A 57,671-nucleotide genomic window follows, 5' to 3' on the forward strand; every position below is an offset into this window, starting at 1 on the left:
GACAGCTGCAGGAACCTGGCTGACTGGCTGGAGCGTGAGGGCGAGGATGTCCGGCTGGACCACCTTGCTGTGACGCTGGCGCTGCACCGCTTCCACTTCGCCCACCGAGCAGGCATCGTCATACCGCCGGGCAGCGGCGCCGTGGGGTGTCTGCGCCGCGCCGCCGCCGGAGAGCGGTCGCCTGACATCCTCCGCGGAGTCGTTCCCGCTCAGCAGCGTCCCAACCCCGTCCTCGCCGAGACGGCGCAGCGCCTGTGGGACGAGTTGCGCGCGCAGACGCGAGTTCCCGGCGCCGACACCGTGCAAGCCGTTGCCGAGCTCTACTGCCGCGGCTACGAGCCGACACGAGGGGCAGGGGATGCTCCATGCCTTGGCGGTGTGCCCCGCTACCCGTTCGCGAGCGACAGCTACTGGCCCCAGCCGCCGGCTGCCAGGGAGGAGCTCCCACTCGGCGCGTCGGACGACGTCGAGGTGCCCGACCTGCGCTGGATCGATGTGGCGACCAACGTCTCAGACAAGGAGATCGCGCGATGACGCACGAGACCGACCCGACTGTCTCCCTGGACGCGCTGGCCCAGCTCGAGCTTGTGCGCTCCACCCTGTGCCACGACGCCTCCCGTCCCTGCCAGCTGCTCGACGTCGAGTGGGGCGTGGCCGACGCCGTGGTGCGCGGTGGTGACGCTGTCCGCGTGGCGCTGGACGCGAAGGGGGCCCGGCGTAGGTGGACGCTGGTGCGCAGCGGCAGTACGGGGGACACCGCTCTGTGCAGCGGCCTCCTCGTAGTGCCTCCCGGAGAGGCCACGGACGAGGACGTGATGACGCTTGAGCGCGCTGCGCTCTTCTCCCGTGACGCTGTCGCCACTGCTGAGCTGCCCGCACCAGCGCGGTGGCAGCGTGTTGCCCGGTACGAGGCGGTCGGGGCGCATGCCGAGGCCGCGGACCTCGACAGCAATGGTGTGCTGCTGCGGCACGAGGGATCCGGGTCGCCCGCTCGCCGACTGGTGGTGCTGGAGGCGCACGGCGCCGGCTCAGGCCATGCCCAGGCTCAACCGGGCTGGGCTGTTGAGGAGCGCCTGGTCGAGGAACTGCGGGAAGTGATCTCTGCCCTCCAGCACATCCCGCGCGACATGGTCGGGGAGGAGGAGCCCTTCTCCCACTTCGGTCTTGACTCGATCACACTGGGCGAGCTCTCGGAGCTCCTCTCGGAGAGGCTGGGGCTCAGCCTGACTCCCGATATCTTCTTCCGCTACGGGTCGTGCGTGGAGCTGGCCAGTGGGCTTGTCACCGGCCATGCCGCGTGGGCGGCGCAGCGCTACGAGACCGCGGACGCGCCTCGCCAGACCCGTGTGCTCCCTGTGCCCGCGCCCTCTGCCGTCTCGGCACGGGAGAGGCCTGCTGGCACGACCTCCCACACGGGCGGCTTCGTATCGATCATCGGCCTCAGTGGCCGTTTCCCCGGTGCCCGTGACGTCGGCCAGTTGTGGAAGAACCTGCGCGCTGGTGACTGCGCGATCACTCAGCTGCCCGTTGACCGCCCTGGCTACCCCTCCAACTGGAGCGCCTCCGTGGCTGGGTGGCTGCCCGGTGTCGCTGAGTTCGACCCGCGCTTCTTCGCCATCTCACCCAAAGAGGCGGAGCAGATGGATCCGCGCCAGCGCCTCCTGATGCAGGAGATGTGGCGAGCCCTGGAGGACGCGGGGGTCGGGGAGAGGACACTGCGCAGCCACCGCGTGGGCCTGTTCGTGGGGGTCGAGAACGGTGACTACGCCCACCACCTCGGTCACGACGAGGACCTCACGGGTGCCAACGACTCGGTGCTGGCCGCGCGCCTGGCCTATTTCCTGGATCTGCACGGGCCTGTCCTGGCGATCAACACAGCCTGTTCGTCAGGGCTCGTGGCGCTGCACGAGGCGCGTGCCAGCCTGGAGCGGGGGGAGTGCGACATCGCCGTGGTGGCAGCGGCGAACATCCTCACGCACCCGCGCACCATCGAAGCCATGAGTGCCGCGGGCATGCTGTCCACCACCGGCAGCTGCCGGGCTTTTGACAGGCGTGCCGACGGCATGGTCCCGGGCGAGGCCGTGGTCGCCCTCGTGCTGGAGGACGGGGACAAGGCACGTGGCGAGGGAAGGCGGGTGCGCGCCGACGTCCTGGGCTCCGGCGTCAACCACGACGGGCGCACCCAGGGGATCACTGCTCCTAACGGCGCCGCCCAGGCGGACCTGATCTCGTCGGTGATGGCGCAGTCGGGCGTCTCGCCCGCGCAGGTCGGGCTTGTCGTCGCCCACGGGACAGGCACGCCGCTGGGAGACCCGGTCGAGGTCAAGGCGCTCGCCGCGGTGATAGGCTCAGCCGAGCGCGACGCGCCTGCTCTGCTCATGTCGACCAAGCCCAGCATCGGTCACTGCCAGGCGGCCTCAGGCCTGGTCAGCACCGTCGTGGCGACGTGCGCCCTCACCAGCGGTGAGGTGCCTGTCAGTATCTGCTGCGAGGAGCCCAGCGACTACGTCGACTGGGACGCGACAGGCCTGAGGGTCTGCGCCCAGACCCAGCCGTGGCCACAGGCCGCGGAGCATCCTGTGGCCGCTGTCAGCGCCTTCGGCGTGAGCGGCACCAACGCGCACGTCCTGCTGCGCGCGCCTTCACCGGCCGACTCCACGAGCTGGCCGGAGGACTCGCAGATCCTGCTGGTCTCCGGTGCCACCGAGGAGTCGTTGCGGCGCCAGTGCGCTGACCTGGCGGTGGCGCTGCGCGACAGGCGGCTGTCCCTGGCCCCGGTCGCGCGCACGCTCGCCGAGGGACGTCACCACCTCGCCTGCCGCGCAGCGGTCGTCGCCGCGACCAGTGGCGAGGCTGTCCACGCCCTCGAGGAGTTGGCGCAGGGCCATGCGGCCGTCTCCCGGGTACCTCGAGGATTTCGCCCTAATCGGGCTCAGGAGACCGCCCTGGAGGAGATGCTGCGTGGCGCGCACGGCGCCGACAAGGCGACCAGGGGCGAGGTGCTGCGCGCGGTTGCGGACAGCTACTCGCAGGGCTATGTCTCCGACCTGTCGCCCCTGTGGGGAGCGAGCCAGCCACCACTCGTCTCGCTGCCTGGCACGGTTTTTGCCACGGACACCTACTGGGTGGGGGAGCAGCCGCGCGCCCAGTCGCCTGAGAACGCCGGTGGCCTGGCCGGCAGGAACGCCTCAACGGTTGGCGAGGGACTGCGCACGCGGACCCGCCTGCGCCCCGCGGATCCGCTGGTTGCTGATCATCGTCTTGACGGCGTGCCCACGCTGCCAACGGCAGGGCATCTCGCCGTGCTATGCGACGCGGCCCGGCTCCTGGACGGGCGCGTACCCGGACCGGGCGCGGGGTTGCGCTTGACCGGGTTCAGCATTCAGCGCCCCGTCGTCGTGACCGGCGAGACCGATCTCGTGGTACGTGCTGAGGAGATGGAGGACGGCTCGGTCCTGCTCACCCTCGGCTACGGTCCGAGCGGTGCCCCGCCGCAGGACACCAGCAGCGTCGTGCTGGAAGCACTGGCCGCACCGACGGCCGCGGATCCTGTGGAACCAGGCTCCGCCGGGATGCAGCCTGTCGACAGCGAGCAGCTGTACCGCATGCTGGGCAGGGTGGGGCTGGACTATGGCACTGCATATCGCACGGTCACCGGCGTGCTCACCGCCGGTGAAGAGGCCAGTGTGACCGCTGGCGCCGCGGTGGCCACGTGGGACGCGGCAGTGGTGCGCCCTGATGTGCTGGACGGCGTCCTCCAGGCCATCGGGGTGGCCCAGCCCGGCTCCAGCGAGCCAGGCCTGCCGGTCGGCGCCGAGAGCATCACCGTGCACCGGGCGATGCCCGCGCGGGTCATTGCCCGCGTTCGCCACCTGGGACGCAGGGGGCGCCTCACACGGTTCGACATCGACGTCGCCGACACCGACGGCGCGCTGGTGCTGGAGATCAACGGTCTCACCACGGCACCGGCCGCCGACAGCCCGGCCGAGTCGGAAGTGAGCCTGCTCGCCCCCGACTGGGCGCCCCTGGCCTCCCAGGATTCCGGAGCCTCTGAGGCGTCCGCGGCCGAGTCGCGGGACCGGCACGTGGCTGTTGTCGGGGCTTGTGTCGCCCCGCAGGCTCTTGGCGCTGACACGGTGGTGCACCACATCCCCCTGACGGGGGCGGCCTCGTCTGATGACTATGAGGAGGCGGCACAGGGACTGCTGCGGCTGAGCCAGGAGCTGGTCGGCTTGAGACCGGCCCGCCCCGTCCTGCTGCAGGTGCTCGTCCCGGAGGGCCTTGCTGGCGGCCTCGTCGGCATGATCGCCACTATCAGCAAGGAGAGCCGACGGGTCATGGCCCAGCTCGTCGAGGTGGCGCCGCGGGCTGATGCCGAGGCGCTGGGGACGCTGTTACGGGCTCAGGCCTCCGCGACGCTCCCCGCTGCCCACCTGCACGTCGCCGGGGCGTCGGCCAGGCGCAGGACGTGGAGTCCCATGACGTGGCGGACGCACGCCTGGTCGCCTGGCTCCTATCTGGTCACTGGAGGCCTTGGAGGCCTCGGTCTCCTGGTGGCGCGGGATCTGCTGAAGCAGGAGGGAGTGCGCGTGATGCTGTCCGGGCGCTCGGTTCCGGGCGAGCGCACCCGCGCGCGACTCGCCGAGCTGGACGCTGGGGACCGTGCCCGTTACGTCCAGCTGGACCTAGCAGATCCCGCCGACGTGCGTCGTGTCGTCGACGAAGTGGAGAATCTGACCGGCGTCATCCACTGCGCGGGTGCCACTCGAGACGGCTCGCTGCGCACCAAGACTCCAGAGGATCTCGCGTCGGTGCTGGTGCCGAAGGTGCGGGGGACGGTGAACCTCGACGCGGCCACCGCGCGCCTCCCGCTCGAGGTCTTCGCGCTCTTCGCCTCGACCACAGGCGTGCTGGGCAACGCTGGCCAGATAGACTACGCCGCGGCCAACGGCTTCATGGATCGCTGGGCGCACGAGCGCAACCTACTGGTGCAGCAGGGTGAGCGCCACGGTCGCACGGTGAGTATCGACTGGTCGCTGTGGGCTGAGGGCGGCATGGCCATTCCTGAGGCGCTGCTGGAGAGGATGGCTCGGGAGCAGGGCTTCGCGCCCATCTCGTCCACGGCTGGCCTCACGGCGCTCCACGCGAGCATCGCCTCCGGCGAGTCCCAGACGCTGTGCCTCGCCTCCACGCCGGGACGTACCCCAGAAGTGCTGCGCGACCTGCTGGACGTTACGGAGGAGCCCGAGGAGACCGGGGGAGCGCCGGTTCCGTCGCGCCCGCAGCCGGGCACCACGGTGGTGGCCGCTACTCAGCCCCACCCTGTCACCCCCAGCGAGGCCGTGCTGGAACGAGTCGTGGAGTTGCTCCATGAGAGCCTCGAGATACCCCTTGACTGGCTGGACCCTGACGTGAATCTCGACCAGCTGGGGCTGGACTCCATCAGAATGATCGGCGTCATTGAGGATCTCGAGCGCGAGCTGGGCGAGTTGCCCAAGACGCTCTTCTTCGAGTACGAGACCCTGAAGGAGCTGGCCGACGATCTCGCCTCCGAGCGCCCCGAGGCGGCTGCCGCCCTTGTATCCACTGCTCTCGCTGGTACGCAGGCTCACGCACCGGTCCAGCAGAAGGCTGCCGTGAGGAGCGCGGTCAAAGACACAGCCGGCGCGGGCACCGCTGCCAGTAGGAAGGCTGCTTCCCCGCGTCGCAGCAGGCGTCAGCAGACATCGGAGAGGGGGACTCACGCAGCTCCCGGACAGCTGGACATTGCCATCGTCGGTCTGGCAGGGCGCTACCCCGACGCCCAGGACGTGGACCAGCTGTGGCAGAACCTGCGATCTGGTCATGACGCAGTGAGCTCGGTCCCGGTCTCGCGCTGGGACACCGACACCCTGGCGTGGCGCGACCAGAGGGGGCCGGTTCCGGGCGCGGGAGGCTTCCTCGACGGCGTTGATCACTTCGACCCGTACTTCTTCGGAATCTCTCCGCGCGAGGCCGAGCACATGGATCCGCAGGAGCGGCTGTTCCTGCGCTGCGCCTACGAGACCATCCAGGACGCGGGCTACCGGCCGTCGGACCTCAAGGCCGAGGGCAGGCAGTCCACCGGCGTGTTCGTCGGGCTGATGACCACCGAGTACCATCTCTTCGGCGTGGAGGCACAGATGGCGGGGATGCCGCTGGCTGTACCGGGCAACCTGGCCTCGGTCCCCAACCGTGTCTCCTATCATCTAGGCCTTAAGGGGCCAAGCCTTGCGGTTGACACCATGTGCTCATCGACGTTGTCCGCACTGGACACCGCCTGCCGAGCGATCCTCAGCGGCCAGTGCGCCCGGGCCATCGTGGGCGGGATCAACCTCACGCTGCATCCCAGCAAGCTCCTGCTGCTGGACAGCACCGGCTTCATGTCGAAGACGGGCCACTGCCACGCGTTCGGCGCCGACGCTGACGGCTACGTTCCCAGCGAGGGCGTGGGCGCCGTCCTGATCAAGCCGCTGCGCCAGGCTGAGCGGGACCGTGACCATATATACGCCGTCATCAAGGGGTCCTGTCTGAACCATGCTGGCAGGACCACTGGCTTCACCGTCCCCAGCCCCGTGGCGCAGGCCGAGGTCATCAGTCGTGCGCTGGAGGAGAGCGGCGTCGACCCCGCAACGGTGACGTACGTCGAGGCTCACGGAACGGGTACCAAGCTGGGTGACCCGATTGAGATCCGTGGCCTGGCGCAGGCACTGGGCGACGGGGCCGCCTGCGCCATCGGGTCGGTTAAGGCGAGCCTGGGTCACGGCGAGGGAGTCGCTGGCATGGCGTCGCTGACCAAGGTCCTGCTTCAGATGAGGCACCGCACCCTGGTGCCATCGCTGCACAGCGAGCAGCTGAACCCCCTGCTGGGCATTGAGCAGACCCGCATGGCGGTGCAGCATGACGTCGCACCGTGGGAGCCTGCCTACCCCGGTGGGCCGCTGCGCGCCTGTGTATCGTCCTTCGGGGCGGGCGGGTCCAATGCCCATGTGGTGCTTGAGGACTACCAGGACGACGCCACTCGTCAGGCCGCCCGCCCTGGTCCAGTGCTCGTTGTTCTGTCTGCGCGTAGCGAGGACGCCCTGCGCCGCAGTGCCGAGCGGCTGGTCGCCGCGATTGATGCCGAGAAGATGGATGAGAACGACCTGGAGGCCATCGCCTACACCCTGCAGGTCGGTCGCGAGGCCTTCGCCTGGCGCGCGGGGGCTGTCGTGACTGACCTGACTGCCATGCGTGGCTTTGCGACCCGTGTGCGCGATGGCCAGGGCCTGCGGCATGTCAACCTGCGTGCGGCGCAGCCGGTGCCCGTGGAGTCTCTCGTGACGTTGGACCATCAGCTTGAGGCCTGGCTTGCTGGCGGCCTATCCGACTGGGCGGGTGTCGCAGGATCAGGGCGTCGGGTGAGCCTGCCCGCATACCCGTTCGAGGAGGAGCGGTACTGGCTGTTCCCCAAGGCGGGTCCGGGAGCCAGCGCTGACGACGTCGGAGAGGAGCGCGCCGCCGAGCCGGAGCAGGCTGTGGCTGGGACGCCAGTGCCCGATCTCGTCATGGAGGCCTGCGCGACGGCCGTCCAGCAGGTCCTTAAGATCCCCCGAGACCGTCAGGATCCCGACGACTCCTTCCAGGACATCGGCTTTGACTCGGTGACCATCGTCGAGATAGCTGAGGCGCTTGGCGACGCGCTGGGGATCGACCTGGGACCGGACGTGCTGTTCAGCCATCCCACGCCTCGCCTCCTGGCCGAGCATCTGGCGAGCACCTATGCCGATGCCCTGGCCGGTGGGCACGGGACGGATCCCGAGCCGTCAGGGACCACCCGCTCGGCGCCAGCTCCTCTTGTTCCCGCTGCGGCCCCCAGGACGGTGGAGCACGACCCGGCGGTCGTCGTCGGCCGCTCAGTCCGGGCGGCGCAGTGCGACGACGTAAGGCAGCTGTGGGAGGCAGTGCGCAGCGGCGAGAGCCAGATCCTCGACCTCGCGGAGCGACGGCCAGGCTGGGAGGGCACGTCGCGTCGGGTTGCCGCACTGAGCGACATTGACGTCTTCGACCCGCTCTTCTTCGAGATCTCGCCACGTGAGGCTGTTGGCCTGGATCCGCGAGCCCGTCTGCTGCTAGAGGAGATGTGGCACGCGCTTGAGGACGCTGCGCTGGGGCGACGCGCGCTGGAGCGCTCGACAGTGGCCGTCTTCGTCGGTGTGGAGGACGGCGACTACCAGTTCCTCGACAACCCCGACAGACAGGTCGTCTCCAACCACACGGGTGCGCTGGCCGCGCGCCTGAGCTACATGCTGGACTTGCACGGGCCTGCTATGGCGATCAACACCGCCTGCTCCTCTGGCCTGGTCGCCATGCACCAGGCGGTACGCTGCCTGGAGTCGGGCGAGTGCGACGTGGCCGTCGTCGCGGCTGTCAACCTGCTGACCGACCCAGGCACCTTCGACACCATGGCCGAGGCCGGCATGCTCTCGCCCGGTGGTGTCTGCGCGGCGTTCAGCGAGGCCGCGGATGGCATGGTGCCAGGCGAGGCGGTTGCCGCCATTGTCCTGATGCGCGAGTCGGACGCGGTTCGTGACGGCCGTCAGCTCCATGGCGTCGTGCGCGGCAGCGGCGTCAACTACGACGGCAGGACGAACGGCCTGACCGCTCCTAACGGGGACGCCCAGAGGAGCCTGGAGGCAGCGGTCTACGCCGAGGCCGGCGTCCAGGCTGACGAGATCGGTCATGTCATCGCCCACGGCACCGGTACGGGCCTGGGCGACCCTATCGAGCTCAACGCGCTCGCAGCAGCCCACGAGTCCCTGGGCTCGGCGCCCGGAACCTGTGCCGTGACCTCCGTCAAGCCGGTCGTGGGACACAGTCAGGCCGCGTCAGGGCTGGTGAGCCTCATTGTTCTGCTGGAGTCCCTGCGCAGTGGAGTCATCCCGGCCAATCCTGCCTGCGCGCCCCTCAACCCACACATCCGCCTGGAGGGCCGCCCTGTGTCGATCCTCCCGCGGGAGCGCCCGTGGCCGGTTCGTCAGGGTCAGCCGCGTGTTGGCGCCGTGAGCGCCTTCGGTGTCAGCGGCACGAACGCCCATGTTGTGGTCAGCGAAGTCACGTCCCCGTCACCTAGCATTCTGGAGCCCGCGATGAGTGTAGTTCTTCCCCTACTGGTCTCTGCGAAGTCGCCTGAGGCGCTCGACTCCATGCTGCTGGAGCTGTCGCGCTGGTGCGCCTCTCCGGAGGCTCCCGACCTGCGATCGGTGGCGCGCACACTGGCCGAGGGGCGGTACCACCATGAGTACCGGTGCGCGGTGCTCGCTGCCTCCGTGATAGAGGCAGCGAGTGCGCTGCGCGGCGCCGTTGCCGATCCCGATGCCGATGGTGTGCGCTCGGTGGTGGCACGCGGCCAGGTGGCTCAGGAGCCGTCCGCTCAGATGTGTGAACTGACGAGGCGTCTGGCCGACGACCCTGGTGGCGAGAGCGCCGCGCAGATCGCGGCGCTCTACCTCGCCGGCGATCTTCCCGCAGATCTGCTGGGAGAGTCGGGCGCCTCGCTGGTCTCGGCCCCCGGGTACGTGTTCTCCCGGGAGCGCTTCTGGCCCCAGGCGCCCCGGACCGGCCAGGTCCCGGCATCGGTCCCTGATGCGCCGGCCGTTGCCGAGGATCCTGAGGACAGGGCTGGGGCGGCGTGGGAGCCGCGCATGGTCGGGTGGCCTGTTGAGGAGCGCCTTCGTGCCGTGGTGAGTGATGAGGTCGGAGCGGTGCTGCGACTGGACCACTCACGCATCGACCCCACTGCGCGTCTGCAGAGCTACGGCTTTGACTCGATCACGTTCGTCGAGCTGGCAGGCGCCCTGACCGAGAAGCTGGGGGTGACCGTCCAGCCCTCGGACTTCTATCAGGAGTCCACGGTCAACGACGTCGTTGCCAGCCTGGTGTCGCGTCACGAGCAGCAGATCTCCGCGCTGCTGAGGGCGCCGGGGGCCGGTGCGGATGCCGATCGCGCTGGGAAGGCGCCCGCTCCCGCCCCGGCGGGCGAGCACCCCCACGGTCCTGGTGCCCGGCCGGGCAGTGACCAGGCGCCAGCGAGGGACAGCCAGCCAGGCGAGGTGGTCGTTGTCGGAGCCAGCGGCCAGTTCCCGCAGGCCCGTGGAGTGGAGGAGCTGTGGGACCTGGTGGCCTCGGGTCGCTGCGCGATCGGTTCGGTGCCGCAGGAACGACGGGAGTGGCACGTCGACGACGTCGTCCGTCGCATGGGCTGCCTGGAGAGGGTCGCGGAGTTCGATGCCAGGTTCTTCGACATCGCTCCCCGCGAGGCCTACCAGATGGATCCGCGACAGCGTCTGCTGCTGCAGGAGATGTGGCACGCGGTAGAGGATGCCGCGCTGACGGATGAGGAGCTGCACGGCGAGCGCGTGGGCGTCTACGTCGGTATCGAGGAAGGCGACTACTCGCGTCTCCTGGACCAGGCAAGCGTCACGTCCAACACCAACTCAGTGCTTGCGGCGCGGCTGAGCTACTTCCTTGACCTGTCCGGTCCCTGCATGGCCATCAATACCTCGTGCTCCTCTGGCCTGGTCGCGCTGCACCAGGCTCGGCTCGCGCTGCAGCAGGGCGACTGCGACACCGCGATCGTCGCGGCGGCCAACGTGCTGAGCGCCCCTCCCACCTTCGACGCGATGGCTGACGCTGAGATGCTCTCGCCCACTGGGAGGTGTCGTGCCTACGACTCCGGGGCCGACGGCATGGTGCCTGGTGAGGCGGTTGTCGCGCTGGTGCTTCAGCGCGAGGGCTCGGCGCGTCGGCGGGGTCGTCGGGTCAGCGCTCGGGTTCTTGCGACGGCCGTGAACTATGACGGTCGCAGCAACGGCATCACAGCTCCGAGCGGGTCCGCGCAGGAGGACGTCATCGCACGCGCCCTGGAGGCCGCTGGTGTCCAGCCGGCTACGTTGGGGCTGGTGGTTGGGCATGGGACGGGCACCCGTCTTGGGGACCCCGTCGAGGTGCGCGCCCTGGCGAGCGCCTACTCCTCCGCGCCCCCGCACAGCTGCGCGCTGATGTCGGTCAAGCCATCCATCGGTCACACGCAGGCGGCCGCCGGCCTGGTCAACGCGCTCGTCGCGATCAAGGCCATGGAGCACGAGGCCCTTCCACCGACAGCCTGCTGCGATCAGCCCAGCGATTACGTCGACTGGGACGAGGCAGCCCTGTACCTCAATCGTGAGGCCCGCGCCTGGCCCGAGGCCTCCCACCCTCGCCGTGCTGCGACCAGCGCCTTCGGGTTCAGCGGTACCAACGCGCACCTCATCCTGGAGCAGGGCGACGCCCTGCCTGACATGCGGCCATCAGCGGCTCCCGTCCTGCTCGCGGTGTCGGCGGTGGACGAGGAGGCTCTGGGACGCCAGGTACGCGCGTTGCGCACGTGGCTGGAGGCCCACCCCCGAGTACCGCTGGACGCTGTCGCGCGCACGCTCGCTGTGGGCCGCCGCCACCTGTCGCACCGGGTCGCCGTGGTCTGCGCGGACTGGGCCCAGGCGTGCGCCTCACTCGCCGAGGCTGCCGGGTCCCACACCGGGGCGCGTGTCTTCTCCGGTGCCTCGGGACATGACACCGCCTCCGTGGCTGGGCTGGCGGCCTTCATGGACCATCAGGCGGCCGTGGTGGCGGACGCGGTCGATCCCGTCGCCGTCGACGAGGCGCTTCGCGCCGTCGCGCAGCTGTACTGCCAGGGCTACTCGCTGCCCACCCGCCTGTTCGAGGGCGCTCCGCTGATCAGTCTTCGTGGTTATGAGTTCGAGCGCAGCGCTTACTGGGTGCGTCCGGACTCGACTCGTGCCACGGCCCCGGCACCAGGAAGGCTGTCACCAGCGACCTCGCAGGATCCGCTGGCACGCGAGTCTCTTCCCAGCCGCGCGCATGTGCCCAGCAGCCCGGCCGAGCCTCCTGAGCCGGAGGGGCTGGTCCACCTGATGCCGCTGGATGAGCCCGTGCCCGCAGAGACGCCATGCGCGTCGTCGCAGCAGGTCACCCTTGATGAGCCTTCCTCTGAGCCGCCCGCCTCGCCCGAGGGGGAAGCCGTGGGCGCGGTGCGGGAGCAGCCAGCGGGTGAGGAGGCACCGCCCGCTTCCGACATGTCGGAGGTGAGGGACCGCCTGGTGGCGAGCCTGGCGCGGGAGCTGTTCGTGGAGCCCGAGGACGTGGATCTCGACCTGACATTCTCTGAGCAGGGGCTGGACTCGGTCGTCGGGGTGGAGTGGATTCGTGCGGTGAACAAGGAGTTCGGGCTGGCGTTGGCGACGGCCAGGCTGTACGAGTTCCCGACGGTGGAGAGATTCGCGACGATGGTGGCCGCAGAGGTGGCTGCCAGCGCGCCTCCGCAGGAGACCCGCGTGCTTGACGCGCCGGCTGGTGCCCAGGACGGCCTCGACGCCCTGCTGCACCAGGTCTACGACGGCGCGGTGCCTCCCACCCAGGCCGCAGAGCTGATGGCGCAGGAGGTGCCGGAATGAGCCAGGTGGATCGTGCCGCGGTCCTCGAGGCGCTTCGCACGCACCGCATCACTCCGGCGGAGGCGAAGCGTCTGCTCACGGTCGGCGCTGACCAGGTAGCCGCCACCAGAGCCGAGGCGGAGCCCCCCGGCACCGGGCCCATCGCCATCGTGGGCATGTCCGGTCGTTATGCGGCGGCCGGGGACCTGGATGCCTACTGGCGCATGCTCGCCGACGGTGCAGACGGGGTGCGCCCGCTACCGCCGCGGTTCGGCGGGGCCGACATGAGGGACATCGTCTCGCCGCGCATCGGTTACCTCGACGACGTTGAGATGTTCGACCCGACCTACTTCCAGATCCCCCACGCCGAGGCGCGGGCCATGGACCCGCAGCATCGGATGTTCCTGGAGGAGTGCGCCGCTGCGTTCCAGAGCGCGGGCTACGCCCGAGCCCGGCTGGCCGGCACTCGGTGCGGCGTCTACCTCGGCCTTGCCAACGGTGACTATCTGCTCCTGGGCGACCGCGCGGGGTCGCCCAGGGCCTCCGTGACCAGCTCCAGCAACGCGATCGCAGCTGGCCGTGTGTCCTACTTCTATGACCTGGCGGGTCCGGCGCTGACTATCGACACGGCGTGCTCGTCGTCCCTCGTGGCGGTGCACCTGGCGGTGACCGCGCTGCGCAGCGGCGAGATCGACATGGCGGTGGCTGGGGGAGCGGCCACTTACCTCTCGCCAGACGGTCTGGCGCAGATGGCCGACGCCGGGATGCTGTCCCCGACGGGTGCCTGTCACGCGCTGTCCGATGACGCCGATGGCTTCGTGCCGGGTGAGGGCGCGGGCGCGGTGGTGCTCAAGCGGCTTGCTGACGCACTGCGCGACGGTGATCCTGTCCGCGCACTGATCATCGGCTCCGGCATCAACCAGGACGGGCGGACCAACGGCATCACCGCCCCCAGCCTGGCATCACAGCGCGCCCTGGCCGAGGAGGTGTACGAGCGGGAGTCGATCGATCCTCGGACGATCTCCTACGCTGAGTTGCACGGCACGGGCACGATCCTCGGCGACCCGGTCGAGCTGACTGCCCTTGCTGGCGCGTTCCGGCGCTGGACCTCCGACACCGGTTTCTGCGCCGTGGGCTCGGTGAAGTCCAACCTGGGCCACACCTCCGCCGCGGCCGGGGTCGCTGGGCTGCAGAAGATAGTGATGTGCCTGGAGCACCGGGAGCTGGTCCCGACCCTGCATTTCTCCGCCCCCAACCGGCACTTCGATCTCGCCGGCTCCCCGTTCACGGTCGGGACCGAGCACCGTCAGTGGAGGAGCGAGTCCGCGCGCCGCGCAGTGCTGAGCTCCTTCGGCTTCTCCGGCACCAACGCTCACCTGGTGGTGCAGGAGCACGTGGAGCAGCCGCGGCGACCGGACGCGGGCGATACTCCCGTGGTGCTGGTCGTGTCGGCTCACTCGCCGGAGCAGCTGCGCTTGTGCGCCCAGCGGCTGGCCGCTGCTCTTGAGCGGGAGCCGGAACTGGCGGCGACTGATGTCGCGCTGACACTTCAACGCGGTCGTGACGCGTTGCCCGAGCGTGCAGCCGCCGTGGCTCGGGACAGGTCGGAGGCGCTCTCGTTGCTGCATCAGCTGGCCGCCTCCGGGCAGGGCTGGTGCCGCGGCCGTGCCCGGCCCACCCGTGATGCGGCTGTCACTGCGGCAGACGGCCTGGATGCCGTGGCGCAGGCGTGGGTCGGCGGGAACGAGGTCGACTGGGCGACGTTGCCACAGACGTCATCCGGCAGGTCCGTCGTCCTGCCGACGTACCCTTTCGAGCGTGTGCCGCTGTGGTTCGAGGGCTCTGGGCAGGCTCGTGGCGCGCGTCGGGGTGAGGAGCGCTCCCGCGTGTCGATCGACTCCAGGGACTGGCGGGTGGACCAGCACCGCATTGAGGGAGTACCGGTGCTGCCTGCCACAGCGTCCGCTGAGATCCTCCTGCGCCAGGCTGATGAGCGTCACGGCGACAGCGCCCCGGCCCTGGTCGACCTGCGCTGGGAGCACCCGCTGGAGGCGCGTGAGGAGCACCTGGAGCTGGACGTCCAGCGAGGTGATGACGGTCAGCTCAGCATTCTTTCCCATTCCCGGGTCTGCGTCGTCGCCCGGGAGGCGACGGCGGGCCCCTCGCGCTCGGTGGACCTGGCGTCCGTGTCAGCCCTGCCCGAGGTGACGGCGAGGACCGCTCCCGCGGCCATCACCTACGGTCCCCGCTACCAGGCACTGCGAGACCCTCGCGCCGAGGGCGGTCAGGCCACCGGCCTGCTGGTTCCTCCGGAGGACTCGGAGGACTCCGCCTGGGCGGGCGTCATGGACTCGGCGTGGCAGTGCGTCGGACCGCTCTTGCCCGCGGGCGGCACCTATCTTCCGCTCGCGGCGGAGCGCTTCGAGATCTGGGGAGAGGCCCAGCAGGCGCGCCACGTCGTCGCGACCCGGCGCGCAGGTGAGTCCTTGTGCTTCGATGTCGACATCACCGCTGCCGACGGCACCGTCCTGGCCTCGACGAGCGGATTGGTCCTCGCCCCCGTGGGCGGAACCGGTGTCGTTGCCGTGGCGCGCAGGTGGACGCCTGGCGCAGAGACCGGACCGCGGCCCGCCGCTCGCCCACGGGTGTGCCTCGCTGGTGACGCCGGGCGCCTCCAACCCGCGCTGGAGGGCGTGGCCGACCTCGTCTCTCGGGCGCAGGACAGCGACGCCGTCATCATCGTGCTGCCCACGACCTCCGCGGACGCGCAGGGGGTCCAGGATCTGTTCGAGTGCTGCCAGGAGGTGGTCAGGCCACTCCTGACCGACGGCGTCCGAGGGACGCGTGTGCTGCTAGTGGACCTTGCTGGCGGATCCAGCCCGGCGGCAGCCGCCATGGCCGGGTATGCGGCCACACTGCGGCTGGAGTCCTCTCTCGTCGTCTCGCTGCTGCAGATCCGGGCGACGGAGGACCTGGCGCGTCATGTCCTGGAGGAGACTGCCCAGGCCGACCTGCTGGTCCGGGTCGCCAATGACCAGCGGCGCGTCGCTGTCATGGCCGAAGTGGAGCTCCCGGAGCACGTCGAGCCGCGAGCCGAGACGGCTCTCGTCGTCGGCGGCTCCTCGGGAGTCGGCGCGCTCGTCGCGCGGGCGGTGGTCGCAGCCGGTGGTCGTGCCGCTGTGCTGTCTCGTTCCGGGGCTCCCGACCCGCTTCCGGACTGGGCCGAGGCGGCAGGGGACAGCTTGTTGTACCTGGTTGCCGATGCCGCCGTCGAGCCTGACGTCGCTCGGGCCGTGGACCGCGTGCACCAGGTATGGGGAACCGTCGACGCGCTCTATCACGTCGCGGGCGTGCTTGACGACGCGCTGGTGCGCAGCACCACTGCCGACCAGGTGTCACGTGTTCTGGCTCCCAAGGCAGGCGGTTTTGACGTGGTCGACCAGGTGCTGCGCGAGGAGCCTCTTGAGCGTGTGGTGCTGTTCTCCTCGCTGTCGGCCTGGTTGGGCAACCCGGGGCAGGCGGCCTACTGCGTCGCCAACGCCTACCTCGACGAGGCCGCGGCCAGGCGCGAGCGCCAGCGGGAGGCGGGGGAGCGCCAGGGCCGGACAGTGAGCATTGGATGGCCCTACTGGGCCGAGGGCGGTATGACCATCAGCGACGACGCTGTCGAGGCCGCGCGTCGAGATCTGGGAATGGTGCCGCTGGACACGGCGGTGGCGCTGTCGCTGATCGACCGAGCAGTGGCCTCCTCCGAATCCGCGATCGCCTGCGGACAAGGATCTGTCCCGGCGATGCGTCGCGCCCTGCTCCAGCCACAGGAAGAGGCCGGGTCGCCGGAGCGCGCGGGCGCGGGATCTCGTGAGTTGGCGCTTGCTGCCGCTGGCCGAGTGCGGCAGGCCGTTTGCGAGGCGACTGGTACGCCGCCGGAGCGTGTTCGCTTGGACGACACCTTCGAGGACCTCGGCATGGACTCCATCGTGATGATGACGGCGACCCGGGCGCTGGAGCGGGACTTCGGGTCGCTACCCAAAACACTGTTCCTTGAGCACCGTTCCATCGACGAGGTGGCGCTCACGCTGGCCGGGACCCACGCGGACACATGCGCGGCCCTTGCCCGGGCGCAGGAGCCCGCTCCGACCCCCGAGGCCTCGGTGGACCACCCCGCGCGGCCTGGGACGGAGGGTGGGCCGGGCGTGGCGTCTCCCAGCGGAAGGACGAGCGCCCAGCATCACGGTGCCAGCTCCGGGAATCGAGACCTGGCGGTCATCGGTATGAGCGGGCGCTTCCCCGGGGCGCGCGACCTGCCCGAGCTCTGGACGCTGCTGCGCGAGGGGCGCGACTGCATCACTGAGGTGCCCTTGGACCGCTGGGACCACGCGGCCTACGTCAGTGGCGACGGCACTCCTGGCACCACCTATGCCCGCTGGGGCGGTTTCCTCGAGGACGTCGACGCCTTTGACCCGCTCTTCTTCGGCATCTCGCCGGCCGAGGCCTCCTTCCTCGACCCCCAGGCCCGTCTGTTCCTGCAGGAGTGCTGGCACGCCGTGGAGGACGCGGGCTACAGCCGCGCTCAGCTGGCTGGCCGTGCGATCGGCGTCTTCGTCGGGATCATGTACGGCCACTACGGCATGCTGCGCGGTGACATCGAGGGTCGCAGTGTCCCTGTCCCGTCGTCTTTCGCCGCCGTGGCGAACCGGGTGTCGCACTTCATGGATCTGCGCGGGCCCAGCATCGCGTTCGACACCATGTGCTCCTCCTCGCTCACGGCGCTGCATGCCGCAGCGGCCAGTATCCGCTCGGGAGAGGCCGAGATGGCGTTGGTCGGGGGAGTCAACCTCACCATCCACCCGGACAAGCTGGTCCTGCTGTCCCAAGGCAAGTTCGCCGCGAGGGACGGGCGGTGCCGCGCGTTCGGTCAGGGAGGCACCGGCTACGTGCCGGGTGAGGCTGTCGCCGCCCTGCTGCTCAAGCCTGTCGACCGGGCGGTCGCCGACGGTGACCACATCTGGGGAGTGATCCGTGGCACGGCTGTGAACTCTGGTGGTCACGCTGGCGGCTTCACCGTGCCGAGCTCCCAGGCCCAGGCCGAGGTGATCACGGCGGCCCTGCACGACGCCGAGGTCGACCCGGACTCGATCTCCTACATCGAGGCGCACGGCACCGGGACTGAGTTAGGAGACCCTATTGAGGTGCGGGCACTGGCCACGGTCCTGGGCGGCGGGCACCGCGACCAGCCGTGTCTTATCGGGTCGGTCAAGTCCAATATCGGGCACTGTGAGTCGGCGGCTGGTGTGGCGGGTCTGGCGAAGATTCTGCTACAGCTCCAGCACGGCCAAGTCGCGCCGTCGCTGCACGCTGACCCGCCCAATCCGCATATCGACTTCGCCGGGGCCGGTGTCGCCGTCGCGAAAAGCCTGGTCCCGTGGACGGCGGACCCGCCGCGCCGGGCAGGACTGAGCGCGTTCGGGGCCGGTGGCGCCAACGCTCACGTCGTCGTGGAAGAGGCGCCTGCCGTGGCTCGGTGTCCCGAGTCCCAGGGCCGTCACGTGCTGGTGTTCTCGGCGCGCGACGAGGACCGCCTACGCGCGGTCCTGCAGGAGTTCATCGCCTATGTCACCCGCACGCCATTGCTGCGGCTCGATGACGTGGCACTGACCCTGCAGACCGGGCGAGAGGAGATGGCCCAGCGGGCTGCGGTGGTCGTGGGCTCGCTCGATGAGGCGGTTGAACAGATCCAGCATGTGCTCGATGGCCAGGGCTCCTCCGTGCTGCTGGGCCGAGCGCAGCACCACGGCTCCGTGCTGGAGCAGGATCCCGATGACGAGCAGCGGGTCATGGGGCTCCTGCGAGCCGCACGGCTCGACGAGCTGGCTCGTGCCTGGGTGGCCGGACGCGCTGTGCCCTGGCAGGCTGGCTGGCAGGGGCGCGCAGCGCGCCGGGTCAGCCTGCCCGGCTACCCCTTCGCCAGGGAGCGTTGCTGGGCAGAGCCACCCGCGGATGCCGAGGAGCGGGCTGGGCGGTATCCGCACCCGCTGCTGCACGCCAACCGCTCGACCATGGACCAGGTGGTCTTCACGACGTCGTTCACCGGTGCGGAGTCATGGATCCGTGATCATCACGTTGACGGCGGTCCTGTCCTACCGGCCGCGGCTATGGTGGAGATGCTTCGCGCGGCTGCCCAGATGGCGCTCAGGGCACCAGTTGTCCTCTCCCAGGTCACTTTTGTCCGAGCCTGCCGTGAACCGGCCAGCGCGCCCCTGGAGGTGCATGCTGAGCGGGAGGGCGACGGCGTTCACGTTCGGCTCGTGGGCACCGATGAGGGCGCTGAGGTGGAGTACTGCGACGCCCTTGCCCAGATGGCGACCACTCCCGCGTCACAGGAGCGGGTGGCGCTCGCGGAGCTGCGGGCGGCCGCCCGCACCCGGGTTGAGGGGGCCGAGGTGTACTCGGCCCTCGCGGGTTCCGGTTTGGACTACGGACCTACGTACCGGGTGGTCCGAGACGTCATAGTCGGCACGGATGCGGCGGTCGCCATGCTGCGGCGCTCGGGGGCCGCGGTGACGGGCGCGCTTCTCGACCCCGCGCTGCTCGACGGCGCGTTCCAGAGCACGTGGGCCTTCCTCAACCAGGGTGATGATGCGGCCGCGGGCCAGATGCTTCCGTTCTCGATCGGGCGTGTCGAGGTTGGCAGTGGCGGCTGGCAGTCATGGGACGAGGCAGCTGTAGTGACCACGCCTGCTGACACGGTTCACGGCGACGAGCGGTGCGTGCACGTGCGGATCTGCTCGCCCACTGGCGACGTGCTGGCCCGTATCAGCGACCTGCGCTTCCGCGCCTCCTCAACCGGGCGCATGATCCAGGTTCCGCAGTGGCGTCCGGCACCGCTCGCCAGGGAGCGGCAGGACCTGCCCACGACCTGGCGAGTCCTCACCGCTTTCGAGCGCCTGGGGACGTACATGCCGGCCCTGGCCGAGACGACACTCCTGCCCTCGGATGCTTCTTTCGAGCAGGACTACATCCGGGCGGCGGAGACGACGTTGTCGATGCTGCAGCGCCTCCCGTCGGATCGCTGTGGCCGCACCGTGGTGCAACTGGTCCTCCCTGACGGCTCACTGCTGGCGGGGCTGCTCGCGATGCTGCGCAGCGTCAGGGCGGAGGAGGAGGACATCGAGGTCCAGGCCCTGCTCTGCCCGGATGCCAGCGATCCTGCCGCGGTAGCGAGATGGGCGGGTGAGGAGGCAGGAGCGGCGGTCCTCCACGAGGCTGTCCGGCGAAGCCAGCACGAGCGTGAGACCGAGGCCCTGCGGGAGGAGCCGTGGCCCGGTACCGCGCCCCGGCATGCCGATGGTGTCTGGCTGATCAGCGGGGGCGCGGGTGGAGTTGGCCGCCTCGTCGCCGAGGACCTCGCGGACCGGGCGCGGCGGAACGGCGACCCGCTCACGTTGGTGCTGCTTGGCCGCACGGAGCCTCAGGAGGAGATCCGCGCACTGACAGCGCGTCTTGGCGGGGACGGTGTCAGCTGCCGGTACATCCAGGTCGACATCTGTGACGAACCTGCCCTGCGACGTGCTGTCGCAGAGGTCGTCGCCGAGGCGGGTCCGGTCACCGACGTGATCCACGCCGCTGGCGTGCTGCGCGACGGGCTTGTGGCGACCAAGTCGGCTGAGGCCGTGCGCGAGGTCCTGAGGCCGAAGGTGACTGGCACGATGGCGCTGCACCGCGCGACCGCCGATCAGCCGCTGCGCAGCTTTGTGCTGTGCTCCTCGCTGGCAGGCACGGTTGGCAACGCGGGACAGAGCGATTACGCGGCTGCGAACGGTTTCCAGGACGAGTTCGCCGCCTGGCGCCGTGACCTGGTCCGTCGCGGCAAGGTCAGTGGCGCCACGGTGTCAATCGCCTGGCCACTGTGGCAGGACGGTGGTATGACGCTCAGCAGGCATGCGCTCGAGCGTATGGACGTCAGCACGGGGATGGTCCCGCTGCCGACACGCGACGCGCTGGAAGTCCTCCACGCCGCTCGCCATGGGGACGAGACCCGCTTGGTCCCACTGGTGGGCAACCTGCCTGCTGTCCGCGGCTATCTGTCGCGCTGCCGCCGCAACGACTCACGTGAGCGGGGCGGTCCTCTGACCCGAGAAGCAGAGGCCGTGCCGCAGAGGCAATCGCGGAGACAACCACAGGCGCCGGGGATCGGCGGCGGCTCGGACACCGAGAAGGTGGCGGACCGGTTGCGCGAGATCCTGGCGTCCTTGACCAGGATCGACCGGGCGCGCCTGGACCTGGACGAGGAGATGGAGAGCTATGGCGTCGACTCCATCATCGTCATGAGCTTCGCCGAGCGGCTGCGCCCGACGATGGGCCGGGTGCCCAAGAGCCTCTTCTTCGACAACCGCACGCTGCGGGAGCTGGCTGGCAGCCTGCTGGAGACGCGGCCGCAGGAGTGCGCCGTCCTGCTGGGTGCCGGAGAGGGGGGAGAGCCCGGGCGACAGGACGCGTCAGCGCGTGAGGCCGCCGCGCACGAGCGCCAGGCCGAGGAGGACCCGCCGGCCCACGAGCAGATCGCGGTCATAGGGCTGGCGGGCCGCTACCCGCACGCTGAGGGGCTGGCAGAGTTCTGGCAGAACCTGGTCGCCGGGCGCGACTGTGTCGACAGGCTCGACCGCGCGCGTTGGGAGGCGCTCGGCGCCCCCGTGTGGGACCAGGACCCGGCTACGGGCTGGGCGGGGCTGCTCAAGGATGCCGACTGCTTCGACGACAGGTACTTCTCGATCGCGCCCGTCGAGGCCGAGGTGATGGATCCCCAGGAGCGGATTCTGCTGGAGTGCGCCCACCACGCCCTTGAGGACTCCGGGTACGTTCCCCAGGATCTCGGAATGCCGCAGGAGGACCGCTCGATGAGCGTCGGCGTCTATGTCGGTGCGATGTACTCGGAGTACCAGCTCTACGCGGCGCAGTCCCAGATGACGGGGACGGGCTACACGCTCAACGGTGCGCCAGCGTCCCTGGCCAACCGTATCTCCTACACATACGGCTTCGGCGGACCGAGCCTCACCATCGACAGCATGTGCTCGTCCTCGCTGACGGCGCTGCACCTGGCGTGCGAGTCGTTGGGAAGGGGCGAGTGCGAGGCCGCGCTGGTCGGCGGGGTGAACCTGTCGCCGCACCCGAACAAGTTCCGCCTCCTCCACTCCTCCGGCTTCGCTGCCTCCCACGGGCGGTGCAAGGCCTTTGGGGCGGACGCAGACGGCTACGTCCCCTCCGAGGGGGTCGGTGTGGCTGTGCTGAAGCCGCTCTCCCGGGCGCTGGCCGACGGCGATCATGTGTACGGCGTGATCGCGGCGACGGCGGTGGGCCACGGCGGGCGCAGCAACGGGTTCACGGTGCCCCGGCCAGCGGCGCAGGCGAGGGTCGTCTCGCTCGCCTTGGACCGGGCGGGGGTGAAGGGATCCGATGTGGCCTACGTCGAGGCGCACGGGACTGGAACCAGGCTGGGCGACCCGCTCGAGATCGAGGCGCTGGGCATGGCGCTGGGCCCAGGCCGGCAGCGGGCCTGCCTTGTCGGGTCTGTCAAGTCCAACATCGGCCACTGCGAGAGCGCTGCTGGCATCGTGTCGCTGACCAAGGTCCTTCTCCAGATGCAGCACGGCACGCTGGTCCCCAGCATCCATGCCGACGAGCTCAACCCTGAGGTCGACTGGGACGGTGCTGGCCTGGAGCTGGTGACCAGCACCCGTCCGTGGCCCGATCCTGCGCACTGCACGGCCGGGATCTCGACCTTCGGCGCGGGTGGTACCAACGCCCATGTCATCGTGACTTCTGCGCCTGAGCCAGAGCGGGAGCGCCCCGCCCCCGCCATGCCGGTGACGGTGGAGATACCGCTCTCCGCGTGCCGTCAGGGTGACCTGGGCGTGCTGGCGAGCCAGCTCCTCGAGTGGTCGCGGTCGCGCTCGCTGCAGCCCGAGGACCTCGTCGACATCGCTTTCACCCTCCAGGCGGGGCGCCTGGCTCAGGATCACCGAGCCCTTGTCGTGGCCAGCAGCCAGGAGGAGCTGGAACGGGAGCTTGACGCGCTGGTGTCCAGGAAGACCGGGCGTCCTGCGCTCACGGACACCGGACGCGCCTGGCTGGCCGGGGAGAAGGTCGCGTGGCCACGTCCCCAGGGCAGCCGACGGATCTCGCTGCCGGGCTACCCCTTTGCCCGCCGTCGCCACTGGAGACCAACGGCTGTCACCGTCCCACCCGTTCCCCCCACCCACGGCGCCTCGCTCCCGGGCGCGCGGGAGACACTGTACCCACTGGTGCACCGCAACGAGTCAACCCTGTTCACCCAGCAGTTCGTGAGCAGCCTGGGCCCGGGGGTACCGCAGGCGGCTGACCACCGCGTCGCCGGTCAGCCGGTGCTGGCTGGCGCGGCATCGCTCGAGATGATGCGGACCGCCGCCTCCGCCAGCCTTGAGCATCCTGCGCACACCTTGACTGACATCGTGTGGCCCGCCATGGTTCCTCTCGATTCGCCCATTGACGTGCGCACTGTACTGACTCCAACGGCTGAGTCCCTGCGCGCCGAGGTCGTGGCGCAGGACCGCGCGGTGCCAGCGGCCAGCGCGACGGTGAGCCTGGAGCCGACTGCCCCGGTCGTGCCGGGGCTTGACCTTGACGCCCTGCGTGGGATCTGCGGCGAGCCCAGTGACGCCGCGCCTGTGCGCCGGCTGCTGGCCTCCTGCGGTCTCGATCATCTCGGCTGCTACCGCCAGCTGCGGGCGTGCAGCTCTCGCGGCGACCAGGTGCTTGCGCGCCTGGGTGCCCTGGAGAGCGAGAGCCCCTCCTTGCTGGCTCCCATGCTGAACGCGGCGTTCGAGTGCGCGGTCCTGCTCGGCTCCGAGCAAGGGCTGTACCTCCCATACGCGGCGGAGTCGGCGAGGTTCAGTGATGGCCCCCTGCCCATGCGGGCGTGGGCGCACCTCATCCGACGTTGTGGGCCAGCAGACCGGTTCGTCCTGGACCTGTCTGTGGCAGACGAGGCGGGACGCGTGATTGTCGAGATCGACGGCCTTGTCCTGCGTGAGCTGAAGGAGCCATATCATGCCTGAACAGGAGCTCAGCTACTTACGTGTTGCAGCGACGCGGGCGTCGACGGGGCCTCGGGCGGTGGACGGCGATATCCGCGACGTCATCGCCGTCGATCCACCTGGTGGCCAGTGGCCTGGGACCGGGATCCGCGACTGCCTCGCTCAGGCGGGCGTGGCTGTCAACAGGGTCGGGGAGTGGAGCGCTGTGGCACCTGCGCTCAGGGACATGGACCGGCAGGGCCGTCCTCCTGCCGCCGTCCTGGTTCCCGGATCGTGCGCCGATCCTGTCGCGTGGCTCGAGGTGCTGCTGGAGCTGGTTCACAGCGTGATGGCTCTCCGGCGTGACAGGGCTGTGGACGTGATCGTCGTGCACGACGCGGCATCCGGTCCCGCCCAGGCGCTGCCGTGGGCCGAGGCGGCAATGGGCCGGGTGGTCACGCTGGAGGATCCGCTGGTGCGGCTGCGTTCAATGGTTGTGGCCGGCCCTGTGACGGCTGACCTGGCTCAGCGCCTATGCGCTGAGCTGCGCGGGCACGACGACTGGGTGCGTGTCTTCACGCAGGGCCGGGAGGTGCTCCAGGTCGTGCCTGCTCCAGCAGTTGGCCACGAGCCAGTGCCCCAGTGGCCGGCGATGTCGACTGAGGAGATCGTGCTGGTTACTGGCGGCACCGGTGACGTCGGCAGAGTCCTGGCACGCAGCATCGGTGCCGAGAGCGGTTGCACCCTTGCTCTGGTGGGCCGCAGCCCGCAGGATGCCCCTGGACCGGCCCGGGTGCTCGCGGACCTGAGGGCGGCTGGTGTCGCCGTGCGTTACGAGCGGTGCGACGTGACCGACCGCGTCGCGGTTGCGGACATGACCGCGCGCCTGCGCGCCGATGGCGTCTTGCGGGGTGTTGTCCACGCCGCTGGCGCGGTTGACGACGCCTTTGTCAGGATGAAGACCGCCGCGTCCGCGCGGGCGGTGGCCGCTCCCAAGGTCCTTGGGGCCACCTGCATCGACGAGATGACGCGCGATGACCCGCTCGCGTTCTTCCTGCTCTGCTCCTCCCTCGCGGGGACCTTGGCCAATGTGGGCCAGGCCGACTACGCCTTTGCCAACGGTTTTCTCGACGGTTTCGCTGTACGGCGGGAGGCTCAGCGGCTCCGGGGCGAGCGGCATGGCGCGACGTGCTCAGTGGTTTTGCCCGCCGTGCGCGGCACCGCGATGGTGGACAGCCTGCCGGAGACGGCAAGTACCGCGGTGAGCCTGTCCACTGAGCAGGCTGTCAGCGCCTGCCAGCACGCGGTGTCGGCGGGGGTGCCGGTCCTGGTGCCAGTGAGCGAGGGCGCCCAGTCCGTGATGACCGCCTTGGCGCGGGGCGGCGAGTCAGCGGCTCCGGACGCGCGCATCGCTGGGGACCGTGTTGAGGAGATCGTGCTACAGGTTGTTCGGGAGGTCACCGGACTGGACGCTGAGGAGGTGACGCCTGTCACCAGTTTTCGGAGGATGGGCGTGGAGTCCATCCTGGCGCTGTCCCTGACTGCGGCCCTGGAGAAGCACTTCGGCCAGCTCCCCAAGACCTTGTTCTTCGAGCACGACAACCCTCGTGAGCTCGCCGCGCGTCTGGCTGCCCAGCACCAGGCCGCTCCGGATACCGGTCCCGGTGCCAGCGAGCCCTCCGAGCGCCCCAGCGGCGGGCCCGCTGGCGTCGCGGTGCCGCCTCCGCCGACGAGCCCGCTGCCTGGCAAGTGGGACCTGCTCGCGGCCCGGGCACGTGCTGGGGCGGGCGCGAGCGCCTCAGGACCAGCAGGCAGCGCTGAGTCGTCCGGATCGCTCCGTCGTGATTTCGCGATCATCGGTATCGCCGGACGCTACCCGCAGGCTCCCGACCTTGACAGCTTCTGGCACAACCTGCGCGAAGGTGTGGACGCGGTGACGGAGGTGCCGGGCTCACGCTGGGACCACGAGAGGATCTTCGACCCAGAGGGGCGCCGCCCCGGCAGCACGGTCAGTCGCTGGGGAGGCTTCCTCGACGGTATCGAATGCTTTGACCCGCTCTTCTTCGGCATCTCGCCGGCCGAGGCCGCCTATATCGACCCGCAGGAACGGCTGTTCCTGCAGACAGCCTGGCACGCGCTGGAGGAGGCGGGGTATGCGCCTGACCAGCTGGACGGGCGCGAGATCGGCGTCTTCGCTGGAGCCATGTTCAGCCACTACCAGCTGCTTGCTGATGCGGCCGGCGTGCGCGGAGGGGGCTCCTTCTCCTCCATCGTCAACCGAGTGAGCTGGACCCTTGGGCTGCGTGGCCCCAGCGTCGCGGTCGACACCATGTGCTCGTCATCCCTGACAGCCCTCCACCTGGCGTGCAGGAGCCTGGCGACGGGTGAGTGCGAGGCCGCGATCGTCGGTGGTGTCAACATCATGCCCCACCCGGCGAAGTATGTGACCCTGTCGCAGGCGGGGTTCCTCTCCACCGACGGACGCTGCCGCTCCTTCGGTGCCGGTGGTGACGGTTACGTCCCGGCAGAGGGCGTGGGCGCGGTCGTGCTCAAACCGCTGCGGAGGGCACTGGCTGACGGGGATCACGTCCATGCTGTCCTGCGGGGCAGCGCGCTGAACGCCGCCGGCAGGACCAACGGGTACACGGTGCCCAGCCCCGTCGCCGAGGGCGATGTGATCGGCGCGGCCCTGAGCGCTGCTGGTGTCGACCCGGCGACGGTGAGCTGCGTCGAGGCGCATGGCACTGGGACTGCGCTGGGGGATCCCATCGAGCTGGTCGGCCTGACCCACGCGCTTGGTGACGCCAGTGACCACCCCCAGGTCTGGCTAGGCTCGGTGAAGTCCTCCATCGGCCACGCGGAGTCTGCTGCGGGTGTGGCGGCGCTGACCAAGGTGGTCCTCCAGCTGCGGCACCGTACGGTCGTCCCGTCGCTGCACTCAGCGCCGCCCAACCCGAACCTGGACCTGGTGTCGGCAGGCTTCCGGGTTCCCCAGCGCGCCGCCACCTGGGCCCCGCTACGTGCTGATGAGCCCCTGCGAGCCGTTGTGAGCGCGTTCGGAGCAGGAGGGGCCAACGCGAACATCGTGGTGGAGGAGGCTCCTGCCCAGCCAGATCCGCACGCTGGTGACGACGGTCCGCAGCTGGTGGTGCTGTCCGCTCCCGACGCTGAGCGCCTTGATGCCGTGGTGGACTCCTGGCGTCGTTGGCTGCGCCCGCGGCCTGTGGGCTCCGGCGCGCCCCTGACCGCGGCGCTGGAGGAGGTTCTTGCCCTGCCCACCGGCAGCGTGGATGAGGACGACTGCCTTGAGGATCTGGGACTGGACGCTGTCACCTGGGGCCGGGTGCTGGAGCGGGCCGGACTTGACGTGATGTCGCCGGGAGCGCGGCGCGTGAGCGAGATCCAGGCCCTCGACGCTCCGGCAGGTCCTGCGGCCGCGCCACTACCGACCCTTGCCCAGATCGCCGCCACGTCCCAGCTGGGCCGTGTCGCGCACCCCCACCGGGTAGCGGTGCTGGCCAGCTCCACTCAGGAGCTGAGCGAGGCCCTGGAGGCACTGGTGCGGGGAAGGGAGCATGATGCCCTGCTGACCGCGCCATCCAGCCAGCCTGCCGGTCTGACTGACGTGCTGGGCACGCAGTTCACGCAGGGGTTCGTCGCCGACGCCGTTCGGCAGCGCCGTTGGGCCGACGCCGCGCGTATGTGGGTCCTGGGGGTGCCCGTCGACTGGGCCCCGGCGTGGCAGGGGCGCCGACCACGTCGTGTGTCTCTGCCGCTGTACCCCTTCCGTGAGGACGTGTGCTGGCTGACACCGACTGGCGCGGGCCGGCCCCTGGCACCCGCGACCGCCGCGGGCGAGCCAGCACCAGAGCTGCCGGACCATGCCCCGCACAGGACCGGCTCCGTCGAGGACTTCGTCCTGAGCACCTTCTCTCGGGTCCTGGGTATCCCGCGGGACCGACTGGACGTCGGCAGCCCGCTGGAGGCGTACGGGACGGACTCCATCCGCATCCGTCAGCTCCTCTCCGCGCTCGAGACGCGGTTGCCGAAGCTGCCAGCCTCCCTGATGTTCCAGGCGAGGACGGTGGGTGACGTTGTCGACGCCATTGTCACCCGTTGCGCTGACAGCAGGGATGCCGATGACCTGGCCGAGGCGGTGCCGGTGCCGGTGGTGTCTCAAGCGAGTCCAGCGGATCACGCGGGTACCGGGGAGGATGACGATATCGCCATTGTCGGTGTCGCTGGGCGCTTCCCGGGCGCTCCGGACACCGGTGCGCTGGCCGCACGGCTGCGGGCGGGCGAGGACTTGGTGAGCGAGGCGCCGCCGCACCGGTGGGACTGGCGCCGCTACGAAGAGCTCCGGCTGCGCTGGGGCGGCTTCATTGACGAGGAGCGGTGCTTCGACGCCGAGTTCTTCGGCATCGCTCCTTCCACGGCTGCCTATATGGATCCGCAGGAGCGGATCCTCCTGGAGTGCGTCTGGCAGTGCGTGGCCGACGCCGGATACGTGCCGCCCTCCCACGCTGCTACCGGTCAGCGGGTCCTGACCACACGCACCGGCGTCTACGCCGGTGTGTCATTCAAGGATTACGCCCTGCTCGGCGCGCAGGAGCTGGCACGCGGACGACTGGTGCCGGTGGACTCCCAGCACTATTCCGCGGCCAATCGTGTCTCTTACCACCTGGACCTGCAGGGCCCCAGTATCGCCGTGGACACCGCGTGCTCCTCCTCGCTCACCGCGCTGCACACGGCGTGCGCCGACCTGCGCGCCGGTCGCGCGGATGCCGCAGTGGCCGGGGGCGTCAACCTTCTCCTCCATCCCGCCAAGATGGCGACTCTGTCCATGCTCGGGTTCGTCGCGCAGGACGGCCGCTGCCACAGCTTTGGCGACGGAGGCAGCGGATACGTCCCATCCGACGGGGTCGGTGCGGTCCTCCTCAAGCGTCTGAGCGACGCTCGTGCGGATGGAGACCACGTCTACGCTGTGGTCAGGGGATCCGCGGTGAACCATGGTGGTCGAGTGCACGGCTACACCGTCCCCAGCCCGGCTGCCCAGACGGCGCTGGTGCGTGAGGCCTTGGCCTCAGCACGGGTCGATGCCCGCACAGTGACGCGTCTGGAGGCGCACGGAACGGGTACCGACCTCGGTGACCCTATCGAGGTTGAGGCGCTGACGGCGGCCTACGAGGGCGCGGAGCAGGGCAGCGTGGTGATCTCCTCGGTCAAGGCGAACATGGGTCATGCCGAGGCCGCTGCCGGGATCGCGCAGGTGATCAAGGTAGTGCTTGAGATGAGCAGGGGCGAGTGCTTTCCTCATCGCACCAACTCGGCGACGGTCAATCCCCGCCTTGCGCTGGAGCGCACGCCGTTCCGGCTGCCGACCAAGGGCGAGCCGTGGCAGCGCAAAGTCGTTGACGGCGCCGAGGTCCCGCTACGAGCGGGCATCAGTTCCTTCGGCGCAGGAGGGGCCAACGCGCACCTTGTTCTTGAAGAGGCGCCTGCTCGGGTCCAGCTCGCAGAGGGTCGTGAGCCGGAGCTCGTCGTCGTCTCCGGCACGGACGGGGACTCGCTTGGTCGTCAGGTCCGGGCTCTCCTCACCGCGCTTGATGGCGGCGACGCTGGCCAGCCGTCGCTGGCAGCGGTGGCCACGACACTGCGGCTCGCACGGCCCGCGCTGTCCCACCGGCTCGCGCTGGTTGCCTCCACCGTGGGCGAAGTGCGCTCCGCGCTGCGCTCCTATCTTGACGGCGACGAAGGACCCGTCGTCCTGGGCACGGCCGAGCCAGACGCGGATGCTGAGCCGGCGCGCGTGACAGCGCGCCCCGGTCCTGGGCAGCTTCTTGACGCTGGCCGGGCCTGGACCCGGGGGCGGCTGCTGTGGGGCGAGGGATGGCGAACGGGCTCGGTCGTGCCCCTGCCGGGCTACTCCTTTGCCCGAACGGAGCACTGGCTCTACAACGATGCGCCTGTGCTACCGGCCCAGGAGGGGGCCGGTGAGGGTGAGAGCGAGGCCGCTGCGGCCGCCGAGGACAGCACTGTCGAGCCATCGCTTGCCGTGGTTCTGAGCGGTGCGACGCCCGCCGAACGCGAGGCCGCTGTTGAGGCCGAGGTAAGACGGCTCGTGGCGGCCACTCTCGGGTACAAGGATCCTGGGGCGCTGGAGGCGTCCAGAGGCTTCTTTGACATGGGCATGGACTCCATCAGCTCCACTGATCTGTCGAACGCGATCGAGGAGCGTGTGGGCAGGGCGCTGGACATGCAGATGGTCTTCACCTATCCGACGATCGAGAAGCTGACCGGCTACCTGCTGGAAGAGCTGGAACAGGACTATGGGCAGGACCATGAGGCACTGGCTGCGCCGCCCGCGGCACCGGACTACCCGGTCACCCTGCTGGCACCGACCTGGATCCCTGTTCCGCCCGAGGACGGCGACGAGAAGGCTCCGGATGTCCTGCTTCTGCTGGCTGACACTCCTGACCTGTATGACGCGCTGGTGGCGCTGCCGCCCGGAGCTCGTCCGCGTCGCATCGTCCTTGTTCGCCCGGGCGCGTCTCGGCAGCGCGTCGGCGCGGACAGCTTCTGCGTCCGCACGAGCAGCAGACCTGACCTGGACTGGCTTCTCGAACAGGTCGGCGAGACCATCTCCCACGTCCTGGTGTGGTGGAGCAGAGACGATGAGGCGCTGTCCGAGCAGTTGGATGCCGGCTACTGCACGGTGATGGCTCTGTGCCAGGCCCTGCGAGCGTCTACCGAGGAACCCACCAGGGTGCTGGTGGGATACGGCCGTGCCGATGACGGGTTCGCGCCATCGGCCGCGGCTGGTATCGGCGGCTTCGCCCGTGCGGTCCGGATAGAGGTGCCGGGCCTGGATGTGCGTACCCTTGAGGTGGCGGTGCCTTCGCTGCCGTGCGCGAAGGTGGCCGAGAGCGCGCTCCGGGTACTGAGCGCCGATAGCGCGGCGGTTGAGTCCCGTCTTGCCCCGGACCTGGAGAGACGTGGTTTCACCGGATTACCCGGCGTCTCGGCGCCTTTGCCCTTCCGGGAGCGCGGTGTCTACCTGGTGACCGGCGGGCGCGGCGGGCTCGGTTCCCTGTTCGCCCGTGAGCTTGCGAGCCGGTACGGGGCAACTGTGGTGCTCGCGGGACGCCGTCGGCCAGACGAGGAGTCCGACGAGGTGGTTGCCGAGATTCGCGCCGCTGGTGGCAGTGCTGAGTACATCAGCATGGACCTTGGCGACGGCGGTGCGGTCCGTGAGCGCGTTGACGACATCCTCGCTCGTCACGGGAGCCTGAACGGCGTGATCCACGCGGCTGGTCTCGTCCGTGACGGAGCCATGCTGGGCAAGTCCCCTGAGGACGCGGCGGCCGTCCTGGCCCCCAAGGTCGCTGGTACCGCAGCTCTTGAGGAGGCTGTTGCCGGTCTCGACCTGGACGTCTTCGTCGCCTTTAGCTCGGTGGCGGGCGTGCTTGGAAACTACGGCCAGAGCGACTACTGCTTCGCCAACGCGTCGCTGGACCAGTCCATGGTCCGACGCGAAGCCTTGTGCCCTGGGCGCTCCGTGTCGATCAGTTGGTCGTTCTGGGGAGGGGTGGGCGGCATGCCCGCCACTGAGGCGGTCCGTAAGCAGATGCGCAGGCACATGGGTGTCGAGCCGCTGGAGGCAGAGGACGCGTGGAGATGCCTCACCTGGGCCTTGGCCAGCGGCAGGCCTCACGTCATTGTGACCAAGGGCGATCTGGAGAGGCTGTCCACGGTATTTGATACCGAGGCGGTGGCTGCTGGTGAGATGGACGGCTTCGGCGCGGGCCAGGACGCGGTCGCATTCTCAACGTCGCCCCTGCCGGACGATCTGGACAACTTGGACGAGGAAGCGCTGGCCGAGCTGCTCAGGGCAGAGATCGAGATGTCAACTATGGAATTGGGAAACCATGGCAACTAGTACCGTCGGCTTACTGAAGCAGTCAATCTCCACCATCCGCGAGTTGCGGGCGGACCTTGAGGCGGTGCGACGACGCAGCCACCCGGAGCCGATCGCCATCGTCGGCATGGCCTGCCGGTTTCCGGGTGCTGCAAGGAGCCCCGAGGACTACTGGCGCGTTGTGCGGGACGGTGTCACGACCGTCGTACCGGTCCCGGAGCAGCGGTGGGACGCGGACGCCTTCTACAGTCCCGCCCCGGCCAGGCCTGGCCGGTCCTACGTGCGCAGTGCCCACTTCTTGGAGGACGACGTCGCGGGCTTCGACGCCAGGTTCTTCAAGATGGCGCCGGTCGAGTGCCGCTCGGTGGATCCGCAGCAGCGGCTGCTGCTCGAGATCGTGTGGGAGTCCCTTGAGGACGCTGGAATCGACCCTCTGAGTCTGGCTGGCAGCCAGACCGGGGTGTACCTGGGTATCTCGGGCAACTCCGAGTACGGCAACCTGATCGGCTCGGTGTCAGATGTAGATCAGTACGTGTCCACGGGAGTCGTCTCCAGCGTGGCCGCTGGGCGCGTCTGCTACACCCTTGGCCTCAACGGTCCTGCGGTGTCCGTCGACACGGCTTGTTCGTCGTCGCTGGTCGCCGTCAAGCTCGCGATGGACGCGCTGCGCCAGGAGGACTGCGACGTCGCCCTGGCGGCGGGCTGCAGCCTGATGCTGGCACCGTCTGTGATGTCCAGTCTGTGCGCCATGAACGCTCTTGCTCCGGACGGCCGCAGTAAGCCCTTCTCCGCCGACGCTGACGGCTACGGCCGCGGCGAGGGGTGCGGTGTCGTCGTGCTCAAGCGGCTTGGAGCCGCGATAGACGCTGGTGACCGTGTCTGGGCGGTGCTGCGCGGCGCCGCCATCAACAACGACGGCGAGAGCAGCGGACTCACGGTGCCCAGCGCGCATGCCCAGCGTGATGTCCTCGCCCGGGCGCTCAAGGTCGCCGAGGTCAGCCCTGATGAGATCGACATGCTTGAGACCCACGGCACTGGAACCCTGCTCGGGGACCCGATCGAGACCGACGCGATTCGCAGCGTCTACGGGGACCGGCAGGAGCCGCTGCGGCTAGGGGCGGCGAAGGGCAACATCGGCCACCTGGAGTGCGCCTCCGGCATGGCCGGGCTGATCAAGGCTGTGCTCCAGGTGTACCACGGTGAGTTCGTCCCGGTCGCTGGCCTCACCGAGGTGAATCCCCGCGTCGGCGAGGGCCGTGGTATCGCTTTCCCGCGAGAACGCGAGCAGTGGCCGCGTCCGGAGGGGCGACCGCGTCGTGCCGCGGTGAGCGCGTTCGGCTTCAGCGGGACCAACGCCCACGTCGTGCTCGAGGAGGCTCCGACTCCGCCGGCGGCCGCGCCCTCTGCTAGTGATCCGGTGCTGACGTTGTCAGCGAGGACCTCGGAGTCCCTGCTCGAGCAGGTACGGCGGTACGCGGACTTCTTCCGTGCCCACCCCGACGTCGACCTGGACGCGGTGTGCCAGCAGACCAACCTGGGCCGGGCGCTGTTCGAGCACCGGCTGCTGGTTCTTCCGCGCTCGGTCTCCGAGGCCGTCCAGGTGCTTGACGAGATGAGTCGATGGGCGGAGGGCAGGGAGGATCTTTACGCTGACGCCGTTGAGATTCTCGGAACCAGCCACGGCCGGGACCGCTACGCTGCCCGTCGGCGTCTGTTCCTGACCTTGAGCGACGGTCGTGCGCTGCTGGCGCACACCGATGACCAGATCCCACCCAAGTTCGTTCTCGCTCTTGGGTCGGACAAGACTGATGCTGACCAGCAGGAGCTGTGGGCGAGGTGGCCGGGCTACGCCGAGGCCCGCGCGGTCGCGGCTGCCGCCGCACAGGGCGCTGGCGACCTGGCAGATGTCTTCTCCCATGCCTACGCGCTGGGAACGATGCTTCGACAGCTGGGCGTGGAGCCGAGCCTGGTCACTGGCTGTGGAGGCGGGGCGATGGCTGCCGCCGTGCTGGCTGGCCTGGTCGACCTGGACTCTGCGGCCGGGGCCTTGTGCCAGATAGCGCGGGGGGAGAGGCCCGGGGCTCCCCGGCTGCGCAGTCCCCGTGTGCGCTACTGCTCCTGGGAGGCGGGCGCCGTGGAGCGGGACACTCGTGCTGCCTGGGAGATGGCCTGCGCTGATGCGGCCTCTGGGGCGTCCTCGTCGTCCCCGCTGCCCGGCATCGAGAGGATGGGCTACCGCTTCGTGCTCCTGGGAGGGGTCGGACACCTGCAGAGCGCGCGCGACGACGTTGTCCTGCTGCGCACCGGCGACGCTGACGGCAAACCCGAGATCTCGAGGGTTCTGGCTCAGACAACTGCTCTGGGAGGGTCAGTGCGGTGGCCCAGGGGAGGGCCTCTCTTGGAGCGAGGAGTACAGCTTCCCACCTACCCGTTCCAGCATGTGCGCTACTGGCTGGAGGCGGATGAGCCAGGACCGCGCACGCTGCTCGACGCTCACAGGTTCGCCCTCGACGGGGCGCGACTGGACCTTCCCGGGACTGACCCCAACATCCTGCATGTCTTCTCCGCTGAGAGCTTCAGTGAGGCGGCGGACAACTCTGGAATCGTCCATATCGGCTACTACATGGAGCTCCTTTCGCGCGCGGCCAGCCCCGTCCTGGACGAAGGGCACCTCGTTGTCGAGTGGATGGAGCTGCTGCAGGCTCTGGTCGTCCCGCCGGATACTCCGGTCGAGGTGCTGCTGAGCTTCAGCGAGGACTTTCCTGCCGGGACGTTCAAGATCTACACCCGGGAGGCTGGGGGCGCGTCGTGGGCGTCAATCGCGCGTGGCGCGTTGTCGGTGACGCACGACCCGTGCCCCGATGCGCCGTTCGCTGACGACGAGGAGGCTGTCCCATTCTCGCAGGAGGAGTTCTATGGTCCGCTGGAGAACGACAAGGGCTTCTACTTCGGCCCCTCCGTGCGGGCCGTCGTCTCTGGCCGTCGACATGGCACCTGCGGGATCGTGGAGCTGAGCAGAGCCGATGGCACCCCCCGTCGGGGCCAGTACGCGCTTGGCTTCCACCCTGGTTTCGTCGATGCCTGCGCGCAGGCGTTCAACCGGTTCTCTCACGAGCGGACACCGGCTGGCCAGAAGTACATGGTGCAGAGGGTGGAGCGGGTGCGGCTGTGGGGCTCCACCGCGCCCGACGACGTGGAAGGTCCGCGGTGGGGTCGTGTGACCGTTGACGATATCGACGTCGACTCGGGCACCCTCAGTGGTTCCTTGTCTGTGTCCAGCGATGCTGGTGCTGTACAGCTTGACATGGGTCGTGTTGTCCTCAAGGCCTTTGATGAGGAGAGGATCGCCCTGATGACGGCCGCTCAGTCCTCCCAGCGGGGAGTGGACGAGGCTCTGCTCGCGCGCTTCCAGCGTTCTTCGCAGGAGGGAAAGGTCGCTCTTGTGCTCGAGATGCTCCAGGATCTGGTCAGTGAGGTCCTTGGGATGGAGCGGGCAGAGGTATCAGCGGCGCTAGCGATGCAGGACCTCGGGCTGGACTCGATGACGGGTATGGAGCTCTACACCAAGGTGTCTGAGCGCACTGGCACGACGCTCACCCTCACCGACCTTCTGGACGCGGACAACCTGGCCGGGCTCGCGCAGGACATCGCCGCGGCGATGCAGCGGCACCGGCAGGACCGGCGTGGGGATGATGCCGTGGACACCTCCCTGTCGCACTGGCTGCGCGGCACTGAGAAACTCTCGAGGCCCGCGAGGGTGAGGCTGCTGTGCTTCCCGAACGGGTACCGAAGCGCGGACATGTTCGACGGGTGGCAAGAGGTCCTGGGGCCCGAGATCCAGGTCCTGGCAGTCCAGCTACCGGGAATGGACGCGTCACGCCTGCGCGAGGCGCCCCCGGTCTACGTCGACAGGTTCTGCGAAACGCTGGAGAGCATTGTCGGAGAGGCCCTCTCAGATCTGCCCGTCGCCACCTTCGGGCACAGTTGGGGATCGCTTTTCTCTTTCCGTCTGGCTCACCGCCTGCGCACCAGCGGGGCGCTTAACGTGGTCCGCGCCTTTGTCTCGGGGTTCACCGCCCCTAATCGTCCCAACGGAGGCACCGAGAAAGTGCTGCGTGAGTTGCAGCGCGAGGGATTCGACCGGATTCCCCAGTTCGATGAGGTCGAGGGAGACGAGCATCGCCTCAATGCGGTAGTGGCTGCCTACGTGAAGGCGTGGAAGTACTCTGAGGCGGAGACACGCGCTACTCTTCCGCAACTGCTTGCGGCCTGCTGCCTGATCGACCGATACAAACACGCGGAAGGTGAGAAGCTGGACGTGCCTATGACGGTGCTCCACGGCGTTGACGACTACGGGGTCTCTCTGGCAGAATCGCGTGCGTGGGAGGACCTGGGAGCGCGAGAGGTCAACCTTCACGTCCTCGCGGGGGATCATCAGTTCATCAACGTAGAGCAGTCAGAGGCGCAAGTACTGGAAATTGTGCGCGCCGAGCTTCTTGCCAGCCTGCCTAAGGCGCGCCCCTCGAGCGAAAGCCGGGACGAAGACGAAAGGGTCCAGAGATGAGCCGGCTGTCAGGAATTGAGGCCATCAACTTCTATGGAGGAAGCGCGTACCTGGATGTCGAGGAGCTGGCGCGCCACCGCCAGTTGGATAATAGCCGCTTTGAGAACCTGCTGATGTCGCAGCGCTCTGTCCCGCTTCCCTATGAGGATCCGGTGTCCTATGGCGTCAACGCGGCCGAGCCGATCGTCTCCGCCATGTCCCCGCGAGAGCGCGACAGCATCGAGATGGTTATCACCTGCACCGAGTCCGGCATTGACTTCGGGAAGTCAATGAGTACCTACATCCACGAGATGCTGGGGCTGTCACGCCGGTGCCGGCTGTTCGAGGTCAAGAACGCCTGCTTCTCGGGTACCGCTGGTCTGATGATGGCAGCCTCCTACGCGCTCTCCTCGGGAGCCAAGGCGCTCGTCGTCGCCACCGACCTGGCCCGTTTCACTGCCGCTGACGCCGGTGAGGCCCTGCAGTCGGACTGGTCCTTCGCTGAGCCAAGTGGGGGAGCGGGGGCGATCGCCATGCTCGTGAGTCAGCAGCCGCATGTGCTCCGACTGGATCCGGGGGCCTACGGGCTCTACAGCTACGAGGTGATGGACACCTGCCGACCGGTCCCGGACAGCGAGGCAGGTGACGCGGACCTGTCACTGCTGTCCTACCTGGACTGCTGCGAGAACGCCTACCGCGACTACGCCTCGCGCGTGGCCGGTGTGGACTACCAGAGGACCTTTGACTACTTGAGCTTCCACACGCCTTTCGGGGGAATGGTCAAGGGGGCGCACCGCACGATGATGCGTCGCGTCGCCAAGGTGCGCAAGCAGGAGGAGATTGACCGCGACTTTGATTCCCGTGTGCGTCCCGGTATCGAGTTCTGTCGCAGAGTCGGAAACGTCATGGGGGCGACGGTGTACCTTAATATCCTCAGTACCATCCACCACGCCGAGGTGTCGCGTTCCTGCAGACTGGGAGTATTCTCCTACGGCTCGGGCTGTTCCTCGGAGTTCTACAGCGGCGTCTTCGACCGGGACAGCCAGGAGCTGGTGGCTAAACGCCGCATCGCCGACCACCTGGACAGCCGGTACCGGCTCAGCATCCCCGAGTACGAGATGCTGCTGCGCACGAACGGGGCCGTGGCCTTCGGCACCCGTAACGTCGACCTTGACCTGGATCTTATTCCGGGTGCTCGCGCGCGGGGTGGGCGACGGCTAGTCCTGTCACGTATCCGTGAGTACCACCGCGAGTACGAGTGGGTGTGAGATGAGCGGGGACGTCGTCACACTGAATCATCCATATGACGGGATCGCCCTCATCCAGATGTGCGACCAGGAGGGCGGGAACACATTCACGGCCAGTCTTCTGCGACAGTTGCAGGAGCGTTTCGCGGCCGTGGAGGAGGATGAGTCGGTGCGCGCGGTCGTGCTGACGGGGGTGGGCCCCTACTTCTGCTGCGGAGGAACCCGGGAATCGCTGATTGACCTGCATGCCGGTCGTTCCACTTTTTTGGGTGAGAACTCCGGGGCGGCGGTGTACTCGCTCCCGTTGTCCTGCCCGGTGCCTGTGATCGCGGCGATGCAGGGCCACGCTATCGGCGGGGGACTGTCGCTGGGACTGTTCGCGGACTCTGCCGTCCTGGCGGCCGAGGGCGTCTATGGGGCGACTTTCATGAAGTACGGCTTCACCCCAGGGTTCGGCTCCACGTTGGTCTTTCCAGCCCGGCTGGGGCAGGTACTGGGCAATGAGATGCTGCTCAGCGCCAAGACCTACCGTGGTGTCGAGCTCGGGCGGCGCGGTGTTCCGTACCCTGTGGTGACACGGCGCGACGTGGTGGATGAGGCGCTGCAACTGGCGCGTGTGTACGCCGAGCGCCCCCGTCACTCGCTGATCATCCTGAAGGATGCCCTCGTCGCCGACCTGCGGGCGCGGCTCGCCTCGCAGATTGAGATCGAGCTCGTTATGCACGAGCGCACCATTCACCGGCCTGAGGTCGCTGAGCGCCTAGCGACCCTGTATGACGGCTGATCCCCAGGAACACTTCTCGAGAGAAAGGAAGAACAATGACCACGGATACCGCCTTCGAGGCTCTCGTCGCCTCTGCCCGGGAGATTCTCGGGCTGCCTGAGGACCAGGTTGTGACTCAGGCCGATAGCCTCAGAGACCTGGGAGCCAACTCTGTTGATCGTGCCGACATCATCACCGATGCCATGGAGGAGCTGGGTGTGTGGACCGCGTTGGTCAGCTTTGCTGACGCCCAGAACCTCGGGGAGCTGGCTGACGTCCTCGAGCAGAAGGCGGGCCAGGAATGAGGCCGGTGGCTGTTGTGACCGGAGGCTCGCGCGGTATCGGTCGCGCCGTGGTCGAGCGCCTGGGGCGGGACGGCCACGATGTCGCGGTGCTGTGCTCCTCGGCAGTGTCGACCACCGATGACGCCTGTGCCGCGGTCCGGGCGGCTGGCGGCCGGGCAGTCGGCTATCAGTGCGATGTGAGTGACTCCTCCCAGGTCCGCACCACGGTCAAGGAGATTATCGACGAGCTGGGCTACCCCCAGGTCCTGGTGAACAACGCTGGTGTCATCCGGGACAACGTAACGGCCATGATCAGCGATGAGGACTTCGACCGGGTCGTGGCTGTCAGCCTCCGTGGAGCCTTCCTCCTGACGCGCGAGTGCTACTTCGGCTTCCTGCGCCAGCGTCACGGCTCCATTATCAACGTGGCGTCTGTGTCAGGGCTGACTGGTACGGTGGGCCAGTCCAACTACGCTGCGGCCAAGTCCGGGATGATCGGCCTGACCAAGTCGGTGGCCAGGGAGCTCGCAGAGCGAGGCGTGCGCTGCAACGCTGTTGCGCCTGGCCTGGTCCGCACGGAGATGGCGCACGACTCGATCTCTGACGACGCTCTGTCTCAGATCCCCATGCGCAGGGCGGCGCTGCCTGAAGAGGTTGCCAGCGTCGTCGCGTTTCTGGCTGGTCCTGACAGTACTTACGTCACTGGGACGGTGATTCGTGTGGATGGTGGGCTGGCGGCCTGAGGCTGTGATGGGCGGACGATCCTATGCTACTGTGCGGGTGGGTGTTCTGGGTGAGGACTTGTTTATGTCGTGCGTCTCGTGTCTGCATCCTCATGTGCTTGCGTTGAGTGACCTGCATGTGCATTATGAGGCTAATCAGGAGGTTGTGGCGTCATTGGTGCCGGAGCATCCGGAGGACTGGCTTGTGGTGCCTGGGGATGTTGGTGAACGTGTTGACGAGGTCGTCTCGGTGCTGGAGGCGCTGGCGGCCAGGTTTGTGCGGGTGGTGTGGGTGCCCGGTAACCATGAACTGTGGGCTCGTCCGGGAGATGGGGGCGGTCTGCGGGGGCAGGCTAAGTATGAGGAGCTGGTCAGGTGCTGTCGGGAGGTTGGTGTCCTGACGCCGGAGGATCCGTTTCCTATCTGGAGGGGTCCGCGGGGGCGTGTAAGTCGTGTGGTGCCTACTTTTCTGTTGTATGACTATTCGTTCCACCCGTCGTGGTTGTCGTCTCAGGAGGCCTATGAGCGTGCTGTCGCGGCTGGGCACATGCTGACCGACGAGGTGGTGCTGCATCCTGACCCTTATGCGAGTCGGGCTGAGTGGTGCCGGGAGCGGGTGCGGGTGACTGAGGGCCGTCTGGCGGCGCTGCCGCGTGGTGAGCCAATTATGGTGGTCAACCACTATCCTTTGAGGGCTGAGCCTACTGCTCATATGTTCTCGCCTCATATCCCGTTGTGGTGCGGTACACGGCTGACTGAGCGATGGCACCTGCGCTACCCGATTGATACTGTGGTCTATGGGCACCTGCACATGCCGAGTTCCAGTGTGGTCGACGGGGTGCGTTATGAGGAGGTTTCGTTGGGTTATCCTCGGGAGTGGAGTGGGCGTTCCCGGACGCCGGGGCTGCGGCGCGTCAGGTGCGGCTCGTGAGTGGTGTGTCCTTGAGGGAGTTGGTACCGGGGTGTGTCCGGGTTAGTGAGCGTCGTCATGATGATGATCCTGAGCCGTTGTATCCTGAGGAAGTTGCTCACATCTCTCGGGCGGTGCCGAAACGGCGGCGTGAGTTCACTACGGTTCGGCGCTGTGCGCGCGAGGCGCTGGGAGAACTGGGGTTCGGTCGGCCCCCTATGGTCCCGGGTGAGGCGGGCTCACCGACCTGGCCAGATGGGGTGGTGGGAAGCATGACCCACTGCGTCGGCTACCGGGCCGCGGCTGTCGCGCTGGCTGGTGAAGTGTGCACGGTAGGTATCGACGCCGAGCCCAACGAGAGGCTGCCTGCGGGGGTGCTGAGGGCTGTCGCCTCAGAGGATGAGGCCGAGCGGCTCCGGCTGCTCCTGGCCTGCCGTCCTGACACCGCCTGGGACAGGCTCCTGTTCAGTGTCAAAGAGAGCGTGTACAAGGCGTGGTTCCCTCTGGCGCGCCAGTGGCTCGGCTTCGAGGAGGCCGACGTCGTCATCGACCCCTCGGGAGGCTTCTGCGCGGCCCTGGCCAGGCCTCTCGCCCTGGGCGCGGGGAGGGAGACCTGGGAGCTGTCAGGAAGATGGAACTGCGACGCTGGCCACCTGCTGACCTCGATCGTGATCTTCGCGGCTGAGGACACTGGGGCATTTGATAGCTCCGGGACTACCTAGATTCTGTGGGCACGAGGGAAGTGCCGTGGGGTTCTGTGGTGCGTGCACTGGAGTAAGTCGTGTTATTCGGACACCGGGAGATTTTGTTCTCCCCTGATCCGATAGGATGGAGTGCGATGTTTCAGAATTTGGGTGACAGTTCTGCCTCAGGACATCGGTGACGATTGGGGGCTCTTGCGGGATCTGCCGCCGAGCCTGGTCTGGTCTTCGACGAGGTGGCCCTTGGAGTGCCTGTCGCCTGTCCTTGGCGGGCTTGCCGGTGTTCTTGGCCCGTTTCCTTGACCCGTTGGTGGGCTCGTTTGTCCTCGATGTCGCAGATCGCCAGCCATAGGAGCTTGACGGCGGCGGCGACCTTCTTGCGGTCCCGGTCCCCGTAGGCTCGCGTTGCGCATCGAGGAGCGGATCAGGTGGACCATGCAGGTCTGCACCACCGAGTCGGGCCAGGTCGCCTCGATGGCCTCGGGAAGTCCCAGCAGGCCTTCGCATTCCTCCGCGGCGCTTCGCTCTCAAGCGGGAGATGCCCCCACTACGATCAGCACGTCGGAGATGCTGCGGTTCGGTTGGCCAGGTCGGCGCACACATGGCCCAATAATGAGGCGCCCTCGGCGGCCTGCTCGGCCGTGTCGTCGACCTCGCCGACACCTGACTCCTGACACTTGGAATGGGATCTTGGATAGTCCCGGGTTTTGTAAAGAGGTTGTTGTCACGTGACGGCCGGTTGATCATCGCGGTGAGTGTCATAGTAGATCTCGGCGACGGCCGGGGCACGACAGGGGGACTCCACCAGGAGCGCACCTGACCATGGTCATGGCCTCCCTGGTCGTCGTCCGCCACCTCCGGGACGCCACCGGCATGGCCATCAAGAAGATCATCCAGCAGACCCGCCGCCGCACCCAGGACGATCCACCCCCAACCGGCGGGACGGGTAGAGTGTGGGCCATCGTTGAGGTCCTCGACATCATGGTGAGTCTTGAGCAACCTCATGATCACCCAGGGCCTCGATCCCGTCCCACCCGTGACGCGCCTCCTCACCCCGGCTACCCCCTCAAACCGGGAGAGCCAGAAGGGCAACCGAAGCCCTTCGGCGGACTAGTGAGTTCAAATAGACCGTGGCTGGTAAGCTCAATCCAACGATTGACTGATATATTGTAAAGGAACTCAATATCGTGGCTTATTACCAAAATAGCGCCAGAAAACTGAGTCAGCATTTCCTCGACAGCTCTCAAACTGTCGATGTCTAAACTATTTGTCGGTTCGTCTAAGACAATTAACTGCTTTGAATGTTTAGACAAAAGGATTTTAGAAAGAGCTATCCTAAATCTTTCGCCGCCAGATAAGTCTCGCACCAATTCGTTCGAACGACTCGCGCCGAATGATAACCGAGCGAGAACGGAGAATATCTCTTGATCGTCGTAGTGGTCGAGTGAAGATACGAGCTCCTCTCTGATTGAATTGTCATCATTTAAATGTGAAGAATTCTGAGTGAGGACGGCCACCCGGGATGAATTCGTTCCGACGATCTCGCCCCAAGCGCGAACGTGAAGGCAGGGACTTTCGTCGATGATGCTACGTACTAGCGTAGATTTTCCTATCCCATTATCCCCAAGCAGGGCAACTCGATCTTGACCTCCTATATAAGTACTCCAACCTTTAACGTCCGAAAGACGCAGAATTTTATCAGACTGCAGATCAGGGCTGTCGAGAAGTCCTTGTAAACGGATTTGTGGCAACTCGATCATTTCTGATGCTGCAATATTGCGTTCTGTTTCCGCTCTTTGTTTTCGGTTTAGAAGCCGAGCTCTCTCTCGTCCCGATGAGGCTTCAGAGCGGCTTTTGAGCCCGTTCATCGACATCTTAGAACTTCGCTTATTCGATGCTGCGGAGCGATCTTTTTTACTCCTCGATGCCTGACGTCTTTCAAGAGCACGGACTTCTCTATTTACTCTACTCACTTCTTTGGAGGCGTTAGAAATCCTCTGCTCGCGCTGACTGCGCCTCGACTCGTTCATCGCCAAATAATCGGCATACGTCCCCCGGACAACCGTGAGTTGGCTTTCTCTTAACTCCCATATCACGTCAACATATCGGAGGAGTCTGCGGTCATGCGTCGCAATAATGACGGTATATTTGTAGTTGGTGAGAAAACTGATCAAAAGTTGTCTTCGGGCAATATCCAAGTTATTCGAAGGCTCATCGAGAAGGACTATTTTTGGCTGATGAAGTTCTAGATATGCAAAGGTAAGTGAAGCATATTCGCCGCCAGAAATATTCGAAATGGGTCGATCTAACGGGATCGAAGGAAACCATATAGAACGAATCTTGTCCAAACGATCGATTAAATCCCACCGTCCCTCGAGGAGCGTCAAATCATTCGATAGAACATCTCCTTTCATTATCCTGTTATATGCCAGAAGATAATTCTCGACCTCGAGGAACTGCGCGACTGTGCGCATATCGTTGGGTGCCACGGCCTGTGCCATGTAATACGGCTGCGAATTCGTAACGATTTTCCCAACCGTAGGACGAATTTCGCCGGCAATGATTTTGAGAAGAGTACTCTTGCCAGCGCCATTAGATCCAATCAGGCCGATGATCTCCGAGTCTGCTGCGAATGATATCGACTTAATGACTTGAACGTCCGAACCAAAATCGTGCGAGATGTTAGTCCCTTTGAGCGCGGAAGGTGGAGCGGCCATAATAGTTCCTCTTCAACTAGCAGCGAAAGTGAATCGACGACGAGAAGATCCGACTAATTTGTATTGCGTATAGCCGGCTGCTCGGAGCATGAGTTCGACTTCCTGCTGGCTCCGAATTCTTCCCGAAACTGCGCATGCGAGGGTTAATTTTCCGACAATGTCGGCACGATCGGATGGCGATCGTCAACCGCGTTGTCGACTGGTTTATGGTATCACAAAGCAGTTCGTCGTGGGCGGTTTCGATTTGGGAGCGTAGCGGGTGCTGTGCACACGAGGCTTGACGTTGCGGACACCGGGAAGGGCGGGAGGGGCGGCTGGGCCGGGCCGGGCTGTCAGGATTGGTGGTGCTTGAGTCATCCAGTTCGTCCAGGGGCGGGCTCGCCTCCCCACACCGTCCCCAACCGTCCGCGCCCCGTCGACGGCGCCGGGCTAGGCTGATCGCATGAGCACCCGCATCGCTGTCACCGGCGCGACCGGCCACGTCGGCGGCATGGCCGCCGACATCCTCCACACCGGGGGCGTGCCCGCTCGTCTCCTCGTGAGGGACCCCTCCCGCGCCCCGTCGTGGGCCGACGATGTCGTGGTGGCGCCCTACGGCGATCAGGAGGCCTGCAGGGCCGCCCTGGAGGGGATCGACGTCCTCCTCATGGTCTCGGCGCACGAGGCCCAGGACCGGCTCGAGCAGCATCTGTCCCTCATCGGGGCCGCGCGCGAGGCCGGCGTGGGGCACGTCGTCTACACCTCGTTCCTGTCGGCCGCCCCCGACGCCGTCTTCACCTACGCGCGCACCCACTGGTCCACCGAGCGGGCCCTGGAGGCCTCCGGCATGGGATGGACCTTCCTTCAGGACTCCTTCTACGCCGACGACTTCCCCGAGTTCGCCGTGAACGGCGTCATCGCGGGACCGGCGGGGGACGGGCGCGTGGGCGCCGTCGCCAGGGCGGACGTCGGCCGCTGCGCCGGCGCGGTCCTCCTGGACCTCGCAGGCTCAGGGCGGCGCCCGGCATCGGCGCACGACGGCGCCACCTACCGGCTCACCGGCCCGGCGTCCCTCAGCCTGGCAGAGATCGCCCAGGTGCTCACCGAGCACGGCAGCCCCACCGTCTACCGCGCCGAGACGATCGAGGAGGCCTACGCCAGCCGCGAGCCGTACGGGGCACCGGACTGGGAACTGGACGGCTGGGTGAGCACCTACACCGCCATCGCCTCCGGGGCCCTCGACGTCGTCACCGACGACGTGCGAGCCCTCACCGGTCGGGAGCCGATGCCCTTCGCCGACCTGCTCGCCGCGCGGGGGTGAGCGCCCCTCCGCCCGATCCCGGAAGGCTCGAGGCACGCCTGCTGTCGCGCGTCACGTGGCCGGCATCACAGGCCCATGATGCGGTCGCGCCCGGCCGGGCGACCCGCCACGCGCTAACCTCAACCCGCCAGACATCCTTTAAGTCCGTCCGGAGAGGCGGGGAAGGGGGGCCTTCATGGCCACGAATCTGTCAGGCGCCAGTGCTGGCGCACCCACGAGCGGGAAGAAGATCCTCGGCGATGCCGAGATCGCGCGCTCCCTCCTGCGCATCGCGCACGAGGTGATCGAGCGCAACCGCGGATTGGAGGACGTGGTCCTCCTGGGCATCCCCAGCGGGGGAGTGCCGCTTGCGCACCGGCTGGCCGAGGCCCTCGCCGTCGCCGCCTCGACCAGCACCGCGATCGATCCCGCCGCCAACGGCGACCCCATGATCGAGGTCGGCACCCTCGACATCACGATGTACCGCGATGACCTGGGCCGCCACCCCATCCGCGTGCCGCGGCCCACCACCATTCCCGCCGGGGGCATCGACGGGCGCACCGTCATCCTCGTCGACGACGTCCTCTACTCGGGCCGCACCATCCGCGCCGCCCTGGACGCCATCGGCGCCATCGGCCGCCCCTCCTCCGTGCAGCTGGCCGTCCTCGTGGACCGGGGCCACCGCGAGCTGCCCATCCGCGCCGACTACGTCGGGAAGAACCTGCCCACCTCCCGGTCCGAGAAGGTCGTCGTCGCGCTCACCGAGCTGGGCGCCGCCGCGGACGCCGTCACGATCCAGACCATCCCGACCAGCGAGGAGGCCGCCCGATGAAGCACCTGCTGAGCGCCAAGGACCTGGACCACGACGAGACCGTCATGGTCCTCGACACCGCCGAGGCGATGGCCGCCACCCAGAAGCACGCCGTCAAGAAGCTGCCCACCCTGCGGGGCAAGACCATCGTCAACCTCTTCTTCGAGGACTCCACGCGCACGCGCCTCTCCTTCGAGGCCGCCGCCAAGCGCCTGAGCGCCGACGTCATCAACTTCTCCGCCAAGGGCTCCTCCCTGTCCAAGGGCGAGTCCCTCAAGGACACCGCCCAGACGATCATGGCCATGGGCGCCGACGCCGTCGTGGTGCGCCACAGCGCCTCGGGCGCCGCCCACCTCCTGGCCCACGCCGGCTGGATCAACGTCCCCGTGCTCAACGCGGGCGACGGCACCCACCAGCACCCCACTCAGTCGCTCCTGGACGCCATGACCCTGCGCCGCTGGTACGCCCCCGGCGGACCCGCCAGCGGGGCCGGGCGCGCAGCCGACGGCTCGCCCGCCCCCCAGGGCCGCGACCTGGACGGCGCCCGGGTCATCATCGTCGGGGATGTCCTCCACTCGCGCGTGGCCCGCTCCAACGTGGACATGCTCACCCACCTGGGGGCCCGCGTCACCCTCGTCGCCCCGCCGACCCTCCTGCCCGTGGGCATGGAGGACTGGCCCTGCGAGGTCTCCTACGACTTCGACGACGCCATCGCCTCCGTCGAGCCCGACGCCGTCATGATGCTGCGCGTTCAGCGCGAGCGCATGAGCGCCGCGGGCGGCGGCTTCTTCCCCAGCCCCGCCGAGTACTCGCGCGCCTACGGCCTGGACGCCCTGCGCCGGGCCGCCATGCCCGAGCACGCCATCGTCATGCACCCCGGGCCCATGAACCGCGGCCTGGAGATCACCGCCGAGGCCGCGGACGACCCGCGCTCGCGCATCATCGAGCAGGTCGGCAACGGGGTCTCCGTGCGCATGGCCGCCCTCTACCTCCTCCTCGCCGACGAAGGGAACCAGCTGTGACCGCCCACCTCATCACCGGTGCCCGCCCCTACGGCGAGGACACCGCCGACATCCTCATCATCGGCGGCGCGATCGCCGCGATCGGCCCCGACGCCGCCGCCCAGGCGCCCGCCGACGCCGCCCGCCACGACGCCACCGGCCTCATCGCCCTCCCGGGCCTCGTCGACATCCACACCCACCTGCGCGAGCCCGGCGGCGAGGACGCCGAGACCGTCTTCACCGGCACCCGGGCCGCCGCCGTCGGCGGATACACGGCCGTGTTCGCCATGGCCAACACCAACCCCGTCCAGGACAACGCCGGCGTCGTCGAACAGGTCCTGCGGCTCGGCCGCGAGGCCGGCTGGGTCGACGTCCACCCCGTGGGCGCCGTCTCGGCGGGCCTGAAGGGCGAGCACCTGTCCGAGATGGGCGCGATGGCGGCCTCCGAGGCCCGGGTGCGCGTCTTCTCCGACGACGGCAAGTGCGTCTCCGACCCCGTGCTCATGCGCCGTGCCCTGGAGTACGTCAAGGCCTTCGACGGCGTCATCGCCCAGCACTCCCAGGACCCCCGCCTCACCGAGGGATCCCAGATGCACGAGGGGGCCCTGTCCGCCGAGCTCGGCCTGCGCGGCTGGCCCGCCGTCGCCGAGGAGTCGATCATCGCCCGCGACGTGCTCCTGGCCGAGCACGTGGGCTCGCGCCTGCACGTGTGCCACCTGTCCACCGCCGGCAGCGTCGACATCATCCGCTGGGCCAAGGCCCGGGGTATCAACGTCACCGCCGAGGTCACCCCGCACCACCTCCTGCTCACCGATGAGAAGGCGCGCACCTACTCACCGCTGTACAAGGTCAACCCGCCGCTGCGCACTGCCGAGGACGTCGAGGCCGTCCGCAAGGCCCTCGCCGACGGCACCATCGACGTCGTCGGCACCGACCACGCCCCCCACCCCGTGGAGGACAAGGACTGCGAGTGGGCCGCCGGGGCCTTCGGCATGACCGGCCTGGAGACGGCCCTGCCGATCATCATCGCCACGATGGTCGAGACCGGCCGCATGACCTGGCGCGATGTCGCCCGCGTCTTGTCCACCACGCCCGCCCTCATCGGGCGCGCCGAGGATCAGGGCCAGGGGCTCGACGCCGGGGCGCCCGCGAACCTCTGCCTCGTCGACCCGGCGGTCAAGCGGGTCGTCGACCCCGCTGCCCAGTGGACGCGCTCGGCGAACAGCCCCTACGCGGGCATGGAGCTGCCCGGCCGGGTCATGGCCACCTTCCTCCACGGCCGCCCCACGGTCCTGGACGGCAGGCCCGTCGAGGCCGCCTGATCCAGCGCCCCCTCCGGCGGGCGGCGCCCCTCGCGCCGCCCGCCGGTCCGGCGCGCCCCTGCCCATCCCTCCCCGACCCCGGACGCTCCCTGGGCCCAGGGCCCCTCCCACCCGCCCCACCACTCACCCCTCAGGAGCCGCATATGGCAAGCAATGGAAGCGCCGGGGCCGCCACGGCCCCCGGCCCGACGGGCACCGCCGCCAGGCCCCCCGCGATCCTCGTGCTGGAGGACGGCTACGTCCTGCGCGGGCGCGCCTACGGCGCCCAGGGCCGCACACTCGGCGAGATCGTCTTCAACACCGGCATGACCGGCTACCAGGAGACCCTCACCGACCCCTCCTACCACCGCCAGATCATCGCGATGACCGCGCCGCACATCGGCAACACCGGCATCAACGACGAGGACTCCGAGTCCGCGCGCATCTGGGCCGCCGGCTTCATCGTCCGCGACCCGGCCAGGCGGGCCTCGAACTGGCGCTCTCGCGGCGAGCTGGAGGACGCGCTCATCGGCTCCGGCGTCGTCGGCCTATGCCACGTGGACACCCGGGCGCTCACCCGCCACCTGCGCGAGCGCGGCGCCATGCGTGCCGGCATCTTCTCCGGCGACGCCCTGCCCATCGGCGCCGCCCATGAGGGGCCGGGTTCGGCCGCCGCCATCGACATCTGCCTGGACATCGTCCGCAGGAGCCCCACCATGGCAGGCCGGGCCCTCGCCGGGGAGGTCACCACGTCGGCCGGCTACGTCGTCGAGCCCGACGGCGCCTTCGCCGGGCGCGAGCCCGTCGCGGTCGTGGCCGCCATCGACCTGGGGATCAAGAACCGCACTCCCGCCCAGCTCGCCGAGCGCGGCGCGCGCGTCCACGTCCTGCCGCAATCCACCACCCTTGCCGAGATCCTCGCCCTGGACCCTGACGGCGTCTTCTTCTCCAACGGCCCCGGCGATCCCGCCACCGCCACCGCCGAGGTCGAGCTCCTGCGCGGCGTCCTGGACGCCGGCATCCCCTTCTTCGGGATCTGCCTGGGCAACCAGTTGCTCGGCCGGGCCCTGGGCTACGGCACCTACAAGCTCGACTACGGGCACCGCGGCATCAACCAGCCCGTCCTCGACCGCACCACCGGGAGGGTGGAGATCACCTCCCACAACCACGGGTTCGCCGTCGACGCCCCCATGGGCGCCCCCACGACGGCGCCCTTCGACTCCGGGCGCTACGGGCGTGTCGAGGTCAGCCACGTCGGGCTCAACGACGGCGTCGTCGAGGGTCTGCGGGCCCTCGACATCCCCGCTTTCTCCGTCCAGTACCATCCCGAGGCCGCCGCCGGCCCCCATGACGGCGAGCACCTCTTCGACCGGTTCATCAGCCTCATGCGCGCCCGCCGCAGCGCCGCGGGCGCCCCGGGCGCAGGCGGCGCGGTCCCCGCCCATCCCGATACCCCCATCAAGCCCGCCAAGGAGGCCTGAGATGCCACTGCGCGACGACATCCGCTCCGTGCTCGTCATCGGCTCCGGCCCCATCGTCATCGGCCAGGCCTGCGAGTTCGACTACTCGGGCACCCAGGCCTGCCGGGTCCTGCGCGCCGAGGGGATCAGGGTCATCCTGGTCAACTCCAACCCCGCCACCATCATGACCGACCCGGGAATGGCCGACGCCACCTACATCGAGCCCATCACCACCGAGGTCCTGACCACCATCATCGCCCGGGAGCGGCCCGACGCCCTGCTGCCGACGCTCGGCGGTCAGACCGCCCTCAACGCCGCGATGGCGCTCGTCGAGGCCGGCGTGCTGGAGCGCTACGGCGTCGAGCTCATCGGGGCCAGCGCCCAGGCCATCAACGCAGGTGAGGACCGCGACGCCTTCAAGAGCGTCGTCGAGCGCTGCGGTGCCGAGGTCGCCCGCAGCGTCATCGCCCACACCCTCGACGAGTGCCATGCAGCGGTGGAGGCCCTGGGCGGCTACCCCGTCGTCGTGCGCCCCTCCTTCACCATGGGCGGGCTGGGCTCCGGCTTCGCCCACAACGCCGAGGACCTCGAGCGCATCGCCGGCACGGGCCTGGCGGCCTCGCGCACCACCGAGGTTCTCCTGGAGGAGTCGATCCTGGGCTGGAAGGAGTACGAGCTCGAGCTCATGCGCGACACGGCGGACAACGTCGTGGTGGTGTGCTCCATCGAGAACGTCGACCCCGTGGGCGTCCACACCGGCGACTCGGTCACCGTGGCCCCGGCCCTGACCCTCACCGACCGCGAGCTCCAGCGCCTGCGCGACATCGGCATGGCCGTCATCCGCGAGGTCGGCGTGGACACCGGCGGCTGCAACATCCAGTTCGCCGTCGACCCCGCCACGGGCCGCGTCATCGTCATCGAGATGAACCCCCGGGTCTCGCGATCCTCCGCCCTGGCCTCCAAGGCCACCGGCTTCCCGATCGCCAAGATCGCCGCCCGCCTGGCCGTGGGCTACACCCTCGACGAGATCCCCAACGACATCACCGGCTCCACGCCCGCCTCCTTCGAGCCGGCCATCGACTACATCGTCGTCAAGGTGCCGCGCTTCGCCCTCGAGAAGTTCCGGGGCGCCGATCCCACCCTTACCACCACCATGAAATCCGTCGGCGAGGCCATGGCCATCGGGCGCTGCTTCACCGAGGCCCTGCTCAAGGCCATGCGATCGATCGACAAGCGCGGCTCGGTCTTCCACTGGGAGGGCCCGGCCCCCGACGCCGAGGCCACGGCCGCGCTCCTGGAGGCGATCCGCACCCCCACCGAGGGCCGGCTCATCGAGGTCCAGCAGGCCATCCGCGGCGGCGCCACCATCGAGGCCCTCCATGAGGCCACCGGCATCGACCCCTGGTTCCTCGACCAGCTCATGGCGCTGGAGGAGATCGCCGAGTCGGTGCGCCAGGCGCCCGCCCTGACCCCCGAGCTCCTGGGCGAGGCCAAGCGCCACGGCCTGTCCGATCAGCAGATCGCCGTCCTGCGGGGCATCGGCGAGGGGACGGTGCGCGAGATCCGCCACGCCTACGGCCTGCGGCCCGTCTACAAGACCGTGGACACCTGCGCCGCCGAGTTCGCCGCTCGCACCCCCTATCTGTACTCCAGCTACGACCTGGACACGGAGGTGGCTCCCCGGGAGCGCGAGGCCGTCATCATCCTGGGCTCGGGGCCCAACCGCATCGGGCAGGGCATCGAGTTCGACTACTCCTGCGTCCACGCCACCATGGCGCTGGCCGAGCGCTACGAGACCATCATGGTCAACTGCAACCCCGAGACGGTCTCCACCGACTACGACATCTCCGACCGCCTCTACTTCGAGCCGCTCACCTTCGAGGACGTCATGGAGATCTACGAGGCCGAGCTCGCTGCGGGCCCCGTGGCCGGCGTCATCGTCCAGCTCGGCGGGCAGACTCCCCTGGCACTGGCCGCCCGGCTCAAGGCCGCGGGGGTCCCGATCCTGGGCACCAGCCCCGAGGCGATCGACGCCGCTGAGGACCGGCAGGTCTTCGGCGGGGTTCTCGAGCGCGCCGGGCTCGCAGCCCCCGCGCACGGCACCGCCCGCTCGAGTGAGCGCGCCCTGGCCGTTGCCGAGGAGATCGGCTACCCGGTGCTCGTGCGCCCCAGCTACGTGCTCGGCGGGCGCGGCATGGAGATCATCTACGAGCGCGCCGGCCTGGTCGACTACCTCTCCCGCGCGGCCGCCGAGGCCGGGGGAGCCGAGGCCGTCTTCGCCGCCGGTCCACTGCTCGTGGACCGCTTCCTCGACGACGCCATCGAGATCGACGTCGACGCCCTCTACGACGGCGAGGAGCTGTTCCTGGGCGGCGTCATGGAGCACATCGAGGAGGCCGGCATCCACTCCGGGGACTCCTCCTGCGTGCTGCCCCCGATGACCCTGTCCGACGCCGAGATCGCCCGCATCCGCGCCGCCACCGAGGCCATCGCCGCCGGTGTGGGAGTGCGCGGGCTCATCAACATCCAGTTCGCCCTCATGAGCGGCACGCTCTACGTCATCGAGGCCAACCCGAGGGCCTCGCGCACCGTGCCCTTCGTCTCCAAGGCCACCGGCGTCGCCCTGGCCAAGGCGGCCGCCCTGCTCATGGCGGGGGAGTCCATCGCCCAGTTGCGCGAGCGCGGGGCGCTGCCCGCCGAGGACGCCTCCACGCCCGGCATCCCCAGCGTCATCGCCGTCAAGGAGGCCGTGCTGCCCTTCAAGCGCTTCCGCACCCGCTCCGGGCGAGTCGTCGACCCGATCCTCGGCCCCGAGATGCGCTCGACCGGCGAGGTCATGGGCTGCGACGTCGACTTCCCCAAGGCCTTCGCCAAGTCCCAGACCGCGGCCTACGGCGGCCTGCCCAGTCAGGGCGCGCTGTTCGTCTCCGTGGCCGACCGCGACAAGAGGGCGATGATCCTGCCCGTGGCCAGGCTCGCCGAGCTCGGCTTCCAGGTCTACGCGACGAGTGGAACCGCCCAGGTGCTGCGGCGCAACGGGATCAGCGCGACGCCCGTGCGCAAGCTCAGCGAGGGCGTCGGGGAGCACGGGGAGGACACGATCGTCGGCCTCATCGAGTCCGGCGCCATCGACATGGTCGTCAACGTCCCGAAGGGCCAGGGCGCCCGGGCCGACGGCTACGCGATCCGCGAGGCCACCACCAGCGCGGACAAGCCGATCATCACCACCGTCCATCAGCTGCAGGCCGCCGTCCAAGCGCTCGAGGCCCAGCTGCGGGGGGCCTTCTGGGTGCGCAGCCTCCAGGAGATGCGCGCCCCGGCCCCGAGTCCCGCCAGCGCCCCCACCGACGCGCATCACGACGACTGAGGAGACACGATGAGCCACGAGCCCAGCGCCGGTACCACTGCCGTCGGCATCCCCGCCCGGTCGGCGGGAGCCCCCCGGGATGCCGAGGAGACCGGTTCTCCCGGCATCCTCCCCTTCGGCGCCCGGCTGGCCGCCGCCATGGACGACCACGGCCCGCTATGCGTGGGCATCGACCCGCACGCCGCGCTCCTGGCGGCCTGGGGCCTGACCGACGATGCCGCGGGTCTGCGCGAGTTCAGCCTGCGCGTCGTCGAGGCCATCGGCGCCCGGGTGGCCGCCGTCAAGCCGCAGTCCGCCTTCTTCGAGAGGCACGGCAGCGCCGGCATCGCGGTCCTGGAGGAGACCCTGGAGGCGCTGAGGGACGTGGGAGCCCTGTCGATCCTCGACGTCAAGCGCGGGGACATCGGCTCGACCATGGGCGGCTACGCCCAGGCCTACCTCGTCGACGCCGCCCCCCTGGCCGCCGACGCGATCACCGTGTCCCCCTACCTCGGCTACGGCTCGCTCGCCCCCGCGCTCGAGGCCGCCGGCGCCACCGGGCGCGGCCTGTTCGTGCTGGGACTGACCTCCAACCCGGAGGGCGCCGCCGTGCAGCACGCCACGGCCTCCTCGGGCCGGGCCGTCGCCGCGATGATCGCCGACGGCGCCACCGCCTCCAACGCGGCGGCGCGCGCCGCGGGCACCCTGGGGAGCATCGGCCTCGTCGTCGGCGCCACCATCGGCGACGCCGCGCGCGACCTGGGGATCGACCTCGCGGCGACCAACGCGCCGCTGCTCGCCCCGGGGGTCGGCGCGCAGGGGGCCGGGGAGGCGGAGCTCGCGAGAGTCTTCGGGGCGGCGCGCGCCCAGGTGCTCGCCTCGACGTCGAGGGGCGTGCTCGGCGCCGGTCCGGATCCGGAGGCCCTCCACGGGGCGGCCGGACGTGCGGCATTGGAGGCCGGAAGGGCTCTGAGGAGGTAAAACGACACGCCAGCGTTCTGTGTCGCTCATCACTTGCATGAGGGCGTTGTGCGGCTGTAATGCCCCTGACCTGCGCGGGTAGCCGGAGCGTTACGGTGTCCGGAACGATACCTCGTAACGTCTTCGCAAAACTGCCCGTAATGGACGGTTTCGGGTCATAACCTTTCATCACCGCACAAAGTGACCGATATGAAGGAGATTACAGGTCATGGCGCTTCCCACACTCACCCCCGAGCAGCGGGCCGAGGCCCTCGCTAAGGCAGCCGTCGCGCGCACCCGCCGCGCGGAGGTGAAGATCGCACTCAAGCGTGGTGCGATGAGCCTGTCAGAGCTCTTCGACCTCGCTGCGACCGACGAGGCGATCGGCAAGATGAAGGTCCTCGACCTTCTCCAGTCGCTCCCTCGTGTTGGCTCGACGACGGCTCACGCCCTCATCGAGGAGATCGGGATCTCCGAGTCCCGTCGTGTCCGCGGCCTGGGGGCGCAGCAGCGCGCTGCCCTCCTGCGCCGCTTCCACTGAGCTTCCCCGGGTTCCCTCCCTGACGAACTCAGCACCCTGAAGGCTCCCCGCGATCGCCATCGGCGACGCGGGGAGCCCTCTTCTGCGCGCTGGTCTCGCAGCGACAATGTGGATGCGCCTCGGGGTTGCGGACGTGTTCGGGGTTTGCGGACGCGCGGCGGGGTTGCCGACGCGTCCCCGGGGCGCGTCTGCAACCCCGCCGCGCGGTGACAACCCCGCCGCGCGTCCACAAGCGCAGCCAGCCTCCTGAGCCCCGCAGGGTTTTCCGGCGACGGCGCCGGATGCCCCATGATGGGGCCATGACGCCCGCGACGCCCGCGACCCCCGCAGCATCCCCCGTGACTCCGCCAGCGCAGCCGACGGTGCGGCCGACGGCCAGACTCTCCGTGATCGCCGGGCCGACCGCTGTCGGCAAGGGGACGATCGTCGCCGAACTGCGCGACCGCCACCCCGAGCTCTTCGTCTCCGTGTCCTGCACCACCCGCCCGCCGCGCCCGGGCGAGCGCGACGGCGTCCACTACCGCTTCATCGACGACGCCGAGTTCGACGCACTGGTCGAGCGCGGAGACATGCTCGAGTGGGCGCTCGTCCACGGCGCCCACCGCTACGGCACCCCCCGGGGCCCGGTGGCCGAGGCCCTCGCCCAGGGGCGCCCCGCCCTCCTCGAGATCGACCTCGCCGGGGCGCGGCAGGTGCGCGAGTCCATGCCCGACGCCCTGTTCGTCTTCGTCGCCCCGCCCAGCTGGGAGGCGCTCGTCGAGCGGCTCGTGGGCAGGGGCACCGAGGGCGCCGCCGAGCGGGAGCGCCGCCTGGCGACCGCCCGCACCGAGATGGCGGCGGCGGATGAGTTCGACGTCGTCGTGGTCAATGACACGGTGGAGCGCGCCGCCGCCGAGCTCGAGCGCCTCCTCGGACTGGCCCCCGCCCTCTCCTAGGATCGGGCCATGGCTCTCCCCACGCTCCTCACACTCCCCGCGCTCCCGGCGACGGCCGCGGCCGGGAGCGGCGCCGATGCCCATCGGAGCAGGCGCCGCGTCCTCCGTCTCATTCCCGCCGCGGCGGTGGCGGGCCTGCTCGCCGCCTGCTCCTCCGAGGACGGCCCCTCCCGGGCCTCGGCGGCGACGGCCGACCGGCCCGCCTCCCCCCAGCCGTCGGCGAGCCTCCCGCCGGGCGGCACGATCATCGACGTGCGCACCCCCGAGGAGTACGCGCAGGGCCACCTCGAGGGCGCGATCAACATCGATGCCGGCTCCGCCGACTTCGACGCCGCCATCGACGCCCTCGACCGCGGCGCCGACTACGCCGTCTACTGCCGGTCGGGCAACCGCTCGGCCGCAGCGGCGCGGGCCATGAGGGACAAGGGCTTCACAAGCGTGCTGGACCTCGGCGGCTTCCAGCAGGCCTCGCTGGCCCTCGGCGTCCCCATCGTCACAGGCTGAGACGGGCACCACGGCGCCCCGGCGCGGAGCGGGTGGTGAATCCCCGCTCCCCGAGGCGCTAGGATGTTCTGGCCCGGCCCATCGGCCGGAACCGGCCAGCACCGGCTAGAACCGCGGGTGCACCCCGGCGCTCACCACCCCCCGCTCGCCGCGGCGGGGGCCGGTCGGCCCGTCGACACCCGATCGATCCGAAAGAGGAGCTCATGCTCGGAACCTCCCCCCAGCCCGAGGGCATCACGAACCCGCCGATCGACGACCTCCTGGAGAAGGTCGACTCGAAGTACGGGCTCGTGGTGGAGGCCGCCAAGCGCGCCCGTCAGATCAACACCTACACCCAGCAGCTGGAGTCCAATCAGTTCGAGTACTTCGGCCCGCTCGTCGAGGTGGCCCCGGAGGAGAAGCCCCTGGGCATCGCCCTGCGCGAGATCGCCGAGGACAAGCTCCAGGTCATCAGCGGCGAGGAGGCCCGCGCCCGCCGCGCCGAGGCCGATGCCGCCCGCCGCGCCGCCGAGGAGGACATGTTCTCCGACATCTCGCTGGACACGGCCGTCACCTTCGACGAGACCGAGAACACCGGCTCCGGCGTCGACAGCATCGAGTTCTGACGCGAGCCCGCCCGTGCCGCAGCGCAACGAGGGAGCGCACCGCGCCGCGACCCCCACGGGGCCGCGGCGCGTCGTCGTCGGCGTGTCCGGCTCCATCGCCGCCTACAAGGCGCCCACCATCATCCGGCTCCTGCGCGCCCAGGGGCACGAGACGCGCGCCGTGGCGACCGAGGCGGCCCTGCGCTTCATCGGCGCACCCGCCCTGGCGGCCGTCAGCGGCGGGCCGGTGGGCACCGGCGTCTTCGACGACCCGGCGGCCGTCGAGCACGTCGGACTGGGAGAGTGGGCCGAGCTCGTTATCGTCGCCCCCGCCTCGGCCGACCTGCTCGCCCGCATTGCGGCCGGCCGCGCTGACGACCTCCTCACCGCGACGATCCTGACCACCACCGCGCCCGTCGTCCTCGCCCCCGCCATGCACACGCAGATGTGGGCCAACGCCGCGACGGTCGAGAACGTCGCCACGCTGCGGCGTCGCGGCCTCATCATCATTGAGCCGGACATCGGTCCCCTGACCAGTGGGGACTCCGGCGCGGGGCGCCTGCCCGACCCCGAGAGGATCGTCGCCGGGGCGCTGGGCGCCCTGGCCGGGGCCGCCGGCGCCGCCCACCCCGGTCCCGCCGACACGGAACCGCGAGCCTGCCGGGGCCCGCTCACGGGGCGCCGCATCGTCGTCTCCGCCGGCGGTACCCATGAGCCCATCGACCCCGTGCGCTTCATCGGCAATCGGTCCACGGGTCGCCAGGGCGTGGCCATCGCGAGCGCCGCCGCGGCGCGGGGGGCCGACGTCGTCCTCGTCGCCGCCAATATCTCGCCCGAGGTCCTCGCCCCACTGGGCGGGGCGACGGCGGCGCCGGGGGCCGGGACCGCCCGGACCGTCGGGGCCCCCACCGCCCTGGACATGGAGGCCACCGTCCGCTCGGAGGCCTCCAGCGCGGACGCCGTCGTCATGGCGGCCGCTGTGGCCGATTTCCGGCCGGCCCATCCCGGCGGCGCCAAGATCAAGAAGCACCGCCTGGCCAGTGGCGCGCGGCCGGCCGGGGGCCGGGCGGAGGAGCCCGCTGATCCCGGCGCGGGGATCCCGGCGCCCATCGAGTTGGTGACCAACCCCGACATCCTGGCCGGGCTCGTCGCCGACCCGCCCCGGCCCGGTCAGCTCATCGTCGGCTTCGCCGCGGAGACCGGGGACGAGGAGGGCGACGCCCTCGAGCACGGCGCGGCCAAGGCCCGCCGCAAGGGCGCGCACCTGCTCGCCGTCAACGCCGTCGGCGATGGCAAGGGGTTCGGGGACGTGCCCAACGCCGTCGTCGTCCTGGACCCCCAGGGCGCTGAGGTGGCCCGGGGCGAGGGCACGAAGGCGGAGATCGCCGAGCTGCTCCTCGACCTCATCGCCGAGCGACTTCCCCGCTGACCGGCACCGGCCCGGACGGGCGCCGAGGGCACTGCGGGAGGCGCGATGAGGAGGCGGTCATTCATGTCGGGGGCCGTGGTTAAGATGCGGCTGTGACATCCCAACTGCGCCTCTTCACCTCCGAGTCGGTCACCGAGGGCCACCCGGACAAGGTCTGCGACCGAATCTCGGACTCCATC

The 57,671-nt window shown here is 69.1% G+C and carries 25 protein-coding genes and 1 pseudogene (1 of these 26 running past the window's edge); 24 read left to right on the forward strand and 2 right to left on the reverse strand.

What is annotated here, in order from left to right; translation table 11 throughout:
• The 11 genes from B1H55_RS12520 to B1H55_RS13010 form a co-directional block, all read left to right on the forward strand.
• Positions 1-534: hypothetical protein (locus B1H55_RS12520; RefSeq protein WP_158083322.1), on the forward strand; the 534-nt coding region annotated here is incomplete at its 5' end.
• On the forward strand, positions 531-12,509 hold the full coding sequence (locus tag B1H55_RS12290; RefSeq protein WP_158083323.1) for an SDR family NAD(P)-dependent oxidoreductase: 11,979 nt from the start codon (positions 531-533) through the stop codon (positions 12,507-12,509). The genes B1H55_RS12520 and B1H55_RS12290, both read left to right, overlap by 4 nt.
• Positions 12,506-23,578 carry an SDR family NAD(P)-dependent oxidoreductase gene (locus B1H55_RS05810; protein ID WP_077241078.1) on the forward strand — a complete coding sequence of 3,691 codons (11,073 nt, stop codon included), beginning with the start codon at positions 12,506-12,508 and terminating at the stop codon, positions 23,576-23,578. The genes B1H55_RS12290 and B1H55_RS05810 overlap by 4 nt, the downstream gene beginning before the upstream one ends.
• Positions 23,571-31,475, forward strand: coding sequence for an SDR family NAD(P)-dependent oxidoreductase (locus tag B1H55_RS05815; RefSeq protein ID WP_077241079.1), 7,905 nt, complete (start codon positions 23,571-23,573; stop codon positions 31,473-31,475). Before B1H55_RS05810 ends, B1H55_RS05815 begins: the two co-directional genes overlap by 8 nt.
• The gene (locus B1H55_RS05820; protein ID WP_080461633.1) at positions 31,465-36,018 is read left to right on the forward strand and encodes a beta-ketoacyl synthase N-terminal-like domain-containing protein; all 4,554 of its coding nucleotides are present in this window, start codon (positions 31,465-31,467) and stop codon (positions 36,016-36,018) included. Before B1H55_RS05815 ends, B1H55_RS05820 begins: the two co-directional genes overlap by 11 nt.
• Positions 36,015-37,265 (forward strand): hydroxymethylglutaryl-CoA synthase family protein, encoded by a 1,251-nt coding sequence (locus B1H55_RS05825; protein WP_077241081.1) that lies wholly within the window; start codon positions 36,015-36,017, stop codon positions 37,263-37,265. The genes B1H55_RS05820 and B1H55_RS05825 overlap by 4 nt, the downstream gene beginning before the upstream one ends.
• A gap of 1 nt (position 37,266) precedes the next feature.
• Positions 37,267-38,028 (forward strand): polyketide synthase, encoded by a 762-nt coding sequence (locus B1H55_RS05830; protein WP_077241082.1) that lies wholly within the window; start codon positions 37,267-37,269, stop codon positions 38,026-38,028.
• Positions 38,029-38,063: 35 nt separating this feature from the next.
• The gene (locus B1H55_RS05835; RefSeq protein WP_077241083.1) at positions 38,064-38,312 is read left to right on the forward strand and encodes an acyl carrier protein; all 249 of its coding nucleotides are present in this window, start codon (positions 38,064-38,066) and stop codon (positions 38,310-38,312) included.
• Entirely contained in the window at positions 38,309-39,034 is a 726-nt protein-coding gene (gene fabG, locus B1H55_RS05840) for a 3-oxoacyl-ACP reductase FabG (protein ID WP_043508389.1), read from the forward strand. The genes B1H55_RS05835 and fabG overlap by 4 nt, the downstream gene beginning before the upstream one ends.
• A 64-nt stretch (positions 39,035-39,098) precedes the next feature.
• Positions 39,099-39,944 (forward strand): metallophosphoesterase family protein, encoded by an 846-nt coding sequence (locus tag B1H55_RS05845; protein ID WP_077241084.1) that lies wholly within the window; start codon positions 39,099-39,101, stop codon positions 39,942-39,944.
• Between the two features lie 5 nt (positions 39,945-39,949).
• Positions 39,950-40,645 carry a 4'-phosphopantetheinyl transferase family protein gene (locus tag B1H55_RS13010; RefSeq protein WP_269459590.1) on the forward strand — a complete coding sequence of 232 codons (696 nt, stop codon included), beginning with the start codon at positions 39,950-39,952 and terminating at the stop codon, positions 40,643-40,645.
• A gap of 319 nt (positions 40,646-40,964) precedes the next feature.
• Here the strand turns inward: B1H55_RS13010 and B1H55_RS13085 are convergent.
• Both B1H55_RS13085 and B1H55_RS12295 read right to left on the reverse strand, forming a co-directional pair.
• Positions 40,965-41,130 (reverse strand): annotated as a pseudogene (locus B1H55_RS13085) (transposase); the annotation flags it as partial.
• A 552-nt stretch (positions 41,131-41,682) separates the two neighbouring features.
• Entirely contained in the window at positions 41,683-43,341 is a 1,659-nt protein-coding gene (locus B1H55_RS12295; RefSeq protein ID WP_143221427.1) for an ATP-binding cassette domain-containing protein, read from the reverse strand.
• Positions 43,342-43,783: 442 nt separating this feature from the next.
• On the opposite strand from B1H55_RS12295, the gene B1H55_RS05870 reads away from it, so the two are divergent.
• The 13 genes from B1H55_RS05870 to metK form a co-directional block, all read left to right on the forward strand.
• Entirely contained in the window at positions 43,784-44,641 is an 858-nt protein-coding gene (locus tag B1H55_RS05870) for an SDR family oxidoreductase (protein WP_077241086.1), read from the forward strand.
• Positions 44,642-44,816: 175 nt separating this feature from the next.
• Positions 44,817-45,452 carry a bifunctional pyr operon transcriptional regulator/uracil phosphoribosyltransferase PyrR gene (gene pyrR / locus B1H55_RS05875; RefSeq protein WP_077241087.1) on the forward strand — a complete coding sequence of 212 codons (636 nt, stop codon included), beginning with the start codon at positions 44,817-44,819 and terminating at the stop codon, positions 45,450-45,452.
• Positions 45,449-46,453, forward strand: a complete 1,005-nt coding sequence (locus B1H55_RS05880; protein ID WP_077241088.1) for an aspartate carbamoyltransferase catalytic subunit — start codon at positions 45,449-45,451, stop codon at positions 46,451-46,453. Before pyrR ends, B1H55_RS05880 begins: the two co-directional genes overlap by 4 nt.
• Positions 46,450-47,754 carry a dihydroorotase gene (locus B1H55_RS05885; protein ID WP_077241089.1) on the forward strand — a complete coding sequence of 435 codons (1,305 nt, stop codon included), beginning with the start codon at positions 46,450-46,452 and terminating at the stop codon, positions 47,752-47,754. Before B1H55_RS05880 ends, B1H55_RS05885 begins: the two co-directional genes overlap by 4 nt.
• Positions 47,755-47,897: 143 nt before the next feature.
• On the forward strand, positions 47,898-49,214 hold the full coding sequence (gene carA / locus B1H55_RS05890; protein WP_077241090.1) for a glutamine-hydrolyzing carbamoyl-phosphate synthase small subunit: 1,317 nt from the start codon (positions 47,898-47,900) through the stop codon (positions 49,212-49,214).
• A gap of 1 nt (position 49,215) precedes the next feature.
• Positions 49,216-52,560, forward strand: coding sequence for a carbamoyl-phosphate synthase large subunit (gene carB, locus B1H55_RS05895; RefSeq protein WP_080461634.1), 3,345 nt, complete (start codon positions 49,216-49,218; stop codon positions 52,558-52,560).
• A gap of 9 nt (positions 52,561-52,569) precedes the next feature.
• Positions 52,570-53,520, forward strand: a complete 951-nt coding sequence (gene pyrF, locus B1H55_RS05900) for an orotidine-5'-phosphate decarboxylase (protein WP_077241091.1) — start codon at positions 52,570-52,572, stop codon at positions 53,518-53,520.
• Positions 53,521-53,728: 208 nt separating this feature from the next.
• On the forward strand, positions 53,729-54,040 hold the full coding sequence (gene mihF / locus B1H55_RS05905) for an integration host factor, actinobacterial type (protein ID WP_017178635.1): 312 nt from the start codon (positions 53,729-53,731) through the stop codon (positions 54,038-54,040).
• A 299-nt stretch (positions 54,041-54,339) separates the two neighbouring features.
• Entirely contained in the window at positions 54,340-54,975 is a 636-nt protein-coding gene (gene gmk / locus B1H55_RS05910; protein WP_077241092.1) for a guanylate kinase, read from the forward strand.
• A 9-nt stretch (positions 54,976-54,984) separates the two neighbouring features.
• Positions 54,985-55,479: a rhodanese-like domain-containing protein gene (locus tag B1H55_RS05915; protein WP_077241093.1), complete on the forward strand. Its 495-nt coding sequence runs from the start codon at positions 54,985-54,987 to the stop codon at positions 55,477-55,479.
• Between the two features lie 203 nt (positions 55,480-55,682).
• Positions 55,683-56,084 (forward strand): DNA-directed RNA polymerase subunit omega, encoded by a 402-nt coding sequence (rpoZ, locus tag B1H55_RS05920; RefSeq protein ID WP_073454315.1) that lies wholly within the window; start codon positions 55,683-55,685, stop codon positions 56,082-56,084.
• Positions 56,085-56,097: 13 nt separating this feature from the next.
• Positions 56,098-57,492 (forward strand): bifunctional phosphopantothenoylcysteine decarboxylase/phosphopantothenate--cysteine ligase CoaBC, encoded by a 1,395-nt coding sequence (coaBC, locus tag B1H55_RS05925; RefSeq protein WP_077241094.1) that lies wholly within the window; start codon positions 56,098-56,100, stop codon positions 57,490-57,492.
• 92 nt (positions 57,493-57,584) lie between these two features.
• Positions 57,585-57,671: the beginning of a methionine adenosyltransferase gene (metK, locus tag B1H55_RS05930; RefSeq protein ID WP_077241095.1), read on the forward strand. 1,116 nt of this gene lie beyond the right edge of the window; only the first 87 of its 1,203 coding nucleotides appear in the window; its start codon is at positions 57,585-57,587; its stop codon lies beyond the right edge, outside the window.

The organism is Actinomyces denticolens, assembly GCF_002072185.1.
Taxonomy (GTDB): domain Bacteria; phylum Actinomycetota; class Actinomycetes; order Actinomycetales; family Actinomycetaceae; genus Actinomyces; species Actinomyces denticolens.

Coding starts and splice junctions, on each gene's coding strand:
- B1H55_RS12290 (WP_158083323.1), top strand. CDS start 531: ATGACGCACGAGACCGACCCGACTGTCTCCCTGGACGCGCTGGCCCAG.
- B1H55_RS05810 (WP_077241078.1), top strand. CDS start 12,506: ATGAGCCAGGTGGATCGTGCCGCGGTCCTCGAGGCGCTTCGCACGCAC.
- B1H55_RS05815 (WP_077241079.1), top strand. CDS start 23,571: ATGCCTGAACAGGAGCTCAGCTACTTACGTGTTGCAGCGACGCGGGCG.
- B1H55_RS05820 (WP_080461633.1), top strand. CDS start 31,465: ATGGCAACTAGTACCGTCGGCTTACTGAAGCAGTCAATCTCCACCATC.
- B1H55_RS05825 (WP_077241081.1), top strand. CDS start 36,015: ATGAGCCGGCTGTCAGGAATTGAGGCCATCAACTTCTATGGAGGAAGC.
- B1H55_RS05830 (WP_077241082.1), top strand. CDS start 37,267: ATGAGCGGGGACGTCGTCACACTGAATCATCCATATGACGGGATCGCC.
- B1H55_RS05835 (WP_077241083.1), top strand. CDS start 38,064: ATGACCACGGATACCGCCTTCGAGGCTCTCGTCGCCTCTGCCCGGGAG.
- fabG (WP_043508389.1), top strand. CDS start 38,309: ATGAGGCCGGTGGCTGTTGTGACCGGAGGCTCGCGCGGTATCGGTCGC.
- B1H55_RS05845 (WP_077241084.1), top strand. CDS start 39,099: ATGTCGTGCGTCTCGTGTCTGCATCCTCATGTGCTTGCGTTGAGTGAC.
- B1H55_RS12295 (WP_143221427.1), bottom strand. CDS start 43,341: ATGGCCGCTCCACCTTCCGCGCTCAAAGGGACTAACATCTCGCACGAT.
- B1H55_RS05870 (WP_077241086.1), top strand. CDS start 43,784: ATGAGCACCCGCATCGCTGTCACCGGCGCGACCGGCCACGTCGGCGGC.
- pyrR (WP_077241087.1), top strand. CDS start 44,817: ATGGCCACGAATCTGTCAGGCGCCAGTGCTGGCGCACCCACGAGCGGG.
- B1H55_RS05880 (WP_077241088.1), top strand. CDS start 45,449: ATGAAGCACCTGCTGAGCGCCAAGGACCTGGACCACGACGAGACCGTC.
- carA (WP_077241090.1), top strand. CDS start 47,898: ATGGCAAGCAATGGAAGCGCCGGGGCCGCCACGGCCCCCGGCCCGACG.
- carB (WP_080461634.1), top strand. CDS start 49,216: ATGCCACTGCGCGACGACATCCGCTCCGTGCTCGTCATCGGCTCCGGC.
- pyrF (WP_077241091.1), top strand. CDS start 52,570: ATGAGCCACGAGCCCAGCGCCGGTACCACTGCCGTCGGCATCCCCGCC.
- mihF (WP_017178635.1), top strand. CDS start 53,729: ATGGCGCTTCCCACACTCACCCCCGAGCAGCGGGCCGAGGCCCTCGCT.
- gmk (WP_077241092.1), top strand. CDS start 54,340: ATGACGCCCGCGACGCCCGCGACCCCCGCAGCATCCCCCGTGACTCCG.
- B1H55_RS05915 (WP_077241093.1), top strand. CDS start 54,985: ATGGCTCTCCCCACGCTCCTCACACTCCCCGCGCTCCCGGCGACGGCC.
- rpoZ (WP_073454315.1), top strand. CDS start 55,683: ATGCTCGGAACCTCCCCCCAGCCCGAGGGCATCACGAACCCGCCGATC.